Origin of the sequence: Micromonospora sp. C41 (assembly GCF_018070485.1) — a bacterium.
GTDB classification, from domain to species: domain Bacteria; phylum Actinomycetota; class Actinomycetes; order Mycobacteriales; family Micromonosporaceae; genus Micromonospora; species Micromonospora chalcea.
Genome location: NZ_JAGPXP010000034.1, coordinates 1 through 56,645, shown reverse-complemented (window position 1 = coordinate 56,645; position 56,645 = coordinate 1). Strand labels below are relative to the sequence as shown.

Sequence of the window (56,645 nt, the reverse complement as noted above, 5' to 3'; positions counted from 1 at the left end):
CGGCTTCCGCACCGGCGGAGGTGAGTGCGGCGGCCAGGTCCGCCAGGGCCGGGGCGGGCGTCGCGCCAGTGGGCCGCAGCCGCAGCCGGCGGGCGCGGTGCGCGGCGACGAGGTGCCGGGCCAGCGCGGCGCCGGTCGGTCCGTCGGCGCCGGTGACCAGGACGGGGCGCTCCGGGTCGGCCACGGTCACCGGCCGTCCCGGCACGGTCGCCGGGGCGGGCACGAGGGCCGCGTGCCGGGCCGCCCCGGCCCGCAGGGCGACCTGCGCGGCGCCGGCGTCCACGACGGCGGGCAGCAGGGCGAGCGAGCGGTCCGCGGCGTCGTGGTCGACCAGCACGATCCGGTCCGGGTACGCGGCCTGCAGGCTGCGCCCGACCGCCCAGACGGCGCCGGCCGCCGGATCGGGCCCGGCCCACCCGGCGGCGTCGCCCCCGGCGGCGGCTCCCCCGGCGGCGGCTCCCCCGGCGACGTCTCCCGCAGTGGCCTCGCCTGCGGCGGCGTCTTGCGCGGGGGCGTCGCCCGCGCTGCCGGCACCGCTCGTGCCGGGGCCGTTGGCCGCGTCGCCGGCCGGGCCGGTCAGCAGCATCAGCCGGGTGCCGGCGAAGCGGTCGTCGTCGAGCCAGCCACGCAACCGGTCGGCGAGGTCCGCCGCGTCGGCGTCGGCCGGCCCGGCCAGCAGCACCGTCAGGTCGGGCGCGTCGGGAGTCTCGCGCAGGGTGGCCAGATCCCGGTGGGCCCGGAACCGCTCCCCCGGCGACGCCGCGCGCAGCGGCTCCACCAGCGGCTCGCTCCCGGCGCCGACGAGCGCCCAGCGGCGGGCCGGGGCGGCGGCGTCCTGCGCGGCCGCCGGGACGGGCGCCGCCACCGGCGGTACGGCGGCCAGGTCCAGCGGTCGCCAGGCGAGCAGGCTGAGCGCCTCGTGGTGGCTGCCGTTGACCGCCCGCAGCCGGGCCGGCCCGTCGAGCAGGAGCCGGCGGGTGACCTTGCCGGACGCGGTGCGGGGCACCTGCCCGATCTCGTACAGCGCCTCGGGGACCTTGTGGTAGCTGAGCCTCTCCCGGCAGGCCGCGTACCCGGCACGGGGGTCGAAGCCCTCCGGCCCCGGCACCACGAACGCCACCGGCACCTCGCCGAGCACCTCGTGCGGCCGGCCGGTCACCGCCACGTCGGCGACGCCGGGCACCGCGCGCAGCGCCTCCTCCACCTCGCCCGGGTGGATCTTCTCCCCGCCCCGGATGATCAGCTCCTGGTGGCGGCCGGTGACGAAGATGTTGCCGTCGGCGTCGCGGCGGGCCAGGTCGCCGGTGCGGTACCAGCCGTCGCGCAGGGCGGCGGCGGTGACCTCCGGCAGGCCGTGGTAGCCGAGCATGACGCTCGGACCGCTGACCCAGACCTCCCCCTCGGCGCCGGTCGGCACGTCCAGACCCGTCTGCGGGCTGACCAGGCGCACCTCGACGCCGGGCACCGGGCGCCCGCAGGAGCCCTCGACCCGGGGCTGCTCCGGCCGGGTGACGGCGATCGAGCCGCAGGTCTCCGTGCTGCCGTACGCGTCGAGCAACGGCGCGTCGAAGACCTCGTCGAACGCCCGCCGCAGCGCGCCGGTGGTGATCGCCCCGCCGACCAGGCAGACCCGCAGGGCCGGGGCGCGGAAGCCGGTCTCCCGGGCGGCGGTGACCAGGTGGTGGTACATGGCCGGCACACCGGCGAGCACTGTGGCCTCGTCCTCGTCGACCGCGCGCAGCACGTCGTCGGCGGAGAAGCCGTCGATGAGCCGGGCCGTGGCCCCGACCGCCGTCACGCTGAGCACGCACCCGATGTGGGAGAGGCTGTGGAACAGCGGCAGTGGCCAGACCACCCGGTCGGCGGCGGTGAGCCCGGGGATCGGCACGTAACAGGCGGCGACCGACCAGAGGCAGGTGCGCTGGGTGGAAAGGACACCCTTGGGCCGGCCGGTGGTGCCGGAGGTGTAGAGCATCCAGGCCACCTCGTCGAGGCCCAGGTCGTCGCGGGCCCCCACGGACGGCTCGGTGTCGACCAGGTCGCGCCAGGCGACGACCCCGTCCGGAACCGGGTCGTCCCCGGTGACCACGATCCGCAGGGCCGGCCGGCCGGTACGCAGCCGCAGCATCTGGTCGAGGTGACGCGGGTCGGTGACCACCAGCACCGCGCCGGAGTCGTCCAGCAGATGGGCCAGTTCCGCGTCGGTGCTGTGCGGATTCACCGGCACGCCGACCGCGGCGGCCCGCGTGACGGCCAGCCAGGTCTCCACCGTCTCCACCCGGTTGCCGAGGCAGAAGGCCACCCGGTCGCCCCGGGCGACCCCGGCCGCCGCCAGGTGACCGGCCAGCCGACGGGTCCGCGCCGCCAGATCGGCGTATCCGACCGCCCGGCGGTCGTCGCGGAATGCGACCTTGTTCCCCGACCTGGCGGCGTGCGCCTCGATCAGATCGGACAACGGCTGGATCAGGTCGCTCCGAAGCATGTCACCACATCCATCCGTCGGCGAGACTCCTCATCCGCGGCGTAGACCTCGCTCGCCGTAGCGGCCCAAGTCTTCCGAGCACCCTGCCGGTGTCCTACCCCTGTCACCCCCTAAGTCGTCCCCAGTTCGGAGCGCCGATCGGGTGGTGGAACGGGCCCGCGGGCCGATGATGGGGCGACCCCCGCGGACCGTCGAATCCCGTGCTCCACCCGCCCGTCAGCCGAGGTGCCGTCGTTGGAACGCTGCTGGTTGTTCGCCCGTTCGGCCGTACCGGCCGGCGGCTGCCCGGGCACGCGGCTGACCGAGCTGGTCGGCACCGTCCTGACCGGGCTGGTCGCCGCCGCCCGCCGGGCCGATCCCGGCATGGACTGGTTCTTCGACCCGGAGGACTCCCCCGCCGGGCGGCTGAGCCTCGGCTTCCATGCCGCCCCCGCCGCGCTCGACGCGGTACGGGCGGGACTGCTCGCGTACGACCCGGGAGCGTCCCTCGCCGAGGACCGGTACGTCGTGCGCGACCCCGCGCGGGGCGGCCCGCTCGCGTTCGCGGGCAGCGAACTGGCCCTCACCCTGCTCGGCGGCGACGTGCCCTGGCTGGCCGGCGGCGAGTTGCCGCTGGCCGTGGCGCACCTGCGGCACCTGACCGGGCTGATGCCGGCGGCCGACCGCCTGGCGTTCCTGTTCCTGCACTGGCAGGAACGCAGCCAGCGGCTCACCGGCGCGCAGCGGCGGGACCTGGCCGCGCAGGCCGACGCCGGGGCGGAGAAGATCGTCCTGTCGGCCGGTGACCTACCGCTGGGCGGGGACGTGGCAGTGGCGTGGCAGCGCTACCTGGACCGGGTGACCGACGTGGTGGGCCACGACCACCCGACGGCGCCTCCCGGGTTCCTGCTGGCGCACCACGCGCAGCTCACCCACGATCGGTGGGGCATCCGGCCGGAGGTCGACTCGCTGGCCGCGCTGGCGCTGCGCCTGTCGATGGTGCGGGGCAGCCCGGCCGCGACCGCGCCGGCCCGCGTTCCGCAGAGGAGGCAGCAACCACATGCACACGCCGGTACCTGACCGTCCCGCCAGCGAGCCGGCCCGCGTCGAGGTGGCACTCGGGGAACGGTCGTACCCGGTGCTGATCGGTCCCGGCGTACGCCACCGGCTCCCGGCGGAGGTGGCGCGGATCGGCGCCCAGCGGGTCGTGGTGGTCTCGGCCCGGCCACCGGAGTGGACGCCCGACCCGGGCGTGCCGCACCGGGTGGTGCCGGCCCGCGACGGCGAGCACGACAAGAACCTGACCACTGTGGAACAGCTCTGCCGGGCGTTCGCCGAGTTCGGGCTGAGCCGGACGGACGCGGTGGTCTCGTGCGGCGGCGGCACCACCACGGACGTGGTCGGGCTGGCCGCCGGCCTCTACCACCGGGGCGTACCGGTGATCCACCTGCCGACCTCGCTGCTGGCCCAGGTGGACGCCAGCGTCGGTGGGAAGACCGCCGTCAACCTGCCGGAGGGCAAGAACCTCGTGGGCGTGTACTGGCAGCCCCGGGCGGTGCTCTGCGACACCGAGCACCTGGGGACGCTGCCGCAGCGGGAGTGGCGCAACGGGTACGGGGAGATCGCCCGGGCGCACTTCATCGGCGCCGGTGATCTGCGTGACCGGCCGGTGGCGGAGCAGATCGCCGCGTCGGTGGCGTTGAAGGCCCGGGTGGTGGCCGCGGACGAGCGGGACTCCGGCCTGCGGCACATCCTCAACTACGGCCACACGCTCGGGCACGCGTTGGAGCGGGCCACCGACTTCGGCCTGCGCCACGGTGAGGCGGTCGGCGTCGGCACGGTCTTCGCGGGCCGGCTGGCCGGCGTCCTCGGCCGGATACCGGCCGACCGGGTGGCCGAGCACCACGACGTGGTGGCGGGCTACGGGCTCGACACCACGCTGCCCGGCGGCCTCGACCACGACGAGCTGATCACGCTGATGCGCCGGGACAAGAAGGCCACCTCGGGCCTGTCCTTCGTCCTGGACGGACCGGGCGGAGTCGAACTGGTCGCCCGCGTCCCCGAGGACGCTGTGCGTACCGCACTTTCCGGCATGTGAGGCCGACACCGCCGGGTGCCCGTTCGCCGGCCGGCGCCGCGGGGGCGGCCGGGCCGGCGAACGGATGACGAGCCGCCGGAGCCGAGCCCCGGACCGGCGCGTCAGGTGCCCAGGGCCCGCTGGATCTGCGCCACCAGCACGCCGCAGGCGTACCGGTCCGCGGCCCCGACCATGCCGACGATGGTCGCCGGCAGCGGGCCGTTGTCCGTCTCCGCCGGGTCGTGGTGCATGAACACGACGAACTGCCCCCGGTCGATGAACGGCGCGAGGATCGGTTCGGCGTCGACGCCGGGGGCCAGTGAGAAGAACGTGGTCATGGCGCACGGATGCCGGCCCAGCAGCGAGCTGCGGTGCAGCAGCGAGGTGGTGGCCCCGCTGACCCGGAAGTTCGGGTCGATGACCCGCAGGGCGCCGTCGCGGCCGATCCCGGCGTCGAAGGAGCAGTAGCCCCGGTACCCGAGCGCGCTGGCCTTTCGGACCCCTACGGTCAGCGCTTCGACCAGCTCCTCCGGGGGCTGGTCGTCGTCCATCACACAACCGACCCACGTCGAGGTGGGCTGCGGCAGGTGTACCGACGATCCGAAGTAGTGCACCGATCCGCTCTCGGTCACGCCGAACTGGATACCCCAGATCGTCTGGAAGGGCACCTCCTCCTCGACGATCCACTGCTCGCTCACCTGTTCCAACTGGTTGAACAGGGAACGGTTCCGCCGGTCCGCCAACCGACGGGTGAAGATCGCAATTCCGCTGGACACCTCGACCCCGGCCGGTTTGATGACCGCCGGCCGGCGGTCCCGCGCCACGATCCGGCGCACTTCGGCGGGGGTGGCGACCTGCCGGCGGGGCAGGTACTCCGGCGCGACCAGAGTCTCCAGCACGGTCTTGTTGTTGAGGCGGGCGACCAGATCCGCGGGCACCCGGGCGCGAGCGGCCCGCAGCAGCGGGTCATGCGGAGGAAACTGGAACTCCAGCGTCTCGCCCCGCTCGACGGCTTCCCGCGCGTACCGCACCGCCTGCGCGCCGGAACGGAACTTCCGCAGGTCGCTGGGCGTCTTCAGACCACTCCGGCTGAGCAGACGCAGCGACTTGTCCGCGCTGGAGCCGGTGCTGCAGATCGCCGCCGACTGGTGCGGAAGGGTCAGGTGCAGACCCGTGATCATGTCCAGGCCGTTGTGGAGAGCGGCGCCCGCGCCGGCGAGATAGGGGCTGTCGGCGGTGGCCGACGGGTCGGGCGGTCGGGCCAGGACCACCCCGTCGTGTGCGAACACCTGTACCTGGATGGGCGCCTGCATCTAGTCTCCTGACATGCCGGCCCGGTGCGGGCCTCGGGGTGGCGGTGAAACCGGTGCGCCACAGCCACGAACAGCGGAGAACGTGGCCGAAGGGGTGGGCTCCCGGTCCTGATGCGGCCGCTCGGCCGCGAGAGCCGGGCGTGCCGCGTGCACCGACCGGACGGTCGTGAGCTGGACCGGCCGGGAAGCCGGCTGGCTCATGGCCAGCGTTGCGGCGGCGAGGTGCACACCGCCGGTCAGCGGTCGAGTTTCCAGCCACCGACCGGCGTCATGATCGAAAGATCATAGTCACTATGCACTGCCCCGGGATGGGCCAGACAGGCGAACGCGGACGGCTCTTTCGCCGCCGAGGCCGCCGATACTCCTAGCGGGACCATCGACTCGGGCTGACCGAAAAGCTGTTCTTCAGAAGGGCTGGAGTCGCCGGACGGCGCTGTCGCAGCCCGCGCTGTCGAGTGCCCGGATTCCGACGGCCACGCCCCCTGCCAGCTCACATCGCCGGCCCGGCCCCGACGCGGCCGGCGGGCACCGCCGAAACGTCCCGGGCCTGCCCGGGGAGGAGATCTCCGGCTGATGCGCTAGGGGTCGACGTGCCGATCTCTAGGGGTGTACGTCACTGCACAGCGCTTCGTATGGTCGGGCCCCGTCGGCTCGTCGTTGCCACTCTCAGCGCACCGGATCGGGTGGCCCGCGAGCGGTGCCGCCCGTCGACGCGCCTCGCGCCAACCCCCGCCGTCCGGCGTACGGCATCCCGGCTGACCGATCGTCGCGGCCCTGAGCCTTTCGGTCGTCCCCTTTCGATCGGAGGTCGAGCTGTTGTCTGTCGGGTTCGATGGCGCCCAGGCCGCGGACGGCGCGGTTGCTCTGGAACTCGTGGGGGACCTGCGGAGGCCGGCGGTGTGGCCCGCGCGGGCGGCCTCGGTGCACCGGGTGCTTCCCGCCTGGCCGTCGCGCGTGACACCGGCCGGGCACGTCGTGGTGGCGGGGCTCGTGGCGGTCCTGGCCCGCTGGACCGGCCAGGACGAGGTGGTGCTCGGGCTTGCCCCGGCCGGCGGGTCGGTGGCGCGGGTGGACGTCTCGGGCGACCCGGGATTCGGGGAGTTGGCGGCGCGGGTGGGACTGGCGTGGACGGCGCCGGTGGCGGGCCCGGACCGGCCGGACCCGGTGGCGGTGGAGTTCACCGACGGTCCGGTGGCGGAGACGGGACCGGCCGTGGTGGACGTCGACATGGTGGTGCGCGTGGCGGCGGACGGGTCCGTGCTGCGGGTGGACTACGCGGTGGAGGGATTCTCCGCGCAGTTCGTGCGGGGACTCGTGGATCAGGTAGTGGTGCTCGTCTCCGCCGGGACGGCGGCGCCGCAGGTCGCCCTGTCGCGACTGCCGTTGCTGGACGCCGCGGAACGGGAGCGGTTGCTGACGTGGGGGCGCGGCCCGGTGCGGGAGATCCCGGGTGAGCCGATCCACGAGCTCGTGCTGAGCTGGGCGCGGCGGTCGCCGGAGGCGGTGGCGGGTGTCGCGGGCGACGAGGTGCTGACGTACGGGGAGCTGGATCGCCGGTCCGGGCTGCTGGCGGCGTACCTGCGGTCGGTGGGTGTCCGTGCCGGTGACGTGGTGTCCGTGGCGTTGGAGCGCGGGTTGTGGTCGCTGGTGGCGACGATGGGCGTGCTGCGGGCGGGTGCCGCGTACACGCCGATGGACGTGTCGTGGCCCGCGGAGCGGATGCGGGTGCTGCTGGCCGACCACGGCGCGCGGGTGGTGTTGACGGTCGGTGCGGTAGCGCCCCGGATTCCCGCCGAGGACGGGGTCACGGTGGTGGCGCTGGACGACGGCTGGCCCGCGGTACCGGCCGGTGCGGTGGCGGATCTGCCTGCGGTGCCGGTGGACGCGCCGGCGTTCGTCATCTACACGTCGGGTTCGACAGGCACGCCGAAGGGCGTGGTGCTGTCACACGAGAGGCTGGCGAACTTCCTGGCGTGGATGACCGGCGAGTGCGCCATCGGCCCCGGCAGCCGGATGCTGCACTCGGCGGCACCGGTCTTCGACGCCGCGTTCGGGGAGATCTTCGCCGCGCTCACCGGCGGGGGCCGCGTCGTCGTGTGCCCGCGCGACGATCTGCTCGACGCGCGCCGGCTCACCGACCTCGTCAACACCCAGGGCGTCACGCACACGTTCGGACCGGCCACCAACATCGCCCCGCTCGACCCGGCCGCCTGTCCCGGCCTCCGCTGCGTCATCTTCGGCGGCGAGGCCGTTCCGCCGCGGCTGGCCCAGCGGTGGCTGACGGCGGGCACGCGGGTGGTCAACGCGTACGGGCCGGCCGAGATCGCCGTGGCGTGCACCTGGTTCGACGCGTCGGCCGGGTGGGGTGGCGCGTACGTGCCGATCGGCTGGCCGATGCCGAACCGGCAGGTCCGCGTCGTCGACGCGAACCTCGACCTCTTGCCGGCCGGGGTTCCCGGGGAGATCCTGATCGCCGGCTTCGGCGTCGCCGACGGTTACCTCAACCGCCCCGAACTGACCGCCCAGCGGTTCGTCACCGACCCGTACGGCGGCGGGCTCGCCTACCGCAGCGGCGACCTGGGGAGGTGGAACAGCGCCGGAGCGCTGGAGATCCTCGGCCGGATGGACCACCAGGTGAAGGTCAACGGCATCCGCATCGAGCTGGGCGAGATCGAGAGCATCCTCGCCCAGCACCCGGAGGTGGAGACCGCAGTCGTCGTCCGCCGCGAGGACCGGGGCGTGGCCCGGCTCATCGCGTACGTCACCGGGCGCGACGGCGGCACCCCGGCCACCGGCGACCTGCGCGATCACGCCGCGGCCCACTTGCCGAGCTACATGGTCCCCGCCGCCTTCGTCGTCCTCGACCGCTTCCCCCTCGGCGGCACCGGCAAGATCGACCGGAGTGCCCTTCCCGCACCCGGCGCCCAGCGCCCCGACCTCGGCGTGCCGTACGTCGAGCCGGCCACCGAGGGCGAGCGCCTCGTCGCGGAGGTGTTCGCGAGCGTGCTCGGCATCGAGCGGGTCGGCGCCCGCGACAGCTTCTTCCACCTCGGCGGCACGTCGTTGCAGTCCGCCGCCGTCGCCGCAGGCATCGACGAGGCCGCCGACGTGGTGGTGCCCGTCTCGCAGATCCACCGCACCCCCACCCCGCACGAGCTGGCCCGGTGGCTCGCCACCGCCCCCCGCCGTACGGACACCGGCTCGACCGCCGGACAGGCCCGGCAGCGCCCGGGACCGGTCCCGCTCGCGCAGCAGGTGGCGAAGTGCCTGATGTCGCCGCTGGAGGTCGTCGTCCCGGTCACCTGGTGGATCGAGGGTGAGCTGGATCTACGGGCCCTCATGGCCGCCCTCGGCGACCTCCACCACCGCCACCAGGCCCTGCACGCCCGCTACCGGCGCACCGACCCACCAACAGCAATCATCCCACCCAACCCCGGCATGCCCCAGCTACGACTCCTCGCCGACGCCGCCACCGAACACGACGCCCTCGACCAACTCGCCGAAGCAGTACAACAACCCCTCGACTACACCCAAGGCCGCAACTGGCGCGCCGCCCTGATCCGAAACAAAACCACCAACCGAATCCTCTTCGGCATCGGCATCCACCACATCGCCTTCGACGGCTGGTCATACGGACTACTCGTCCGAGACCTCACCCACGCCTACACCGCACGACACACCGGCCACACCCCCACCTGGACACACCCCGCACCCACACTGCACCAGTCCCACGACGAATACACCCGCCTCCGCAACGCCGCCGACCTGCAAACCCAACGAACCTACTGGCGCGAACAACTACGCGACCTACCCCGCCAAGGCGAAGGCCCGGCCACCGCGCCCCTGGAGCAGGCCCTCGCCTGGGGACCGAAGGCGGGCCACACCGTCACCGTCACCCCCGAGGTGCTCGACCGCTGGGACCGGGCCGCCCGCGACCACCGTTTCAGCCGCTCCAGCTACTTCGTGGCGGCCTTCGCCTCGGCGCTGCGCGCCATCCATCAGCAGGACGACATCGCCCTGCTGATGGTGGTCGCCAAGCGCGGTAGCCGCGTCCTCGACTCCGCGTTCACCACCCGGCTCAACCTCAACTGCGTGCGGGTGCGCTTCGACGGGCCGCACGACGACAAGCTGGTCCTGCGGGTCGACGAGACGATCCGCGATCTCATGCGGGCCCAGGACGTTCCCTTCGCGGAGACCGCCGACGATCCCGCCGCCGGGCTCTCCGGCGAGGTGGTCGCGAGCCTGCCGACGTTCGTGTTCCAGGACAACGTGGTGGTGCCGCTGGAGCTGCCCGGCTGCCGGGCCGAGGAGGTCGTCGACCCGTACGCCCGGGAGGTGCCCAACGGGCTCACGGTCGAGGTGCTGCCCCGCGTCGACCATGCTCTCCTGCGCGTCACCATCCGCACCGACTACCTGCCGTACAGCTTCGCCGAGGAGCTGAACCACCACATGCTGCGCTTCCTCGAAGACGGGCCGGCGGGTACGCCCACCGCCGGCTGACCGTCCGCCCCTGCGTACCGGACCGCTCGTCGCCGCGTGGCACGCGGCCCGTTGTCCCGAGAGTTCGTGGTTGTCCCTTCCGGCGCACCCCTCTGGGTGGCGCCGGCCCTGATCGGAGGCTGGCTCAATGTCTGTCGGAATCGTCGGTGCGCAGACCACGGATGTCGCTGGGCCCGGCTTCGAGATCCTCGACCTGATGGGGGACCTGCGCCGGCCGGCCGCGTGGCCGGCCCGGGCGGCCTCCGCGTACCGGCGGGTCGACCTGCCCGTCCCGGCGGGGGCGCGCTCCCCCGGCGCGGTGCTGCTGGCCGGTCTGCTGGGGGTGCTGGCCCGGTACACCGGCCAGGCCGAGGTGGCGGTCGGTCTGTCGTCGGGCGGCGTGCTGCGGGTCGACGTCGCGGACGAACCGGGCTTCGGCGAGCTGACGTCGCGGGTGGCCACGGCGCTGGCCGGACCGGTCGCGCACAGCGCGGGCGCGGCGGGGCCGGTGGTGGTCGGGCTGGTGGACGCCCCGGTGGCCGAGGTGGGGCCGGACGTGGTGGACGTGGACATCTTGGTGACCGTCGCGGGGGACGGGTCGGCGCTCCGGGTGGACTACGCCGCCGACGGCTTCTCGGCGGACTGGGTGCGGGGCCTGGTGGACCAGACCGTGTCGTTGCTGTCGGCCGGGGCCCGGGAACCCGGGGTGCCGCTGGGCGCGCTGCCGCTGCTGGGCGCGACCGAGCGCGAGCGGCTGCTCGCGTGGGGCCGCGGCCCGGCCCGCCCGGTGCCGGGTGCGCCGCTGCACGAGCTGGTGCTCGAATGGGCGCGACGCACGCCGGACGCGGTGGCCGGCGTCGCCGCCGGGGAGGTGCTGACGTACGCGGAGCTGGCCCGCCGCTCGGGGGAGTTGGCCGCGCGGCTACGGTCGATGGGCGTACGGCCCGGGGACGTGGTGTCGCTGGCGCTGGACCGCAGCATGTGGACGCTCGTCGCCACCCTGGCGGTGCTGCGGGCGGGGGCGGCGTACACGCCGATGGACGTGTCCTGGCCGGCGGAGCGGATGCGGATGCTGCTGGCCGACCACGGCGCCCGGGTCGTCCTCACCGTCGGCGAGGTCGCCCCGCGTGTCCCCAGACCTGACGGCGTACGGGTCGTCGCCCTCGATGCCGACTGGCCCACCGTGACGGCGGCCGAGGCGGCCGACCTGCCGGTGGTGGCACCCTCCCGGCCGGCGTTCGTGATCTACACGTCCGGCTCGACCGGGACACCGAAGGGCGTCGTGCTGACCCACGAGCACCTGACGAACTTCGTCACCTGGATGCGGGAGGAGTGCGCGGTCGGGCCGGACAGCCGGATGCTCCATTCCTGTTCCCCGGTCTTCGACGTGGCCCTCGGCGAGATCTACACCGCGCTGACCTCCGGTGCCCGCGTCGTCGTCAGCTCCCGCGACGATCTGCTCGACGCCCGCCGGTTGACGGAGCTGATCGCCAAGGAGCAGGCCACCCACGCGTTCTGCCCACCCACGAACCTCGCCGCCGTCGATCCCGCCGACTGCCCCAGCCTGACGTGCGTGACCCTCGCCGGGGAACCCATTCCGCCCCGCATGGCGCACCGCTGGACGGCCGCCGGTGCCCGCCTGATCAACGCGTACGGGCCCGCGGAGGCATCCGTCGCCTGTACCTGGTACGACGCGTCGAAGGGCTGGCCCGGCGCGTACGTGCCCATCGGCCGACCCATGCCCAACCGGCAGATCCGCGTCGTCGACGCCAATCTCGACCTCGTCCCCATGGGCGTCCCCGGCGAGATCCTCATCGCCGGCGCCGGCGTCGCCGACGGTTACCTCAACCGCCCCGAACTGACCGCCCAGCGGTTCGTCACCGACCCGTACGGCGGCGGGACCGCCTACCGCACCGGCGACCTCGGCCGGTGGAACGCCGCCGGAGCGCTGGAGATCCTCGGCCGGATGGACCACCAGGTCAAGGTCAACGGCATCCGGATCGAACTCGGTGAGATCGAGGCGACTCTCGAACAACACCCGGACGTCGGCACCGCCGTCGTCACCCGTCGCGAGGACCAGGGCACCGCCCGGCTCGTCGGCTACGTCACCGGACGCGACGGCCGCGTCCCCGTTACCGCCGACCTGCGGGCACACGCCGCCGCGGTGCTCCCGCCCTACATGGTCCCCGCCGTGATCATGGTCCTGGACCGGTTCCCCACCGGCGGCACCGGCAAGATCGACCGGCGGGCGCTACCAGAGCCGGGCTCGCGCCGTCCCGACCTCGACGTGCCGTACACCGAACCGGCCACCGACTCCGAACGCCTCGTCGCGGGGATCTTCGCGACGGTGCTCGGGCTGGACCGGGTCGGGACACTCGACGGGTTCTTCCACCTCGGCGGGACCTCCCTGCAGTCCGCCGCCGTCGCTGTCGCCCTCGACGAGGCCGCCGACGTCGCCGTGCCCGTCTCGCAGATCCACCGCACCCCCACCCCGCAAGGGCTGGCCCGCTGGCTCGCCACCGCCCCCCGCCGCCCCGGGGCCGAGCCGGCGCCGTCCGTCACCGGCCGTCCCGGCCCGTCGAAGCCCGTCCCGCTGACCCCGTCCGTCGCGAAGTGCGTCGTGCTCCCCTTCGAACTGGTCTGCCCGACCACCTGGTGGATCGAGGGTGAGCTGGATCTACGGGCCCTCATGGCCGCCCTCGGCGACCTCCACCACCGCCACCAGGCCCTGCACGCCCGCTACCGGCGCACCGACCCACCAACAGCAATCATCCCACCCAACCCCGGCATGCCCCAGCTACGACTCCTCGCCGACGCCGCCACCGAACACGACGCCCTCGACCAACTCGCCGAAGCAGTACAACAACCCCTCGACTACACCCAAGGCCGCAACTGGCGCGCCGCCCTGATCCGAAACAAAACCACCAACCGAATCCTCTTCGGCATCGGCATCCACCACATCGCCTTCGACGGCTGGTCATACGGACTACTCGTCCGAGACCTCACCCACGCCTACACCGCACGACACACCGGCCACACCCCCACCTGGACACACCCCGCACCCACACTGCACCAGTCCCACGACGAATACACCCGCCTCCGCAACGCCGCCGACCTGCAAACCCAACGAACCTACTGGCGCGAACAACTACGCGACCTACCCCGCCAAGGCGAAGGCCGGCCGCAGGAGATCCTGGAACAGACCCCGACCTGGGGCCCCAAGACCGGGCACATCGTCGCCGTCCCGCCCGAGCTGGTACGGCGCTGGGACCGGGCCGCCGCCGAACACCGCTTCAGCCGTTCCACCTACTTCGCCGCCGCCTACGCCTCGGCGCTGCGCGCCATCCATCAGCAGGACGACATCGCCCTGCTGATGATCGTCGCCCAACGCGGCAGCCGCGTCCTCGACTCCGCCTTCACGAGCAGGATCAGCAGCAACTGTCTCCGGGTCCGGTTCGGCGGCCCGGAGAAGGACCTGATGCGCGCCCTCCAGCAGACCGCGGACGAGCTGATGGCCGCCCAGGACGTCTCCTTCCTGGAGATGGTCACCGACGACCCGGTCCTCGACCTGCCCCGCGAGGTGATCAACAGCCTGCCCTCGTTCGCCTACCAGGACAACCTCGTCCTCCCGCTGGACCTGCCCGGCTGCCGGACCGAGGAGGTCGTCGAACCGTACGCCCGGGAGTGGTCCGGTGCCTGCGTCGCCGAGGTGCTGCCCGGCGACGAGAGTGTCCTCCTGCGGGTCACCATCCGTACCGACCTGGTCCCGGCCCCCGCCGCCGAGATCCTGGCCACCGGCATGCTGCGCTTCCTGGAAGCCGGCCCCGAGGCGGTCAGCGACACACGCTGACCACAGCCTGGCGGCAGCGCGCCGGGCAGTGCGCCAGCAACTCCGCCGGGGCGTGCACGACCAGGTCGGGGCCGGCGGCGAGCAGCGCGGCGATGTCCCCGCCGTGCCACGTCGTGGCGACGGCCGTCGCCCCGGCGTCCCGGCCGCTGAGCAGGTCGATCACCGCGTCGCCCACCATCATGGCCTCGTGCGGCGGCACGTCGAGGTTGCCCAGTGCCTGGAGCACGATGTCCGGGGCAGGCTTGGGACGGGCCACCTCGTCGGAACCGATCACCTGGCCGAAGAGGCCCAGCACGCCGAGTTGGTCGAGCAGGGAGCGGGCCCTCGGGCCGGCCTTGCCGGTGGCGATCCCCATCCGGATGCCACGCGAGTGCAGGGTCTCCAGGGTCTCCCGGACGCCGGGGAAGAGCGGCACGAGGTGGGCCATCCGGTAGCTCTCGCGGACGAACGGCCCCTCCATCTCCAGGGGCAGCCCCATCAGGCGCATGATGTCCGGGAAGTACCGGCCCATGTGCCGGTTGTACTCCTCGAACGGTGCCGGCCCGTCGCCCACCACCTCGGCGTACGCGATGCTGAACGCCTCACGCATGACGGCCGAACTGTCGACGATGACGCCGTCGAGGTCGAACACGACCGCGCGGATCGGGCCGCGCGCCGGCGACGGCGGGGTCACCTCGACTGTGGACGATGGACGGCTCATGGCTGCTCCCGGAAGGGGTTGGGGCCGACGGTGGTTCTCACCCGGCGCGATGGCCCACCAGTGCGTGCTGGCGCTCCGGCCGGGTGGGCCGGGCGCACTGGTAGATCCGTTCGATGATGTCGATGGTCCGGCGGGCCTCGGCGACGGCCGCGCCCCGGGCGGCCGGGTCGGCGAGCAGCCCGGGCAGGGCGTCGAGCTGGTGGTCGTACTCCGCGCCGATCGGCTCCCCGGGCAGCGGCAGCCGCGCGGTCCGGCCGTCGCGGGTACGCGTCAGCACCGGCGTGGGCTCCCGGTTGGGACTGAAGCCGAACGTGCAGCGCAGCGTCGCCGACCCCGCGGCGCCGTGCACGGTGACGGTGGTGCGGTCCAGCGACTCGTGCGAGGCCCAGCAGGCGTGCAGGGCGACGGAGGCGCCGGTGTCGGTGAGCAGGAACCCCCGGGCGGTGTCCTCGACGTCGCCGGGAACATGGCCTGCGGTGTCGGCCCCGCCGCGCCAGGCGGCGTGGGCGGCGCTGTCGTTGACGAAGTCGTCCGAGACGCTGCCGATCGCGTGAGTGACCCGGGCCGGGCCGAGCAGCGGCAGCACCGTGTCGAGCAGGTGCCAGCCGAGGTCCACCAGCGCGCCCCCGCCGGACTGGTCGCGGCGGGTGAACCAGCCGCCCGCGTCGGGCACCCCTCGGGCGCGAACCCAGGCCACATCGACGTGCCGGATCGGGCCCAGCTCACCGGTCACGTCGGCCAGCGCCCGGACGTCGGCCCGGTAACGGGCGGCGCTGCCGGCCAGCAGCACCGCGCCGCCGTCGCGCTCCGCGTCGGCCAGGATGCCCGCCTCGGCGGAGGTCAGGCAGACCGGCTTCTCCAGGAACACCGGTACGCCCCGGCGCAGCAGCCGGACGGCGACGACCGCGTGCAGGTGGTTCGGTACGGCGACCACCGCCAGGTCGACCGTTCCGGCGGGCAGGTCCTCGACGTCGGCGTACGCGGACGCGACGGCGTGCGTGTCGCGGGCCCGATCGCGCACCACGGGCTGCGGGTCGACCACGGCGACCACCTCGAAGCCGGGGTGTGCGGCGAGCCGGGGCAGCCAGATCTCCCGCCCGGCCCAGCCGAGGCCGACCACCGCGACCCGCACCGGCCGGCCGGCCGCGGCCGGGGGCCGGGCCGTCATCCGGCGAGGATGTCGGCGAGCACGGCGGCGATCTCGTGCATCTGCTGCTCCGTGCCGAGCAGCGTGCGGTGGTGCAGCCAGAGGCAGTCGGAGTGGATCTGCTCGGTGTTGGGGCAGCGGGCCGCGATCTCCTCTACCGACTCGTCGGGCGCGCCGGCCTTCCAGAAGCCCTCGCACCGGTAGATCGCCCGGAACGCCACGAACGCCGGGACGCCCCGGGCGATGAGCGCGTCCACCACGGCACGGCGACGCTCGATGCCGATCCCGGGGATACGGAACATCGCCATGTAGTGCGGGTTGCGGTCGGTGCGGGGGTCGGTCGCCTGCGGCACGACGCCCGGGATCTCGGCGAGCAGGCTCGACAGCAGCGGCCAGCGCTGCTCGCGCAGCGCGATCTGCTCGTCGAGGCGGGTCAGCTGGGCGCGTAGCACAGCGGCGGTGAACTCGCTCATCCGGTAGTTCGAGCCGGTGGTGCTGTGCAGGTATTCGCGGTCGGTGCGGGGCCGGCCGCAGCTGTGCACGAGGAATGCCCGCTCGCGCAGTTCCTCGTCGGGGAAGACGACCGCTCCGCCCTCGCCGGCGGTCATGAGCTTGCCGTTCTGGAAGCTGAAGGCGGCCACCGAGCCGAGCGCGCCGGCCCGCCGGCCGCGCCACTGCGCGCCCTGGGCGTGTGCCGCGTCCTGCAGCAGAGCCACCCCGGCGTCGGCGGCGAGCTTGTCGAGCGCGTCCATGTCGGCGAACTGCCCGGCCATGTGCACCGGCATGATCACCTTGGTACGGGGGGTGATCGCGGCCTCGACGGCGGCGGGGTCGACGCAGTAGGTGTCCAGGTCGACGTCGACCGGCACGGCGACCGCGCCGAGACGCTGCGCGGCCAGCGAGGACGAGATGAACGTGAACGCCGGGACGATCACCTCCGTACCGGGGCCGACGCCGAGCACCTCCAGCGCGACTTCCAGCGCGTGGGTGCCGTTGGTGACGGCAAGCGCGTGAGGGCTGCCGTGGTAGTCACCGAACTCCCGCTCGAAGGAGTCGACCTCACTGCCGCCCATCCGCCACCACTGACCCTGTTCGAGGGCGCGGATCAGTCCGGTTCGCTCCTCGTCGCCGTACTGCGGCCACTCGGGGAACTCGGACACCGTCGAGGGCTGACCACTCATGACTTCCCACTTCCCAACTCGGGCAGACCAGGGGCTTGGGCGGACCATCGGGCGGGACGACCCGAGACCGCCGGTGCGCGGGCCGGGCGCAGCGGAGCACCGGATGGCCGCGCGGTACGTGACGCCTCCGTCTGGAGCCGACGGCGTCGCTTCAGCAGGGAGGACGGTAACCGACGCGGATACGCGGTCACCGCCCCTAACAGCCCCTAGCCACCCCTTAGTCCGCCGTGCGTCGGGCGCCGCCGGTTCGCCGGGAGCCGTCGGCGTAGTAAGACTGCGGTGACCAGTCATCAGGCTCTGCGGGACCAGGGCCGTGCCCCACGAGGTGAAGCGTGTCGGACGTGCTGCTGCTGAACGGCCCGAACCTGGGCATTCTCGGCCGGCGGGAACCGGAGATCTACGGCACCGACACCCTGGACGACATCGAACGCGCCGTCGGCGAGGAGGTCGCCGCCCGGGGCTGGGGTGTGGTCGCCGAGCAGCACGACTGCGAGGGTGCGCTGATCCGTACGATCCAGAACAGCTACGACACGGTGGGCGCGATCGTCAACCCGGGCGCCCTGATGATCGCGGGCTGGAGCCTGCGCGACGCGCTGGCCAACTACCCCCGGCCCTTCGTCGAGGTGCATCTGTCCAACGTGTGGGCGCGGGAGAGCTTCCGGCACGACTCGGTGATCGCCCCGCTGGCCAGCGGGGTGATCGTCGGGCTCGGAGCGCTGGGCTACCGGCTGGCCGCGCGCGCCCTCACCGCAACCGTCCGATGACGACCGGGCACCCCGCCGTCCGCTGCCGTGGGCGCCGGCGTGCCGGCGGTACGGTCGTCCGCACGTCCCGACTCTTCCCGAAGGACCTCACGTGGAGATTCCCGTCCTCGTCCTGACCCTCGTCCTCGCGGCCGTGTTCGCGGGCACCGCCGTGCCGAAGCTCACCGGGCAGGCACAGATGCGCGAGCGGATGGACCACCTAGGCGTCTCGCCGGGGCTGACCCGCGTGCTGGGGGTGCTGGAACTCGCCGCGGTCGCCGGGCTGCTGCTCGGCCTGCTCTGGCCGCCCCTGGGCATCGCGGCGGCGATCGGTCTCGCCCTGCAGATGACGGGCGCGGTCGTCTACCACGCCCGGGCGAAGGACCCGGCCGCGACGATCCTGACGCCGGTGATCTTTGCCGTCGCCGCCCTGGCGCTCGTCTACCTGCACGTGCGGCTGGGCTGAGGCCGGCCGTGTCCGGTCCGCAGCGCCACGGCGGCGTCCTCGGCATCGACGTCGGCGGCACCAAGGTCGCGTTGCACGCGGAGGCACCCGGGCGGCCGGCGTACGACCGGACCTTCCGCTGGCCCCGGGGGGCCGCCGACCCGGCCGACGACCTGACGGTGCTGGCCGTCGAGGTGGACCGGCTGCTCGACCGGTGGGGGCCGGTGGACGCGGTCGGGGTGGCCATGCCGGCGACCACTGACACCGGGGGCATCGTCACCACCTGGCCTGGGCGCCCCGGCTGGGCGGGCCTCGACCTCACCGGCGCGCTGCGCCGCCTCTTTCCCGACGCGGCGACCGCCGTCGCCGACGACGGTGATCTCGCCGCCCTGGCCGAGGCACGCTGCGCCGGCGCGGACGACGTGGTCTACCTGGGCGTCGGCACCGGGATCGGCGGCGGCGTCGTGCTGGCCGGCCGGCCGGTGCCGGGCCGGTCCTCCGCCGAGATCGGCCACATGGTCGTCGCCCTCGACGGTGAGCGCTGCGACTGCGACCGGCACGGCTGCCTCCAGTCCGTCGCGTCCGGCCCCGCCACCCTGCGCCGCGCCGCCGCCCGCCGGGGCGGCGAGGTGGGCTTCGACGACCTACGGGCCGGACTCGACGGGCGCGAGCCCTGGGCGGTGGCTGCGGTCGAGGAGAGCTGCCGGGCGCTGGCGGCGGCGGTGGTGAGCCTCGGCGAGATCCTCGATCCGGCGCTGGCGATCGTGGGCGGCGGGTTCGCCGCCGGCCTGCCCGGCTTCGTGCCGCTCGTCGCGCAACGGGCACGTCGCGCCGGCCGGCCCGGGCGCCCGGCGCCACCGGTGCGTCCCGCCGCCCTCGGCGGGCTGTCGTCCCTGCACGGCGCGGTGGAGCTGGCTCGTGACCTGACCGGCACGTCGGCTCCCGCGCGCCCCGTCCCCATCGCCTAGAGGAGAGCAGCATGGTCAGGATCGGTGTCATCGTCGGCAGCACGCGACCCGGCCGCAAGGCCGACGCCGTGGCCCGCTGGGTGCGCGACGTCGCCGCCAAGCGGGGCGACGCCACTGTCGAACTGGTCGACATCGCCGACTACGCCCTGCCACACTTCGACGAGGTGCTGCCGCCGTCGATGGCGCCGTCGCGACGCCCGGCCGTACGCCGCTGGGCGGCGACCGTGGCCGGGTTCGACGGCTTCGTCTTCGTCACGCCGGAGTACAACCACTCCATCCCGGGCGCGCTGAAGGATTCCCTCGACTTCCTCTACCAGGAGTGGCAGCACGCCGCCGCCGGCCTCGTCAGCTACGGCGTGCACGGCGGCACCCGGGCGGCGGAGCACCTGCGGCTGGTTCTCGGGCAGCTCGGCGTCGCCGACGTCCGCTCCCAGGTCGCGCTCTCTCTGACGACCGACTTCGTCAACTTCCGCGACTTCCGGCCGGCCGCGCACCACGAGCAGGCCCTCGGCACCATGCTCGACGAGGTGGTCGCCTGGGCCGGCACACTGCGGACGCTGCGCCGGGCCTGACGCCGCTGCGGCTGCGCGTCGGCGACCGGGGTCGGGCACCGGCATCGACCCGCCCGGCACGGCACGGCGGGAAACGAGTTCGCGCCGGCCCCGGCGGAGGACGAAGGGACACCCTGGAGGGACGCCCGCCGTCGTAGGCCGGGCCGGCCCGCGCAGTGCGGCGACCGCCACCGCGAGACCACCGGCGGCGGTGGCCTCCACCCATGATCGGCTGTCCTCTGTCGTCGCTGCGGCATGACACGATGGCCGTGCCCTGCGCCGCCGGTGGCCGGGCACGACACTGATGGAGTCGGGATGTCAGAACTGGCCGGCACGCCGGTGCCAGGATTGGCGAAGCTGTGGACGCACGACCCGGTCACCGCCGGCCGGTATCGGCTGCTCGGCCGGCTGGGCGCGGGTGGGCAGGGGGTCGTCTACCTCGGTGAGGACGACGCTGGTGACCGCGTCGCGGTCAAGATGGTCAACGTCGATCTGACTGATCCACGGGCGCGGTCGCAGTTCGTGAAGGAGATCGCCGCCGCGCGCCGGGTCGCTCCGTTCTGCACCGCGCAGGTGCTCTTCGCCGAGGTCGACGGCGAGCGTCCCTACGTGGTCAGTGAGTTCATCGAAGGCCCGACCCTGCACCGGCACGTCCGCGAACGCGGCCCGGTGACCGGTAACGCCCTGCACCGGCTCGCGGTCGGCACTGTCACCGCGCTCGCCGCGATCCACAGTGCCGGCGTGGTGCACTGCGATCTGAAGCCGGACAACGTGGTGCTGGGCAGGGACGGCCCTAGGGTGATCGACTTCGGCATCGCTCGCGCGCTAGGGGTGACCGAGACGGCGTCCAGCCGGGTCATGGGGACCACCGCGTACATGGCACCCGAGCGGTTCCGCAACGACGCGGTCGGTCCGCCCTGCGACGTCTTCGCCTGGGCGGCCACGATCGCGTTCGCTGCCGGTGGCCGGCCACCCTTCGGCGATGATTCGCTCTTCGCCGTGATGCACCGGGTGCTGCACGATCCGCCCGACCTGCCGGCGTTGCCTCCGGTGCTGGACGAGCTGATCCGGGAGTGCCTGGCGAAGGATCCGGCGGATCGGCCGGGTGCCGAGCAGGTGCTGGTGCGGCTGCTGCGGCAGGACGCCACGGCCACCGTGCCGCTACGTCGGGAGAGCCTGCTCGAGGTCGGCAACGAGACCGCGGGCACGCCGACGCCGAACCATCCCCTTCCCCGGATCACGCCGACGGCACCGCAGCCGCGCCCGACGCAGCCACAGCCACAGCCACAGCCGACGGTGCCGACCCAGGCCCGGCCGACGCAGCCGGCACACCCACGGATGACGACCCAGCCGGCGTACCTGCCGGCGACGGAGCCCGGCGTCGGCGCCGGGTCCGGCGGCGCGTTGCGGCGACTGCGTCGTGAGGCCCTCGACGCCTGGGGCATCTCGACAGCGCTCTTCCTCGGCTCGGCCGGCGCCGCCGCCGGCTACGTCGCGTCGAGCGCGATCGGCCCGGCCGCCGCAGTCGGGGCGGTCGCCTTCGTCGTGGTCTACCTGGTCCGGCTGCTGGTCGCTACGGCGGTCGGGGGACGGTCCGACCGCCCGTGACGCCGCGGCAGGGGTCCGGGTCGCCGGCTGGCGCCGGATCGATAGGTTGACGGCCACCAGCCGCCCGCCGAGGAGGACGCCCCGATGACCCCATCCGTTACCCGCACGCGGCAGTGGTTGCCCTACACCGCCGCCGTCACCGCCGGGCTGGTGGTCATCGCCGGGGCGTTCGTGTTCGTCCAGCAGCGCGATGCGGGCAGCGAGGTGCCCCGCACCGACTGCGCCACCACCCTCCAGGTCAACTCGTCGACGGAGAAGGCGGCGCTGCTGGTCGACCTGGCCGAGCGCTACAACCGCAGCAGCCGGTCGATCGACGGCGGTGGCTGCGCCCAGGTGCACGTCAGCGCGCTCAACTCGGGCCAGGCCGCCGAGGCGCTGGCCACCGGCTGGACCCACACCGGCCTGCCGCGACCACAGGTCTGGCTGCCGACGTCGAGCCTGTGGACCGGCCAGCTCCGGCTGCTCGACCAAGCCGCCGGGCGAGCACCGCAGACGCCGGACCGCTACCCGTCGATCGCCAACAGCCCACTGGTGATCGCGATGCCGCAGCCCAAGGCCGAACTGATACGCCGGCGCGGGCCGCTGGGCTGGGGGGAGATCCTGGGCCTGTCCGGGCGGGACGGGTGGGCGGGCTTCGGCAAGCCGGAGTGGGGCCGCTTCACCTTCGGCAAGGACAACCCCAACCTGTCCACCTCCGGGCTGGCGGCGACCATCGCCACCTACTACGCGGCGGTGCAACGGTCCAGCGACCTGACCCGGTCCGACCTTGCCGACCCCGCGGTCACCCAGTTCGTCCGCCGGATCGAGGCCAATGTGTCGCACTACAGCGACGATTCGGTGGACCTGCTGCGCAGCCTCGCCGAGGCGGACCTGGCGGGCGGCGCGGGCAGTACGGACGACATGAGCGCCATCGTCCTCCAGGAGGAACTCGTGGACCTCTACAACACGGGTGCGCTGAGCCCTCGGCAGGACGGGCAGGAGCGGGGCCGCAGGCCGAACGTCCCGCTGGTCGCCGTCCACCCCAAGGAGGGCACGTTCAACCTGGACCACCCGTTCGTGGTGCTGCCCTCCGCCGACGAGCGGCAGCGGGCGGCGGCGACCGACTTCCTGGCCTTCCTGACCGAGGACGCCCAGCAGGAGAGCTTCGCCCGCCTCGGCTTCCGGGACCACGAGCGCCGAGCCTCGGCGGAGCTGCTCGCCAACGTCGGCGCCGAGCCCACCGGTGGGCTGAGCTACTTCGAGCCCCCGGACCCGCAGGTGGTCGGCGCGATGCTGGACGGCTGGCGGACGCTCCGCAAGAAGGCCAACATCCTGATAGCCCTGGACACGTCCGGGTCCATGCAGGCGATGGTCGGCACCCGCACCCGCTTCCAGGTCGCCTCAGCAGCGGCGGGCAAGGGCCTCGCGCTGCTCAACACCGAGGACCGGGTGGGTCTCTGGTCGTTCTCCTCGGAGACCCGGAAGCGGCCGAAGAGCCCCTACCGGGAGGAGATCCCTCTCGGCGAGTTCGACCAGAAGCGGATCAACAGCAAGATCGCCGGCCTGCACGTCGACGGCGGCACCGCGCTCTACGCGACGGTCCGGGCCGCACACCGAGAGCTGCTCGACCGGTACGACCCGCAGCGGATCAACGCGATCGTCGTGCTGACCGACGGCAAGAACGAGTACCGGCAGGACAACGACCTGGCCGGCCTGCTCGCCGAGGTCGCCCTCGACCCGCGGCGTCCGGTGAAGGTGTTCTGCATCGCCTTCGACCGGGAGTCGGACTTCGCCACCCTGGACCGGATCGCCAAGGCATCATCGGGCAAGGCCTTCGACGCGACCGATCCCGCCAAGATCGACGAAGCGTTCGTGAAGCTGGTCAGCAGCTTCTGACGCCGACGCGCCCCGCTCGCCACGAGCCCGCGGCGCGACCGACGGTCTCCGCAGCCCCGCCGGTGAACAGCGCCGGCCGGAGTAGGGAGCACCCCGACACCGGTCCGGTCCGCCGACGCCCTAACCTCGGCGTACAACGAGTGCCGGGCCTCCGGGACGACCAGCAGGTCGCCCTCCCCACCGGTCCACGGCTGATCCGGCGCGACCAGCCGGACCCGCCCCCGCAGTACCTGGAGCGTCGCCTCACCGGTCAGGCTCCCGGTGCGACGACCAACCGCTCCGCGGCGACCTGCGCCGCGTCGGTGCGTACGACGCCGGCGAACTCGCGGGCGCGGGCGGCCACCTCCGGCCGCAGCGCGGCGCCCAGAGCCTCGGTCAGCGACTCGACGGTCGGCACGGAGCCGGGGTGTGCGGTGCCGATGCCGAGCGCGGGCACCCGGCGCGCGAAGTAGTGCTGGTCGTACACCTGCGGTACGACGACCTGCGGCGTCCCGGCCCGCGCGGCCGTGGTCGTGGTGCCCGCGCCGCCATGGTGGACCACCACGGCCACCTCCCGGAACAGGTCCTGCTGGTTCACTTCGCCGACCACCAGGCAGTCGGGGGACCGGTCGACCGGCGAGAGCGGCGCCCAGCCCCGGGAGGCGACCAGCCGGCAACCGACCGCGCGCACGGCCCGCACGGCCGTCTCCAGCAGACCCGGGGGTGCGGCGACGCTGCCGAATCCGACGTAGACGCACGGCCCGCCGGCGTCCAGGAAGGCCGTCAGCTCGGCGGGCAGGGCCCGCTTGTCGGGCAGGAGCCAGGCGCCCGGTTGGTAGACGGCCGGATCGGCGACGTCCGGCCAGGGTGCCAAGGCCGGGTCGGCGGCCAGCCACGGCCGGTCGGTGTGGATGTGGTCGCTGACGTCGTCGACCGTGCCCAACCCCACCGCCGACCGCAGCGCGTTGAGGGGCGCGGCGAAGGTGTCGTTGACGTGCCGCAGGTTGGCGGCCCACAGGTCGCTGTTGTCTGCCGACGCGGGCGCCGGGACCTCCCCGAGCACCGGCAGCGGCAGCGGGGGGTGGTGGGGTGAGGGAAGGGCCGCCGGGCAGAGCGCCGCGAAGACGTACGGGATGCCGCGCTTCTCCGCCACGGTGCGGGCGGCGATCTGGAGGCCCGTCGACGCGACGAGGACGTCACAGTCCCGGGCTGCGGCCGACAGCACCTCGAACTGGATGCCGATGGAGGACTCGGCGAACTTGCGTACCTGCGCGGGCGAGGGTTTTGGCACGGCGGCCCGCGACCTGGGCGCCGCCGACCTGCGCCAGGGCGGGCCGACGGGCACGAAGGGAATCCTGAAGCTGGCCACCCAGCGGGCGAAGTCGGGCGGGGCGCAGAGGCGGGCCTGATGGCCGAGGGCCGTCAACCGCGACGCGAGCGCCACCAGGGGTTGGACATCGCCACGCGACCCGAGAGTCGACAGCAGTACGCGCACAATACTCGCCTTTCCGTCTTTTACGCCGGATCCGGGCGCGGTTGGGCCAGACCCGACAGCGTTGTCGGGCCTGGCCGCACCGTCGATCTGCTATCCCCGCGTCGTGGAGCGCCCCGGCACCAGGGCAGCGGGTCGCGCCCCGGCGGCGGTCTGAGCGGGTACCCGGCGCGCGGCGCCGGGCGCGGGTCGGAGGGGCCGCAGGATCAGTACGTGGCCGAGCCCCTCGACCGCGCGCAGCTCGGCCGTGCAGGCCGCGGCCTGCGCCTGGCGCAGGTAGTCCAGCGTCTGCGGGTCGGCGGCGCACATCCCCGGCGTCGAGTCGGCGGTGGCGACCAGGTGGACCTCCCCGGCCAGCAGCAGCGAGGCCGAGATGAACTGGCAGAGCTCCGGCCACAGCAGGTACCGCCAGAAGTCCACGCTGATCACCGCGTCCAGGCTGCCCGACGGCATGGGCGGGGCGACGCCGAGCAGGTGGAAGTTGGTCCGCCCGATGGGTGCGGCGTAGTCGAAGGTCAACGCCGAGGCGGGCAACCCGGAATCGGCGCGGCCGGTGCCGATCCAGAGCGTGCGGTGCCCCCGCACCTGGCCGGCGAGGCGCGCGGCGGCGGGGCCGATGGCGCAGGCCGACCGCTCGACGCACTCGTCGATGAGCGCGCGATAGTGCAGGATCCGCCGGATCGCCTCGTACCCCATGACGGCGGTGAGGAACTCCCACTCCAGGCACGGATAGAGCCGGGCCGCCTGCTGGAAGTTGGCCTTCATCTCCATCCAGTTGCGGGTGATGTTCTTGTGGTGCGGCAGGTGGACGACCCGGGCGTCGTCGTCGTAGCCGAAGTTGACGCCGTCGGGGAGGCTGCGGTCGACGCGGTAGAACAACTCGACGTCCTCCACGCCGTAGCTCAGACCGAACGCCTCGCGGTAGCCACCGACCTGCGCGAAGTGCGCGCTGGACAGCGAGATGTTGTGCGTGTAGGCGATGACCCAGCCGGCCCGGAGCCACTCGCCCCCGTCGTCGGGAAGCCCCGTGGCGAACCGCAGGTCGCCGCCGTGCGGAAAGGCGCGTGCGACCGCGTGCGACTCCCCGGCCAGCACTGCCGGCAGGTCAGCGAGGCCGATCTCGTCCCGCCGGCCGATCAGCACCGCCGCGTTGCCGGGCACGCTGTGCCAGGCCAGGTGCCGCTCCAGCAGGTCGGGCACCGCCCACGAGTCGGCGTCGAGGAAGACCAGCAGCGGCGCGCAGGCACGGCGCGCCCCCTCGTTGCGGGCGGCGGAGCGGCCCTTGCGCTCGGCGAGTTCCAGCACGCGCAGGCGGAGACCGGCGCCCTCGGCGAGCGCCTCGGCGTACCCGTCGGACGAGCCGCCGTCCCGGACCACGATCACCTCGAAGCGTTCCGGCGGCAGCGTCTGCCGGGTCAGCGCCCTGAGGGTCAGCGCGAGGCACTGCGGATCCTGGTAGGTCGGCATCACCACGCTCAGCGCCGGAGGGTTGGTGGGCAGCGACATGGCGATCCTCTCCGTCAGACGATCTTGCCGTCAGAGGGCGGCGACACCGTCAGACGATAACGCTCCGCGACGACATCACTACGCATCAATAGGGGTCTATAGGGGTGCACTGTCCCGACACGACAGTCGCCGCCCGACCGGAACCCACCCACGCGCAGGAGCAGCAGCCGCGACAGGAAGCAGCGGGTTGGATCAGCCCGATTCGGCTGGCGAACTCACGTACGCCTGGCAGGTTGCGGCTGTCGCGGCCGACTGGACGTGTTCGATGAGGTTGGTTCGGGATTCGCGTACCAGTTCGCTGGCATGCTGACGGCCCGGCGCTGGGCCGGGTTCCTCCGTGCTGCTGGTCGGGGCGTGGGGTTGCTGGGTCAGCCGGCGGGTCGCGGCAGTGCGGCGAGGCGGTTGAATGCGCAGGCCCCGCCGACCTGGCCCCGGATCATTCGCGCCACCGCCGGCCGCGACCTCGCCCAGGCACGGGTGTGACGCTCAAGGCAGGCCCGGTTGCGGGGTCGGTGACAGCGACTCCGGCAGCAGCGACCGCGAGCAGCAGCACGATCCAGAGCGGAACGGCGCCGACGTCGCGCGGTTCGGGTCAGGTGGTGCCGCGGACGACGAGCGTCGTCGGCAACACGGTCGGCTTGGGCGGGTCGTCGCCGCCGTGCAGCATGGCGACCAGCGCCTCGGCGGCGGCCGTGCCGAAGCCGGGCTTGTTCTGGGCGACGGTGCTGAGCCCGGGCGGGATCAGCGCGGCCACCTCGATGTCGTCGAAGCCGACAATCGCAATGTCGTCGGGGATCCGTAGGCCGGCCGCCTGGGCCGCCCGCATCGCGCCGACAGCCATCTCGTCACCGGCGACGAACACCGCGGTAGGGCGGTCGTCGAGGGCGAGCAGCCGGTCCATCGCGGCGTGACCGCCGTCGAGATAGAAGTCTCCCTCGACGACGTGGCCGTCGGCGAGCGGCAGGCCGGCCCCGGCCAGCGCGGCCCGGAAGCCGACGAGCCGTTCGGCTCCCGGCCAGGTTCGCAGCGGGCCGGTGATGGTGGCGATGCGCCGGTGGCCGCGTTCGACGAGGTGGCGGACGGCGAGCGCCGCGCCGCCGGCGTTGTCCGAGGTGATGTAGGTCGACGTCGGGCCGTCGACCCGCAGGTCGAGAGCGACGCACGGCACCTGGGCTTCGACGAGGGCGAGCACGGCCGGGTCCCGGGTGCCGTTGTCGATGATGACCGCGCCGTCGAGGTTGTGCTGGCGGACGGCGCGCACGTATCGCTGCCCGTCGTCGGGCCCCGCCGCGTCGTGGCCGGCGAGCATGAGCAGGTTCAGCCCGTGCGCGCTGAGCGCCGTCTTGAGCGCGACGAGGATCTCCTGCAGGAATGGGTGGCGCCATCCAGGGCGGCGATGGTCGGTGTCCCATACCAGGCCCACCATGTTGGATTTCTTCGTGGCGAGCGTGCGGGCCGACCCGTTCGGCAGGTAGCCGATCTCGGCGGCCAGGTCGAGGATGCGCTGGCGGGTGTGCTGGCTGACGACCTCGGGGGTGTTGAAGACGCGGGACACGGTGGCGACGGACACGCCGGAGCGGCGCGCCAGCTCCCTGATAGTGGCCAATGTGGTGCCTTCTCTGTAACCGGTTTCACGACCGTAGCGCCAGCGATGTCCGCCGGTCAACCCGCATCGACCGTTATCGTTTCGTAACTTGACACCCCCTAGCCGAACCCGTTCACACTTCCCAGGAAAGGCGCTCGCCGGGCGGTCACCCGCAACTCGGCCGGCATCCGATCTTCATCCAACTCCACCCACCCCCACCACCATCGCTTCGCCGACAATGTAACCGGTTTCAGGTAACCGGTTACATCGCACGAAAGGGTTCCCTGGCATGCACCCAAACCGACTGTTGCGACTGGCGGCGGCCACCCTGGCCGCCGGAGTACTGCTGACCGCGTGTGGCACCGGCACCGAGGGAGGCTCCGGCGGCGGCAACGAAAAGATCACCCTGAACGTCAACCTGTTCGGCAACTTCGGGTACCAGGACCTGTACGCCGAGTACCAGAAGTCGCACCCGAACATCACGATCCAGGAGCGCACGGCCGCCTACAACGACCATCACCGCGACCTGATCACCCACCTGGCCACCGGCTCCGGCGCGGGCGACATCGAGGGCGTCGACACGGGCTTCATCGCGCAGATGCGCGAGCGGGGCAACCTCTTCGTCGACCTGGGCAAGGACCGCCAGTCCGAGTACCTCGACTGGAAGTGGGCGGCGTCGCTGGCCAAGGACGGCAAACAGATCGGGTACGGCACCGACGTCGGCGGCCTGGCCATCTGCTATCGGCGTGACCTGTTCGAGAAGGCCGGCATGCCCTTCGACCGCGACCAGGTGTCGGCCGCCTGGGGCAGCGGCTGGGACCAGTACATCGAGTTCGGCAAGCGGTACGCGGCGAAGGCCCCGGCCGGCAGCGCCTTCTTCGATGGCGGAGGCCAACTGTTCAACGCCATCATCGGCCAGGCCCCGGTCGGGTACTACAACGAGGACAACGCCATCGTCGTGGGCACCAGCCCCGATGTCCGAAAGGCCTGGGACCTGACGGTGAAGGCGATCCAGAGCAACCTGTCGGCCAAGCTGATCGGCAGCTCGCAGGAGTGGAACAACGGCTTCGCGAAGGACCAGTTCGCCACCATCGCGTGTCCGGCCTGGATGATGACCAAGATCAAGGACCAGGCGAAGCACGCCGCCGGCAAGTGGGACGTGGCGAGCGTCCCGGGCGGCGGCGGCAACTGGGGCGGCTCGTACCTCACCGTTCCCAAGCAGGGCAAGCACATCGAGGAGGCCAAGAAGCTCGCGGCGTGGCTGACCGCCCCGGAACAGCAGGCCAAGGTGTTCACCGCGCGGGGCAACCTGCCGTCCATCCCGGCTCTGTACGACAAGCCCGACATTGCCCAGTACAAGGACGCCTTCTTCAACAACGCACCGGTGGGCCAGCTCTTCACCACCGCGGCGAAGCAGCTCAAGCCCCAGTACCAGGGCCCGCGAGCCGGAGACGTACAGACCACCATCCGCGACGCCCTCGTCCGCATCGAACAGGGCAAGCAAAGCTCCGACGAGTCCTGGAAGCAGATGGTCAGCGACGTCGAGCGCCTCGCCAAGTAACTCGACCCGCGCCGCCGGCGGTCGCCCCTGACCGCCGGCGGCACCCGGCGACAAAGGATCGACGATGGCCACCTACCTCCACCAGGCCCGGCGGGCCGGCCTGAGCCGGCTCGACACCAAGGGCTCGCCCTACCTCTACATCCTGCCGTTCTTCCTGCTGTTCGGCGCGTTCGGGCTGTTCCCGCTGCTGTACACGGCATACGTCTCGTTCAACGACTGGGACCTGCTCGACTCCGGGTCGCACCGCTGGGTCGGCCTCGCGAACTACCGCGAGATGCTGCAGGACGCGTACTTCTGGAACGCCCTGGGCAACACACTCAGCATCTGGGTGCTGTCCACCGTGCCGCAACTGCTCGCCGCGCTCTGGATCGCCCACCTGCTCAACCACCGGCTGCGGGCCCGCACCGCGCTACGGATGGGCGTGCTGCTGCCCAACGTCACCTCGATCGTGGCGGTGACGATCGTCTTCACCCAACTTTTCGGCCGCGACTTCGGCATGGTCAACTGGGCGCTCGGCCTCGTCGGCATCGGCCCGATCGACTGGCAGGCCAACACCTGGAGCTCCCACCTGGCCATCTCGTTCATCGTCGCCTGGCGGTGGACCGGCTACAACGCCCTCATCTACCTCGCCTCGATGCAGGCGATTCCGCACCACCTGTACGAGGCCGCCGACCTCGACGGCGCGTCGCAGGCTCAGCAGTTCAGGCGGATCACCGTCCCGATGCTGCGGCCGACGATCATCTTCACCACGGTGATCTCGACGATCGGCGGCCTGCAGATCATGGCCGAACCCCTGCTGTTCGCCAGCTCCCAGACGCCCACCGGCGGCTCCGACCGGCAGTTCCAGACCGTCGCCCTGTTCATGTACGAGCAGGGGTTCCGGGAGTTCCGCTTCGGCTACGCCTCGGCGGTCGCCTGGACGCTCTGTCTGGTCATCGCCATCTTCGCGATCATCAACTTCCTGCTCACCCGGCGCATCGCCAAGGACGAGGACTGAGGAGAACGCCGTGACCACCCTCGCGGACCCCGTACAGACCGGCACCACGCCCTCGCCGCCGCCACGCCGGTCCCACCGGCGCCGGAGCTTCGGGTACCCACGCAAGGCCTCGGTCTGGAGCTACGGCGCCCTGCTGGCGGTCGTGGCCGGGTCGGTCTTCCCGCTCTACTGGTCCATCGTCGTGTCCTCGCAGACCAGCGACGCCGTCACGAAGGTGCCGCCGGCCCTGGTGCCCGGCGGGCACCTCTTCGACAACATCGCGCGCGTGTTCGACACGACCGACTTCGGCCGAGCCCTGGTGAACTCCTTCATCGTCAGCGGCTCGATCACCGTCTCCGTGGTGTTCTTCTCGACCCTGGCCGGGTTCGCCTTCGCCAAACTGCGGTTCCGAGGCCGAAAGGCGCTTCTCGTCGTGGCCATCGCCACCTCGATGGTGCCGCACCAGCTCGGCATCATCCCGCTGTACATCCTGATGGCCGACCTCGGCTGGACCGGGCGCCTCACCGCCGTGATCGTGCCCGGGCTGGTAACCGCGTTCGGCGTCTTCTTCATGACCCAGTACCTCGGCCGCGCCGTGCCCGACGAACTGCTGGAGGCCGGCCGCGTCGACGGGTCCAGCACGTTCGGCCTGTACTGGCACATCGTCCTGCCGGCGGCCCGCCCCGCCGCGGCGGTGCTCGGGCTGTTCACCTTCATGCAGGCGTGGAACGACTTCTTCTGGCCGCTGGTCGTGCTGCAGGACAACGCGACCGTGCAGGTGGCGCTCTCCGCACTGGCCAGCGGCTACACCACCGACTACACCCTGACGCTGACCGGCACGTTGCTCGCCACGCTGCCGATCCTCGTCGTCTTCATGCTCCTCGGCCGGCATCTCGTCGACGGCATCATGCAGGGGGCGGTGAAGGGATGACCACCACATCCCAAGGCGCCGCCGCGGCCGCAACCCGGCCGGACCTGCCCGAGCTGCCGGACCTGCCGGCCGGCTTCATCTGGGGCGCGGCCACCGCGGCGTACCAGATCGAGGGGGCGGTCGACGAGGACGGCCGCGGGCCGTCGATCTGGGACACCTTCTGCCGCCGCCCCGGTGCCGTCGACGACGGCACCTCCGGCTCGGTCGCCTGTGACAGCTACCACCGCTGGCGGGAGGACGTGGACCTGCTGGCCGGCCTCGGCGTGGACGCCTACCGTTTCTCGGTCGCCTGGCCACGGGTCATGCCGGCCGGGCGGGGCGCGGTGAACCGGCGGGGCCTCGACTACTACGACCGGCTCGTCGACGCCCTGTGCGGGCACGGCATCCGGCCGTTCGTCACGCTGTACCACTGGGATCTGCCCCAGGCGCTCGAGGACGAGGGTGGCTGGCGGGTACGGGACACCGCCGAGTGGTTCGCCGAGTACGCCGCCGCGGTGGCGGGCGTCCTCGGCGACCGGGTCCAGGACTGGATCACGCTGAACGAGCCGTACTGCTCGTCGATGGTCGGCTACGCGGAGGGCCGGCACGCTCCCGGCACCGCCGAAGGACATGGCGCTCTGGCCGCCGCCCACCACCTGCTGCTCGGGCACGGCAGGGCGGTCGCCGCAGTCCGGTCCGCCGCCGGCCCGCGGTCGCGCGTCGGCATCACGCTCAACCTCTCCCCCGCCGTGCCGGCCAGCGATACCGAGGCCGACCGGGCGGCGGCGGACCGGCAGGACCTCATGCTCAACCGGCAGTTCACGGATCCGGTGCTGGGCGGCGCGTACCCGCCCGGGTTCGAGCGGCTCTACGCCGGGGTGAGCGATCTGTCGTTCCGCCGGGACGGTGACCTGGCGGTGATCTCCACGCCGCTGGACTTCCTCGGTGTCAACTACTACTACCGGGTCCACGTCGCCGACGCCCCGTACGAGCAGCCCGACCCGGCGCTGCGCAGCGCGTTCGACATCGGGGTCCGGCAGCTACGGCCGGACGGGTTGCCCACCACCGACCTGGGCTGGCCGGTGGAGCCGCAAGGGCTGTTCGACACCCTGACCGGGCTCGCGGACCGTTACCCGGGCCTGCCAGCCGTGTACGTGACGGAGAACGGCTGCGCCGACCTGCGGGACGGACCCGAGCCGGACCCGGAACGGATCTCGTTCGTGGCCGGGCACCTGGCGGCGGCGGCCCGTGCGGCCGCCGTCGACGACCGGCTCGATCTGCGGGGATACTTCTACTGGTCGCTCATCGACAACTTCGAGTGGGCCCGCGGGTACGGGCCCCGCTTCGGTCTGGCCCACGTCGACTACGCCACCGGATCCCGTACGCCCAAGGCCAGCTACCACTGGCTGCGTGACCGCTTGCGGGCGTGGCGGGAACGGACCTCCGCCTGAAGCGCCGCCCGCGGCTCGTGGCGGCAACGGTATGCGCGGTCACCCGGCACCGAACCGCCCCGGTTTCGGTGGAGTCGGGCTCTTCGATCATGAAGGCGGGGCGTGGGCGCCGGGCTCGCCTGGCGGGGCGTCGAGGGCCAGCCTCAGCGCCGCCTCGACCGGATAGACCGGGCAGTACAGCGGCGTGTCTGTGGCCGGCGGGGCCGCGTCCTTCGCCTCGAACGCCTTTCGGGCCCGGCCGAGGTCCGCGAGCAGGTCGGCCACTGACGGTTCCTTCTTCGGCTCCGGGGGCGCCGCCTCGACGGGTGCCTCCATCTTCGGCGCCGTGATCGAGACGCCGAGCGCCGCCGCGGCGGCGTTGAGCCCGTCCTTCGGCATCGCGGCGGCCAGCGCCGAGAGGCGGCCGACGGCCTGGTCGGCGTACGCGGCGTCGACCGGCACCGCCGGCAGCTCGAACCGGGTTCCGGTCTGCGCGCCGAACGGGGCGTCGCGGAACACCCGGTCGCGGTTCTCGGCGTCGACGAGCACGTGGCGGCCGTCGTGGAGGTCGGCGTACAGGTTGGCGGCGAGCACGTTCCCGTCGAGCAGCAGGTTCTGGTCGGGCACGGTCGCGCGGACGGCGATGCTGTCGGCGAAGGCGAGCACGTTGGCCTCGACCCGCATGACACCCCGGCCGGAGAGGTCCAGCAGGCAGCCGGTCGTGGACTGCCCGGTCGAGGCCCGGCCGGTGGGGTCGGCGGCGAACAGGACCGTGTTGCCGCGGATGGTCCAGGGGCCCGCGCCGGGTGCCTGGACACGGACGGCGGTGCCGCTCGTGTTGACGACCACGTTGTTCTCGAACGTCCCGTACGCCGCACTGAGCTGCACGGCGCAGTACGCCGCGTTGGCGAAGACGCAGTTGCGCACGGTGATGCCGCCGCTGCCGCCGCGCAGGTCGAGCAGCGCCGCCGACTGGGAGTGGCCCGCGTCGAGGGCGCCGCTGTCGGCGTACGCGTTGTAGGTCGCCCCGTCGAACATGAACCCGTCGAGGATGAGGCCCTCCCCCGAGTCCTCGCCGGTGAGCACCGGATCGCCGAAGATGCCCTTCGCCTTGGTCTCCGGGGTGAGCACGAAGCGCACGGGGTGCCGCCAGGGGTCGCGCGCGGCGAACTCGGCGTCCCACCCGCCCAGCAGCGTCAGGTTGCGTACGGGGATGCGCCACGTGCCCGACCGCAGGCGGCCCGTGTACTCACCTGCGGCGACGAGGATGCGGTCGCCCTCGGCGGCCTTTTCGAGGGCCTGGAACGGGTCGCGGAACGGCGCCTCGCGGCTGCCGTCCCCGCCGGAGGATCCGGCCCGCACGAACCAGTCGCGGCCGGCCGGCCGGGGCGGCTCGGGGGCCGTGACGTCGAGCACGGGCGCGAGGGAGTCGAGGACGATGGTGGCGCTCTGACGCCCGCCGGGCGGCGTGAGGCGGTACGTGCCGCGGAGCAGGTACGTGGACTCGACGTCGAGGCCGCGCGAATACCGTACGGCTTCCTCGGTCTGGTGATGGACGAGGCCGTAGCGCGGGGCGAGCGCCCACCACGGGCTGTTGTCGGTGCCGGGCTCGTAGACGGCGACGCCGATGTGCGTCTCCGCGAGCTCGGGGAGGATCTGCGTGTTCTGGTCGAAGCCGACCCCGGCCCGCACCTGCACCGGGGCTCCGGCGAGCGCCGGGTCGGCCTCGTAGAGCCGCGCCCAGTCGACGGCCTGGTACGACGGGCCGGCCGGGAGCTCGGTGAACGGCTCCGGCGCCGCCAGGTCGGCGGGGTGCGCGCCCGGCGCCGCGCCGACCGCGAGGGCGAGCACCTCGGCCGGGGCGAGCCGGCGCATGACGGGCCGCTGAACATCACGGTCTGATGCGGACGACAGCTCACCGAGGCCGGCCGATTCCCGCAGCGCATTGAGGGCGGCGATCGGCGGGCGCTCATACGTGACGGCGACGTCCACCGTGTACGTGTCGAGCCACGCCGCCGGGAGCCCGGTCAGCTGTGGGTCGCCGACGGTGTTGCCGGCCGACGAGCGCAGATCGACGTCTTCGAGCTCCGCGGCGTACTCCTCGGTGAGCTCGGCCTCCGCGCCCGGCACCCGGCTGCGCACGATGTCGCGCGGTGTGGCGAAGAACAGGTTGCGGTCGATGGCGATCTGCCCGACGTCGCGCAGGCAGGCGACAGCCGCGTTGCCGCAGCCGACGAAGACGTTGTCGGCGATCGCGGCAGCGCCGTTGACCCGTACGCCCACGGCCCGGTCGGCGCCGGAGCCGCGCGGCGGGTCGGAGTCGTCGTGGGCGAAGGCGAAGGTGTTGCGGCTGACCGCGGCCGGGGTCTCGGGGGCGCCGTCGCGGACGGTGAGCAGGCTGAGGCCGACGCAGTTGACGACGATGTTGTTCTCGAAGACCACGGAGTCGCCGCCGAGCTCGACGGCGCCGGAGCTGCCGTTGGCGAAGCAGCAGTCGCGGACGGTGATGCGCTCGCCGCGCAGGCTCACCAGCGGGCCGTCCCCGTAGGAGGCGCGCTGCAGGCCGCCCTGCTCGTCGTAGTCGTCGCGCCCGGCCCCGTCGAAGAACAGCCCGTCCAGGACGAGGCCGTCGTGGCAGCCGATGCCCTGGAGCATGTTCGGCTCGTTCGGGACGCGCAGGCCGGTCTTTGCCGCGAAGACCGTCGGTGTCTGCCAGGGGGTACGGCGGGCGAAGTCGGGGCTGTATCCGCCGAGCAGGGTCAGCTCGGGGGTGTCGACGACCCACGAGAAGCGCTCGCCGCGCCCGGTATAGGTGCCCGCCGCGATGTGGATGCGGTCGCCGGGCGCAGCCTGCCGCAGCGCGAGCCACGGGTCGTGGAACGGCCGGGCCCGGGTGCCGTCGCCGGCCGGGCCGCCCGCCGCGACGAAGAGGTCGGTCATGAGTTCTTCACCTCGTCGTCGGCTTCCTCCGTCTTGTCCGCGAGCAGCTTGAAGCCCACCTTGACCGCGTCTCTGACCTGTGCGAACGCGGCGAGGCCCGTCTGCTTGTAGGGTCCCTCGGCCAGGTCCTTGACGTATTCCTCCTCGGTCGCCAGCAGCGACTCCAGGGATTCCGAGGCCTTCTCCAGCTCCTCGTTGAACTTCGCCAGCGTGCCCGGATCATCGGTCAGCTGGGCGAAGGCGTTGGTGCTCTCCTCCACGAGCGTGGGGAAGAGCTCGTCGTAGAGCTTGCTGGACTGCTCCTTGGCCGCCTCGGCCCGCGTGTCGAGCCCTCGGTCGAGGACGTTCTCCTTCATCCAGTCCCAGTCGGTGGCCCGGTAGTCGCCGGACGCGCCGATGCCACGCCAGTTCCCCGCCGCCTCGGCGCCGCGGGCGAAGAGCTTGTCGATCCAGTCCTCGTCGAGCTGTTCGCGGGCCGCGGTCAGCAGCTTGATGTTGTCGACCACCGTCTGCTTCGCGGCACGCTTCTGCTTGGCCGCCATGAGGTTCTCCGCGGTGAGCTTCTCGAAGTTCTTGATCGCCTCGTTGGCGGCTTCCTTGGACGACGGGTCCTTCATGAAGAGGACGATCAAGCGGGCGCCCGAAGTCGGGAGGTATTTGACGAGCAGGCTCTTGACCGTGTCCTGGATGGAGCCGAAGTTCTTGAGGAGCAGCTGCTCGACGATCGCGTCGTTGCTGCGCGCGTTCTTGAGGTCCTCCTCGCACTTCTTGATGAGCGCGAGGTCGGCCTCCAGGACCTTGCTCATCAGCGTGGCGACCTCGGGGACGTCGAGCCGGGCGACCTGCGCCCAGATCTTGCGCTCCCCGGCGAGGAAGTCACGCGGGCCGACCGCGGTCCACCGTTCGTCGACGGACATCGCGTTGGCCTGGCTGTCCTCCAGCACCGACCGGATGTCCGATTCGAGGCGCTCCATCAGCGCCTCGGCCTGCTCGCAGTTGGTCTCCCACCGGTCGGTCAGGCCGTCATAGCCCGGTTGCTCCAGCTTGGAGAGCATCTCCTCGAACAGCTTCTCCCGATCGGTGTCGAAGCGTTCCAGCAGATCCAAGACCTTGTCGAGGATGTCCTCCTCGAACCCCGTGGCGCGCATCCGCTGCTCAACGAGCTCGCGGGCGTCATCGACATCTTCCACAAATTTCAGCGTAGGAGCCCTCGGGCACCCGAGGCAGTCGTGAACCCGATCCCTGCCAGATCAAGGATCCGACCTATGCCGCCGCTCGGTGAAGACTGACTCCGGAAGTCGTCGACTCTTCGGGAGTGCACCATGTCATCCCTGTTCAGCGGACCGATACTTGGTGTTCGTATGCGTCTTTCCTCTGGCACCGGGGCGCAGCCGGCTCATAACGGCATGAGGTGCCCGCTCCGTGGCGGCCACCCCATGCCTTACCGTCCCGTGCGGTCACTCCCCCGGGAACGCACGGACGAGCCTCAGTTGAGGGCGTAGATCTCCGCGGCCGACGTCCACGGGTTGCCGGCGACCTGACTCACGGCACGCAGTCGCAAGTGCTGCCCGGTCTTCGCGGCGTACCGGACGTCCTTCTGGCTCGCGTCGTTGGCGAACGCGCCAGTGGCCACGGCCGTTCCCCAGTTGGTGCCGTCGGTGCTGACGTACACCTCGTACTGGCCGATGCGTCCGTTGACCGCGCCGGAGCCGCCATCCTGCCGGGGCAGGTAACGCAGGCCCGAAACGCAGTAGCTCGCGCCCATGTCGAGGAAAAACGCCCTGCCGGTCCAACCGGACGACGATCACTCCGGAGCCCTCGCGGATGTGCAGCCGCGTGCCCGGCCCCCATCCGAGGGCACGGACGACCGTGCGGTCGGCGATCCTGCCGCTGCTGTCGATGGCGGCCAGGCCGTACACCATCGTGCCGGCGCGTGGCGTCGGCAGCACCGGCAGGGGAAACAGCGAACGGCGAAGCGCTCCGCCACGGGGGCGACGGGACTCCTGCCCCCGGTCGGCCAGCATCACCGGCGGGATGACGGGAGCCACAGCACGATCAGCCACGACAATCGCCCCCGATCGAGACATGGTCGATCGAGGGAGCCGCTGCGCTGAGAGTTGCGTGGTCAAGTGCGCTTGACCACCAGTACGCGAAACACAGCATGGATGCTGCAAATTGGTGTCCGAGGGGGGACTTGAACCCCCACGCCCTATACGGGCACTAGCACCTCAAGCTAGCGCGTCTGCCATTCCGCCACCCGGACCTGCACGTACCAGCCTACCCGGTCGGCCAAGGTGATCATCTCACCGCATCGGCCGGCCTGGCGGGCCGCACGGGGCATTACTGTACACGGCCCGGAACGATCATGCACATCAGCACCAACGCCGCACGTTTGCGCAGGTCAGAGGCCACAACAATCGGGTGGGTAGCGCGCAACTGACGATTCCGGGCAGCATTGCTCACGTGTCCCACCCCTCCCCGTTGATCGCCACCCAGCACCAGGCCCTCGCGATGCGGGCCGCCGGCGACCTGACCAGCGCCCGCCGCCTGCTCGCCGACGCGATCGTCGCGGCCCGCCCGGCGTACGGCGAGGACCACCAGGACGTCCTGGCCACCGGTCACCTGCTGGCCCGGCTGCACCGCGAGGCCGACGACCCGGCCGCCGCCCGGCGCGTACTCGAAGAGGCCTACGCCGCCGGCGAGCGCCGCCGGGGCGACGGCGACCCGCTGATGCTCGCGCTCAGCTTCGACCTCGCGGGGGTGGCCGAGGAGCTGGGCAACCGGCACGAGGCCCGCCGCAACTACAGCCGCGTGGCCACCGCCGGGTCCGCCGTGCTCGGTCCGGACCACCCCGCGGTACGCGCAGCCCGCCAGTACCTCGGCGGCTCCGCCGCCGCTCCCGCCGGCTACGGCCCACCTCACGGCGGCTTCGCCGCCGCTGCCGGCACGCACCCCGGTCCTTCCCTGCCCGGGCACCCCGGTCCGACCCTGCCGGGACACCACAGCCCGGCCCCGCCGGCACACTCCGGTCCGCCCCTGCCAGGACCCCCCAACCCGGCTCTGCCGGGGCACTCCGGTCCGGTCGTGCCCGCACAGCCTGGACAGGTCCTGCCCGGCCAACCCGGTCCCGTTTCCCCCGGGCACTCCGGTCCCGCTCTGTCCGAGCCCACCGTGTCGCTGCCGGCGATCCCGCAGCCGTACCCGCCCGCGCCGACCCGCCCCGCTGCCCAGGGAACGCCTGCCGCGGCTGCGCCGGTATCCGGCGCACAGTGGGCGCCCCGCCCCGGCCCGGCGTCCCCGGCGCCCGGCGCCGCGCAGTCGCCGTATCCCGTGCCGAACCCGCAGGGCACTCCCCCGCAGCCCGCCCCTCCGGTCCCGCCGCGCCAGCAGCCCGCCGTGCGGCCGGACGGCTCGACGAGCCCGTGGGCGCCGCCCTCGCCGCCCTCTGCGCCGTCCGAGGAGGCGACCACCCGCTTCGCGCCGATCTCCGAGGAAGCGACCTCCCGGTTCCCGGTAGTGCCCGCCGAACCCACCGCCCCGCTGACTCCGCCGTCGGCCGCCGGAGCGGCCCCGCAGATTCCCGGTGTCCGGCCGGTCCCCCCGGCCCAGGGTGTCACCCCCGTCGCACCCGGAACGTACGGTCGGCAGCCCGCAGCCCCCGGAGTGACGCCGGTACCGCCCCGTCCTCCGGTCGCCCCACCACCGCCGCCAGCGGTCCCTGGCGCCGTGGTGCCCCCAGCAGCGCCCGGAACGCCGACGGCAACAGCTGGAACGCCGACGGCCGCGCCGGCCGCCGGGACGCCGGTGCACGGGCGGCCGGTGGCGCCGCCCGTATCCGGCCCGGCGTCCCCGCTACCGCCCCCACCGGTCATCCCGCCGCCATCAGCGAGGCCGAGCGCCGAGGTGCCTCCAGCCTCCGTTACCCCACCTCCGTCGCGGATGCCGTCGGCTGGAGTCGTGCCACCGCCGCCACCGCCGACCGTCCTGCCGCCGGCACCGAGCATCCCCGCACCGGCGAACGTTGTCCTGCCACCACCGCCGGCAGTCACTGTCGCTCCGCCGACCCCCGTGCCGCCACGGCCGGCAGCCGTCCAACCGGTGGCCGGGGCCGCAGCCGCTCCTCCGTACGCCGCCACGGACCGTACGGCCGGGACCGGAACGGCAGCAGCCTCGGAAGTCCACCCCGCAGCGATCGAGGCGAGCGCGAGCGGCCCCGGCGCGGGTACGCCACCGACCGCCCCGGGTGGACCGGGCTGGGACAAGCCGACGATCCAGGTACAGCAGATCGGCCCGCTGCTGGAGGAGGAGTCGGAGCGCCAAGCCGCGACAGCGGCCACCGGCACCACGGCCAATCCTGCGGCATCCGGGTCCGTCAGCGGACCCCCGGTCGGTGCGCCTCCGGTGGACGGTCCTCAGAGCAGCGGACCTCCAGCCGACGCACCCGTGATGAGCGGGCCCCCGGCCAGCGCACCACCCACCAGCTCACCGTCCACGCCCACGCCGCCGGCGAGCGCACCGTCCATCGGCACGCCCACGCCGCATCCCGTCAGCGCGCCGCCCACGCATCCGGTCAGCGGCCCACCGGGGCAACCGGTGAGCGGTGCGGCCGCGTACCCGATCAGCGGAATTCCGGTCAGCGGCTACCCACCACCGGTCAGCGGACCACCCGGTCACGGCGACTACCCGTCACTGGCCGGCCAGGCACATGCGGCGCCCGTCAGCGCCGCGCCGGTCAGCGGCGGCTCCGTACCGCCGTGGGGCATGGTCGCGCCGCCGTGGAGCAGTGTCGCCCCGTCCCAGCCGGTCGACCGGCCCGCCGACCCCGAGCAGGACACGGACGAGCCTGACCCGGACGAGCCGACAAACGGCGACGCGGCCGGACAGGCGGAAGGGGACGCGCCGGAACGGAACCGGCCGATGCCGATCTACGAGGACCTGCTGGACTTTCCCGAGTCCACGCGACCCGAGCCGCCGGCCCAGCCGGAGCCGGGCGCCTGGCCGGTGAACCCGCCGATGTTCCACCAGCCGGCGGCGGGACCGGCGTCGGGCGCGTACCCGATGGAGCCGGAGCGGCCGGGCCGCAACCGCACGGTGCTGGCCCTGGTGGTGGGAGGTGCGGTGCTCGCGGTGGTGGCCGTCGTCGGCGTCGGCGCGGTGTTGCTGAACCGGGAGGCGGCGCCGCCGCCCGGTCCCGCGCCCGCGTCCGGTTCCGCGTCGCCGAAGGTGGCCGGTCCGCCCCCGGGCGATCTGCAGCTGCGGGACGACACCACCACTGTCACGGTGACCTGGACCGACCCGACGAACGGCGGGGTGCCGTTCGTGGTGGCGGGTGGCCGGGCCGGGCAGAAGCTCGGCGTGATGGCCACTGTGGACGCGGGGCAGACCCGCTACACGGTGAACGGGCTGAGCGCGAAGCTCGACTACTGCTTCACGGTGTTGGCGGTCTACGCGACCGATTCGTACTCGACCTCGGGTCAGGTCTGCACGGATCGGGAGGGCGGCGCCACGCCGAACTGACGGTCCGGGGGCGACACGCTCGGTGTCCACAGGAGGACGGTGCGGGTTTCACCGGCTCCGGGCGGCACCTATGATGGCTCCCGGCTCTGGGGAGGGTCGGCCGTGCTCGGCGTCTCTCCCCCACCGACACGGGGAGGCAGCCGGCAGTGACCACCATCGAGGACGTCACGGGCACCGGGCCGGAGCAGGCTCGTCCACGGTCGCGGATGCGGGGCGGGCTGGTGACAGTCGGCACGGTGGCCGCGCTGCTGGCCGCGATGGGGTTGACGGTGCTCGGGCTGGGCGCCGCGGACAACGCGGTGGCGAGCTACGACGCCTCCTCCTGGTTGTGGAGCAGCACCCGCGGCGAGCTGGCCCGGGTCAACGGCGTCACCGCGCGGGTGGACACCCGGATGGAGGTGCCGGGCGGGCGGCGGCACCAGGTGCAGGTGGCCCAGACCGACCGGCTGCTGATCCTGCGCGACCTCAAGACCGGCCAGGTCAGCTCGCTGGACCTGGCGACGTTGCAGATCACCGCGACCACGCCGACCGCGCCGGGGCTCGGGGTGAGCGTGGCGCTGCACGAGGACGCGGCGTTCGTGGTGGACGCGGTGCAGGGCATCGTCCGGCAGCTCGACCCGCGGGCGCTGACGCCGGTGGGCGAGCCGGTCCGCTACCCGCCGGGCATCACCGGCGGCGCGTTCGACGGCGCCGGCAAGCTGTGGATCGCGGTGCCGAGCGAGGGCACCGTCTCGGCGGTTACCGCCGCCGAGCTGCCGGAGACGCCCGGTGACGCGCCGCCGGCCGGGCTCAGCCCGAAGCGCGTCGAGACGTACGACGTGGCCGAGCCGGCGCACGAGCTGGTGGTGTCCACGCTGGACGAGGGTGTGGCGGTGCTGGACCGCACCTCGACGTCGCTGGTGACAGTGGTGGGCGGTCGGACCACGCGGGCCGAGCTGACCATGACCGCGCCGGGCTACCTGCCGACTCGTACCAGCGGGCAGCAGGTGCCGGTGACGGTTCCCGGTGAGCGGTCGGTGCACGTGGTGCGCGACAGCCGCGAGGTGAAGCGGTTCGCGGTGCCGGGCGACGGTGTCCGGCTCAGCCCGGCGGTGGCGTGGGCGGGCCGGTTCTACTGCGCCGACGAGACGACCGGCACGGTCTACGCGTTCGACGCCGAGGGGCAGCTCGTGCAGACCGTGAAGGGCGCCGGCCGCCCCGGCCCGGTCGAGCTGGAGGTGCGCGAGAACCACCTGTTCATCAACCCGCCGGACTCGTCCACCGCGCAGGTGGTCGACGACCAGAACCGGGTGCGCGAGGTCAACAAGTACGCCAACGACGTGCTCGGCGGGGATCCGCCGCCGGTCGCTGCGCCGCCGCCCCCGCCGAAGAAGCCGAAGGTGGGCAAGCCCGGAGCGCCGAAGTCGGTCACGGCCGCCGCTGGTGACGCCTCGGCGCGGGTGAGCTGGCAGGCCGCCGCGTCGAACGGGGCCGAGATCACCAGGTACGTGGTGGAGGGTGCCGGTCAGACCCGCCAGGTCGGCGCGAACCAGCGCTCGCTGGAGGTGACCGGCCTGACGAACGGTGAGACGTACACGTTCTCGGTGCACGCGGTGAACGCCAAGGGTGAGGGGCCGGCACGGCGCAGCAACCCGGTGGTGCCGACCGCTGAGGTGCCGGACCCGCCGGCGTCGGTGACCGCCGAGGCGCGGCCGGACGGCACGGTGCGGGTGAGCTGGCCCGAGGCCGACGGCCAGGGCAACAAGATCGCGAAGTACGCGGTGACGGCGACCTCGGCGGGCGCGAGCGCCCCGGCGGGCGAGTCGGCGAAGACCGAGCTGGTGGTGGGGGCCGGGCAACTGGAGTACGGCACCCAGTACGCGTTCACCGTGACAGCTGTGAGCGAGAAGGGCGCCGGGTCGAAGGCGTCGCCGGTGAGCAACACGGTGGTGCCGTTCACGGTGCCGAAGGCGCCGGGCGACCTGCGCGCGTCCACTGTCGCCGACCAGCCCGGCACTGTCGCGGTGCAGTGGTCCCCGGCGGTGGACAACGGCCGCCCGGTGACGAAGTACGTGGTGGAGGCGGCCGGGAAGTCGGTCGAGGTGACCGACGTGCGGGCCACTGTGGGCGGCCTGGGCAACGGGCAGAACGTGACGGTGAAGGTCAAGGCCGTGAACGAGGCCGGGGCCGGACCGGAGGCGAGCACCACCGCGCGGACGGTGGCCGAGCCGCGAATCACGGTGACCGGCTCGTCCGCGGATGCCACGTCGGTGACCGTCACGTTCACTGTGGACGCGGGCGGCGGGCGGGCCACCTGCACGGCGGCGACCGGCGGGAAGACGGCGAGCGGCAGTTGTTCCAGCCTGCGGGTGACCGGCCTCTCGCCGGGTACCGCGTACACGGTGACGCTGACCGCGTCCAACGCCGCCGGTAAGGGCACCGCCTCCCGGCCGCAGACCACGGACGCGCTGTACGGGATCGCCACCTGCCGCAACGGCTCCTCCGGCGCGGAGGCGACCTACTGCTCCCGGGACGTGCCCGGCGAGCGCAACGGCAACGAGATCTTCTCGGTCACTCAGCAGGACAACAGCAGGCAGGCAGGCTGGGAGCCCAACGGCGCCCGGCTGAAGGCCTACTGCAAGAAGAAGGGCGAAGAGGTCTACGCCTACATCTACAACAACGACAAGCGCAGCACCTGGTGGGTGCGCGTCGACCACAGCAAGGGCCGCGACTACATCCCGTGGGCCTGGCTGAACCTGGAGGGCGGCGACGACCTCAACCTGCTGCCCACCTGCTGACCGCACCACCCCGAGAGGCGCATCCGTGAACACGCACGAACCGCTCAGCCAGCCGGAGGTGCAGGGCTTCGCCGCCCTGGCCGCCCGGCTGGCCGACAACGTCAACGCGGTCGTGCTGGGCAAGCCGCAGGTGGTGCGGCTGGCGCTGACCGCGCTGTTCGCGCAGGGGCACGTGCTGCTGGAGGACGTGCCGGGCGTCGGCAAGACCACGCTGGCGCGGGCGATCGCGGCCACCGTGAAGGGGCAGTGGCGGCGGATCCAGTTCACGCCGGACCTGCTTCCCTCCGACGTGTCAGGGGTGACGATCTTCAACCAGGCCAGCCGGGGTTTCGAGTTCCACCCGGGGCCGGTGTTCGCCAACATCGTGATCGCCGACGAGATCAACCGGGCGTCGCCGAAGACGCAGTCGGCGCTGCTGGAGGTGATGGAGGAGCGCACCGTCACGGTGGACGGCGTACGGCATCCGGTGCCGCAGCCGTTCCTGGTGGTGGCGACGCAGAACCCGGTGGAGATGGACGGCACATACCGGCTGCCCGAGGCGCAGCTCGACCGGTTCCTGGTGAAGCTGTCGGTCGGCTACCCGGACGAGGCGGTCGAGGTGGAGGTGCTGCGCGGCGCCACGGTCCGCTCCCCCGACTCGCTGACCGCGGTGACCGACACCGCCACTGTGGGCGAGATGGTGAAGATGGCCCGGCGGGTGCACATCGCCGAGCCGTTGTACGCGTACGCGGTGCGGTTGGCCGCTGCCACCCGTACCCATCCGCAGGTGCGGGTCGGGGTGAGTCCGCGCGGCGTGATCGCGCTGACCCGGGCGGCGTGCGCGTACGCGCTCATCGACGGCCGGGGCTGGATCATGCCGGAGGACCTGAAGGCGCTCGTCGAGCCGGTGTTCGCGCACCGGCTGCTGCTCACCCCCGACGCGCAGGTGCGTGGTGTGACGTCCGCCGAGGTGCTGCGTCAGGCGGTCGCGTCGGTGCCGGTGCCGTTGCCGTCGGGCCAGGCCACGCCGGTGCACGGCTGAGCGTGGGGATCACCGCCCGTGGCATCGGGCTGCTCGTCGCCGCCTTGGTGCTGCTCGGCGTGGGGTTCCGCTACGCGTACCCCGAATTGACGGTGCTGGGCGCGGCGGCCGGGGTGGCGGTCGGCTACGGCGTGGTGAACGCGGCCTGGCGGCCCCGGCTGAGCGTGGCGCGGCGGGCCGACCCGGACCGGGTGGCCCGGGGTGAGCCGGCGGCGATGGAGCTGACGGTGCGCAACACCGGTCGGCTGCGGGCGGCGAACCTGGTGGCCGAGGACCGCTGCGCGGGCGCGCTGGTGCCGGTGCCGCTGCTGCGGTTGCGCCCGGGCCGCGACACGGTGGTGCGCTACGACGTGCCGACGCACCGGCGTGGGGTGGTGCCGGTGGGGCCGCTGCGGGTGGTGCGCCGGGATCCGCTGGGCCTGGTGGCGCTGGCGCGCGGCTACGGCGGCACGGTGCCGGTGTGGGTGCACCCGCGCATCCATCCGCTGTCCGCGGTGCCCACCGGTGCCGGGCGCAGCCTGGACGGGCGTACCGACAGCGTGCCGCACGGGTCGATCACGTTCGACTCGCTGCGGGAGTACGTGGTGGGCGACGAGTTGCGCCGCGTGCACTGGCGCACCAGCGCCCGGGTGGGTGAGCTGATGGTGCGGGAGAACGTGGACACCAGCCTGCCGCGCCTGGTGGTGGTGCTGGACAACCGCGCGTCGGCGCATCCGGGCCGGGTGGGCGGGGTCGCGGAGTCGTTCGAGTCGGCGTGCGAGGCGGCCGCGTCGGTGGTGGCCGCCGCGGTGCGGGAGGACCTGCCGGTGCAGCTGCTGCTCGTCGTACCGGCCGAGGTGGAGCCGGAGGGCGCGGCCGGGCCGCTGGACCGGCTGGCCGCCGTGGAGCTGGCGGACGCCGGGCCGGACGTGCTGCCGGCCGCGACCGGGCGGCTGCGCCGGGACCGGCTCGGTGACACGCTGGTCTTCCTGACCGGGCCGGGTGGCCGCGACGAGCTGGGGCACGTCGGCGCGCTGCGCGGCGCGTACCCGTCGGTGGTGGTCGGGATGTTCGGCGCGGACGGGCCGACGGCGGCCGGCGCGACGGGCCTCACGGTGCTGGACGCGGCGGACGGCGCGGCGTTCGCCGCCGAGTGGGACGGGATCCGCCGGTGGTGACGCCGCCACGGACCCAACCGGCGGCGGAACGCGCGGTCCGGGTGCTGCGGGCCGTGCCGGTACCGGCCGCGCTGATCGTGCTGGTCGCGCTCTCCGGCGTGGTGCTTGGCCGGGTGTACGCGGATCCGCTGCTGACCCGGCTCATGGCCGGCGCGGCCGTCGGATCGGTGCTGGTCGGCGTGGCCGCGCGGCGGCTGCCGTCCTGGCTGGTGGCGCCGCTGTCGGTGGCCGCGATGGCCGGGTGGACGCTGCTGTCGCTGCGGCTGGCCGCCGCGCACGCGGCGCTGCCGGGCGGGCTCGGCGAGGTGACCACCGACGCCGCCCGTAACGCGATTCCCCGGCTGCTCACCGCGATGATTCCGGTCGAGCCGGCCCCGGACACGGTGCTGGTTCCGGTGGCGGCCGCGTGGCTGGCCGGGCTGACCGCCGCCGAGGTGGCGCTGCGCGCCGGGCGGGTGCTGCTGGGCTACCTGCCGCCGGCTCTGCTCTACGCCGGGGCGCTCTACGTGGTCGGGCCGAACGCGGATCCGGCGATCGGCCCGACTGTGGTGTTCGCGGCGGTCGCGGCGGCCGGCCTGGCGACGCCCGGGCGCCGCGACGGCCCGGCGGCCGATCCGGTCGCCGGTCTGACCCCGGCGGTACGCGCGGCCGTCCGGCTGCGGCTGGTGGCGGCGAGCGCGGCCGGGCTGGCGGTGGTGGTGGCGCTGGCGGCGCTGCTCGCCCCGGTGGTGGCCGCCCAGGTGGACGAGCGACCGGTCGACCCGCGCCGCTACGTGGAGCCGCCACGGGTGGAGTCGCTGGACGAGAACCCGCTGATCCGGATCTCCGGGTGGGCGTTGAACCCGGACCAGCGGCTGCTGGACGTGCGGACCGTCGGCGGCGCGCCGGCCGGCGGGACGCCGCGGATCCGGCTGGCGGTGCTCAGCGACTACGACGGCGTGACCTGGCGGGTCGGCGCCACGTACCGCAACGCGGGGCGGATCCTGCCCGCCGTCGAGCCCGCCCCGAACACGGCCACCGACGAGGTGCGCCAGGAGATCACGGTCGGCGACCTGACCGGACGGCTGCTGCCGGCGGTGCCCACGCCGCGCGAGGTGACCGGCGCGCGGGTCGCGTACGACCCGGCGACCGGGACGCTGATCCGCCCGGAAGGGCTCGCGCCAGGGCTGCGGTACGAGGTGTCCTCGATGCGGGAGCAACCGGACGTGAACCTGCTGAGCACGGCGAACGTGCCCGCGGGTGACGAGGTGGCCCGGGTGCTGCGGGTGCCCGACGGCGCGCCGGAACCGTTGCGCCGGCTGGCCACGCAGCTCGCCGAGTCGAACGGCGCTCCGTACGCGCGCGCCGACGCGATCGCCACGTTCCTGGCCGAGCACTACCGGGTGACAGCTGACGCGCCGAGCGGGCACGCGTACCCGAATCTGGCGTTCTTCCTGTTCGGGCCGCGTAACGGCGGCGGCCAGCGGGGCACGTCGGAGCAGTTCGCCGCCGCGTTCGCGGTGCTCGGCCGCCTCGCCGGCCTGCCGACCCGGGTGGTGGTCGGGTTCGGGCCCGACGGCGACGGGCCGGTGCGGGCGGCCGACGCGTACGCCTGGCCGGAGGTGCTGTTCGACGGCGTCGGCTGGGTGCCGTTCGATCCGATGCCGCGCCCGGACGAGGAGCCCCGTCCGGTGGAGGAGGACTTCCGGCCGCAGCCGGAGGACCCGCCGCCGTCGGAGGTGCCGGCGCCCACCGAGGAGCCGAGCGTCACGCCGCCGGCCGCCGCGCCCGCGCCCGGCCGGGAGCAGGGCGGCTCGGGTACGCCGGTGCTGGTCGGTAGCGGTGTCGGAGCGCTGGCGCTGCTGCTCGGGGCGGTGCTGGCCACGCTGGTCGCGTTGCGCCGCCGGTTGACCCGCTCGCGTATGGCGGTGGGCGATCCGGGCGAGCGGGTCGCGGGCGCCTGGCGGGAGCTGACCGACGCGCTGCGCCTGGCCGGACACCCGGTCGGGCCGGACCTGGCGGCGGCGGAGGTCGCCGCGCGGGCCCGCCGGACGCTCGCCGAGGCCCGCGCGGCGCGGCCCGGAGAGGACGCGGCGATCGGCGACCCGGATGAGGCAACGGTGGACGAGCTGGCCGCTCTGCTCAACCAGGCGGGCTTCGCGCCGGGCAGCGTCACGCCGGAACAGGCGGACCGGGCCGCAGGACTGAGCGCCGGCTTCGCCGAGGCGCTGCGCTCGGCCCGGCCACGGTGGCGACAGTTGCTGTGGACGATCCATCCGGGGCCGCTACGGTGGCGACGCTGATCAACAGCCGTAACCGGATCGCCGAGCCGGTACCGCCACGAGTCCTCCTGACCATCTGCTGACCTCCTGGTCGTCGAACGCCTGTGGGACACCGGCAGCCGGCGTCACGGAAGTAAGGTGAGTGGTGATCTGCATCAGGAACCGGCGTTTCGGTCTGCTCTGGACCAGCACGCTGTTGTCCAACCTGGGCAACTGGCTGATGATCGTCGCGGTGCCGGTCTACGTCTACACGATGACCGGGTCGACGCTCAGCAGTGGTTTCGCCTTCGTCGCGCAGACCCTGCCCGCGATCGTCTTCGCGCCCCTGGCCGGGGTGCTGGCCGACCGGTGGGACCGGCGAACGGTGATGGTCGGCGCTGACCTGCTGCGCATGGTCGTCGTGCTCGCGCTGATCGTGGTCGATGATCCGGGAATGCTGTGGCTGCTCTACACGGCGATGTTCTTCGAGAGCGCAATCGGGCACGTCTTCCAGTCCGCGGCCCGGGCAGTGGTGCCCGCCGTCGTCGGCCGGGGCGGCGACCTGGAGGCGGCGAACGCCTGGAACACGGTGGCGAGCGGCATCGTCCGCCTCGCCGGCGCACCCCTGGGCGGCGCGCTCTACGCCCTCGTGGGTTTCGACGGCCTGGTGCTGATCGACTCCGCGACGTACCTGCTCTCGGCCTTACTGATCTTCGGAATGGGTCGGCTGCGGGTGACCGACGACGGGCAGCAGCCGGACGCGTCCTCCTGGCTGGCCGCTTTCCGGGGGCAACTCCGGGAGGGACTGGCCTTCCTCTTCGGGCATCCGATCCTCCGCACGACTCTCGTCGTCTCCAGCCTCTTCCTGTTGGCAAACGCCGCTCTGAACGTGCTTCTGGTGCCGTACGTCATCAGCGTCCTCGGCGGCGACGCCGGCGACGTCGGTGTGCTCATGGCAGCGCTCGGCGGCGGCTTCCTGGCCAGCGCGTACGTCGGCAACGTGCTGTCCCGTAGCGGGCTCCTCCGGCTGTCGTTCACCGGTTGCCTGGCGGCGATCACCCTCTGCTTCGCCGGGCTCTTCCTCATCCACCACTTCGCCGCCGCGCTGGTCTTCATCGCCCTTGCCGGCCTGCCCGGTGGCGCGTTGCTGATGCTGGTCCAGGTGCAGGTCCAACGCCATACCCCGGACCGTCAGCTCGGCCGGGTCGGATCCGCCTTCTCCGCCGCCGAGATGGCCGCGACCGTGGTGGGTGCCTCGGCAGGCAGCATCGCCGGACAACAGCTGCCCCTCACCACCACGGTCTGGCTCGTGATCGGCGTACTGGCGGCCGGCGCAGTGGTCGCCGCCCTGCTGCTACCCACCCGATCCGGACCGCCGGCGGCGGCGGAGCCGGCGGCGACGGCAACCCCGCCGGTGATGGCGAGAACCGGTGACGATGGCTGAATCCGCATCCGTCCGCAGCACGATGCCCACGTCGTTGACCCGACCCACATGAAGCCCGCCCTTGGCCCACTGGCGGTCTCCCGCGTGCGTCGACGGGCAGGAGATCCCTCACGACTGAGGAAGGCTCGCGCGCAGCTTCCGGACGAGTTTGCGCAGCCCGGCCTGCCAGCCGTCCGGGTCCTCGGCACGTCGGCGGGCGTAGTCGGCCACCTCGGGGTGCGGCAGGATCAGGAACCGTTCCTCGGCCAGCCCGGCGATCACCGCCTCGGCGACCTGGTCCGGGCTGAGGATCGTCCCGGACGCGGCGATCACCCGGGCGCCCAGGTGCCCCTCGGTGAGGCCGTCGGCGAGCATCGGGGTGTCCACGCCCTGCGGGCACAGCGCACTGACCCGGATCCCGGCGTCCCGGTAGGTGATCGCCAGCCATTCGGCGAGCCCTACCGCGGCGTGCTTGGTGGCGGTGTACGGCGCGTCGCCGACCGCTGTGAGCAGGCCCGCCGCCGAGCAGGTGAGCAGCAGGTGGCCCTGGCCCCGGCTGAGCATGCCGGGCAGCACCGCGCGGGCGCTGTGCAGGTGCCCCAGCACGTTGACCCGCCAGGCGCGGTCCCAGTCGGCGTCCGGCGCGTCGATGCCGCCGCCGGTGGCGACTCCGGCGTTGGCGCAGAACAGGTCGATCCGGCCGTGGCGGCGCTCGGTGTCGTCCACGAGTGCGCGTACCGCCGCCTCGTCGGTGACGTCGAGCCCGACGCCGGTGGCCACCGGGCCGATCGCCTCGGCCGTGGCGCGGGCCGCGTCGGCGGCCAGGTCGGCCAGCACGACGGCGGCGGCGCCCTCGGCGGCGAACCGTCGGCCCAGGGCCGCGCCGATCCCGCCGGCCCCGCCGGTGATCACCACCACCCGGTCGGTCAGGTTCATCTCAGGCCACCTCTCCGGGGCCGAGCCGGGACAGCAGATCCAGCCAGGCCGCCGCGCCGCCCTCGGTGATCTCGGGCGTGGGGAGCACCGCCAGCACCGGCACGTCGACGCCGTTGTCGGCGTAGCGGCGGACGGCGGCCGCGCACTGCTCGGGTGAGCCGTGCAGCACCAGCGCGTCGACCACCTCGTCCGGTACGGCGGCGGAGGCGCCCCGCCGGTCCCCGGCGGCCCACGCCTGCCACATCGGACCGAGCGAGTCCTCGCGGCCCAGCCATCTGTGGAAGGCCGCGTACGCGGGGACGGTGAGGTAGCCGGTGATCATGCGGCGGCCCAGCGCGCGGGCGTACGCGGCGTCCTCGGTGGGGCAGACGAAGATGCGGGCGGCCACCTCGAACCCGGGGCGGCGCTCGCCCACCTCGGCCAGGGCGGTCGGCACGTCCTCGGCGGCCAGCCAGTTGAGGATCACCCCGTCGGCCTCGGCGGCGGCCAGGCGCAGCATGCCGGGGCGCAGCGCGGCCAGCACGACCGGCGGCGGCACGCTCGGCGGACGCTCCAGCGTGAAGCGCCGTACGGCGAACGTGTCGAACGCGCCGTCGACGGTCTCGCCGCGCAGCGCGGCCCGCAGGAACCGCAGCACGTCCCGGGTCCGTTTGAACGGCTCGTCGAATCCAATCGCGTTCCAGTCCCGCACCAGCACCGGCGACGAGGCGCCGACGCCGAGGGCGAAGCGGCCCGGCGCCGCCTCGGCCAGCGCGGCGGCGCTCATCGCCAGCAGTCCCGGGCCACGGGTGAACACCGGCGTAATCGCGGTGCCGAGGCGCAGGCGCGGCGACCAGGCGGCGGCCAGGGCCAGCGGGGTGAACGCGTCGGCGCCGGCCACCTCCGAGGACCACACGTCGGTGAAGCCGGCGTCGTCCAGGGCCGCGTAGACGGCGGCGTGGTCGGCGAGCGGGATACCGCCCAGCGGCACTGTCATGCCCCATCGGTTCGTCACCCGTCGATGGTGCCCGTCCGGCACCGCCGCGAGCAAGATCCAAGGCGATATGGGTGATCGGTGACGAGAAGCCGGGAAAGAGTGTTACGACTGCCGGATGAGGTGGACCGGGGACGGGGCAGCGCGGTGAGGACCGCCGAGCCGGCCGCGCTGCGCAGCTCCGGCGGCGGCCCCGACCGGGCCACGTTCCTGGAGCTCTTCTTCGACCTGGTGTACGTGTTCGCGCTGACCCGGATCTCGGCGCGCGCCTTCGAGGACCTGGTGCTGGAGGGCGGGCAGACGGGCTGGTCGGCGGTGACCGGCGGCGGCAAGACGCTGCTGCTGCTGGTCGCGCTCTGGGCCGTGTGGCAGGGCACGGCGTGGACGACCAGCCGCTACGACCCGCACCACCTGTGGTTGCAGATCATCGTGATCACCGCGCTGATCTCGGCGATGGTGATGGGGGTGGCGATCCCCCGCGCGTTCGGCCACAGCGGCCTGATGTTCGCCACCGCGTACGTGGTGGCCCAGGTGAGCCGGCCGGCGATCCTCGTGCTGGTGCTGCAGAACCAGCAGTACCGCCGGCTCAAGCGGCGCATGCTGATCACGTTCTGCGCCACCGGCGTGCTCTGGCTGGCCGGCGCGCTGCTGCCGGTGAACGCCCGGGTGGCGCTCTGGACCGCGGCGCTGGTGCTGGAGTACCTCGCCGCCCGGTTCGGCTGGCCGGTGCCGGGCCTCGGCCGCTCCACGGTCTCCCGCTGGGACATCCACGGCGAGCACCTGGCCGAGCGCTACCAGCAGATCTTCCTGGTCGCGCTCGGCGAGACGATCCTGCTCGCCGGCCTGTCGTTCACCCGCTCCCCCACCAGCCCCGGCATGGTCACCGCGTTCGCCGTCGCGCTCGCCACCTCGGTGCTGCTGTGGCGGATCTACGTGCAACGGGCCGGCCAGATCCTGGGCGAGGCGGTGACCCGGGCCGCGCACCCGGCCACCGTCGGCCGCTCCGCCGCCGACACCCACCTGGTCATGGTGATCGGGGTGGTCGCCACCGCGATCGGCTACGAGCTGGTGATCGAGCACCCGATCGGGCACAACGAGCTGCCCTGGCTGGCCGTGATCCTCGGCGGGCCGGCCGTGTTCCTGGCCGGCCGGGCCCGCTTCGAGTACGAGGTGTTCGGCCGCGTCTCCCCGTCCCGGCTGGTGGGGATCGCCGCGCTGCTGCTGCCCGTACCGCTGCTGGTGCGCCTCGCGCCGCTCGTCGCGTCGGGCTTCGCCGCGGCGGTCCTGACGGCGGTGGCGGTCGCCGACGCCCGGCGTGCCTGGGGCCGGCCGCCGGAGGACGCCGCGCCGCCGTTCTGAGCGGTGCCGCCGGAGCGGGGCCCCGTGCCCGCCCTGCGGGCTACGATCCGCGCGTGACCTTCTCGCTCGTCGCCCGCTCCGCCGACGGGCGCCTGTTCGGAGTGGCAGTGGCCAGCCGGTTCCTCGCCGCCGGGGCGCTGGTGCCGGCCGCCGAGGCGCTGGTCGGGGCGGTCGCCACCCAGGCGCACGCCAACCTCGCCTACCGGGCGCAGGCGCTCGCGCTGCTACGGACCGGCGTCAGCGCCACCGACGCGGTGGCCGGGCTGGTGGCCGCCGATCCGGGACGCGACGACCGGCAGCTCGCCGTGGTCGGCGCGACCGGCGACGGGGCCACCTGGACCGGGCCGCGCTGCCACCCGTGGGCCGGTGGGCAGGCCGGCGACGGCTGGGCCGCGCAGGGCAACATCCTGACCGGCCCGCAGGTGATCGACGCGCTGCGCGACGCCTGGCTGGCCCGTGCGGAGCTGCCGTTCCCGCAGCGGCTGCTGGCCGCGCTCACCGCCGGCGACGCGGCCGGCGGCGACCGGCGCGGGCGGCAGAGCGCGGCGATGCTCGTGGTGCAGCGCCACGGCGGCTACGCCGGGACCGGCGACGAGCTGGTGGACCTGCGGGTGGACGATCATGTGGACCCGGTCTCCGAGCTGCGCCGCCTGCTCGGCATCCACCACATGCTGTTCGGCCGCCCCGATCCGGCCACGCTGCGCGACCTCACCGGTCCGCTCGCCGCCGAAGTGGCCGAACTGCTCGCCGCCACCGGGCACCCGGTCGGCCCGGCCGGACTGGACGAGGCGCTGGCCGCCTGGACGGGTCTGGAGAACCTGGAGGAACGCTTCGTGCCCGGCCGGATCGACCCGATCGTGCTGGAGCACCTGCGGCGCTGCGCCGGGCGCTGAGGTCAGCCGCCGAAGGCCAGCCGGCCGATGCCGGCGCGGGTCAGCTCCGCGCGCTCGTCGCCGGTGACCGGCAGCCGCCCGGTGGCCTTGCGCAGCACGGTGAGCGCGTCCCAGCCCAGTCCGGGCGGCACCGGCACGCCGCCGGTGAGCACGCCGATCACCACGTCCGCGGCGGCCGGGGTCAGCCACGGCGTCCGGTCCAGCGCGTCGGCCAGGTCCAGGCCGTGCACCGCGACCTCCACCACCCGGGTACGCAGGAACTCCGGCAACGCCATCGCGTCACCGTGGCGGGTACGCACCACCCGTGCGGGCAGCTCAGCGGCGACCGCCTCGTCGGTGGCACGCCAGGCCCGGCCGAACTCCGCCGCCACCTCGGCGGCGCCCGGGTGCTCCCGGGCCGCACGCTGCGCGCCCTCGACACGGTCCCGGTCCACCGGCGGGCTGAACTTGGCCGCGCCGAAGTAGGCGGCCGCGTCCACCTCGGCCCGGGGCGGCGCGGGCTCGGCGAGCATGCCCGCCAGGCGTCCGGCCCCGGTGCTCACGTGCGCGATCAGGTCGCGCACCCGCCACGGCGGGCACGGCGTGGGCCGGTCCAGCGCCGCGTCGTCCAGGTCGCGCAGCACCCGCTCCAGGCGGTCGCACTCGGCCCGGAACGCCGCCCGTACCGTCTCCATCCGCCGGATCAGCCCTTCCACCGGGGCACCAGCCGGTGCACCACGACCAGCACCAGCGCGGCCACCACGGCGATCGTGCCGGCGATGCCGGCCGCGCTGCCCGCGTACCCGACGAAGAGCTGACGGCGGCTGAGCGCCTCGACGGGGATCGTGGAGCGGTCCACCAGCCAGGACAACGCGAGCGCGGAGGCCAGCAGCGCCACCGCGCCGGCGCCGCCGAGCACGGCGGCGGTCACCCGGTGCGCGTCGCCGGGCTCGACCACCGCCTGCTCCCGCTGGAAGACCAGCAGCACCAGCCCGGCGACCGCGGCCCACGCGCCGACCACCAGGTACGCGGCGACCGCGTCGCTGGGCCGGTGCCAGCCGGCGGAGAGCGTGGCGACGCCCGCGGCGGCGGCGTACCCGGCGCCGAGGAACGCCCCGGCCGCCCGCAGCTTGCGCGGCAGCACCAGGATCAGCGCGACCGCCACCGAGGCGGCCACCGAGGTGTGGCCGCTGGGCAGGCTGTTGCCGGCGGCGGCCCGCTCCGGGTCGATGCCGAAGTCGGGCCGGACCAGGAAGTGCTTGAGCAGTTGCGTGGTCACGTTCGCGCCGGCGATCAGCAACGTCGCGGTGACGGCCAGCGCCTTGCGGCCCCGGATCAGCGCGATGAAGCCGATCACCGCGGTCGCGGCCAGCAGCGACACCACGGACATGGCGTTGAGGAGCGTGTCGACCGGACCGTCGATGCGGTCCTGGCCGATCTGGTTGCCGGTCAGCGCCACCGTGTCCAGCCACTGGCCCAGTTCGGTGTGCACGGCGAAGCGCCACACCAGCACGAACGCAGCCGTCTGCAGCAGGGCCAGTACGACCAACCAGACCGCCGTCCAACCCCTTGCCGTCTCCCGCACCCGGACAACTTAACGGTAGGGCCGCCGACGCGCGCGGCGGAGCGCCATCGGCTTCGGCGTACGGTGAGGCGGGCGATCCGAGGAGGTGGGGCGTGACCGGCACGCCGCAGCGGGAACCGCAGGCCGGGCCACGGCCGGAGTCGCTGGCCGACCTGCTCGGCGGCCGGCGCGGGGCGGTCGACGCCACGCTGCCGCCGCTCGCGTTCGGGCTCGGCTGGGTGCTCGGCGGGCTGCGCGGCGGTGTGCTCGCCGCGCTGCTGACCGGCACGGCGGTGGCCGGCTGGCGGTGGCGGCGCGGGGACCGCCCCCGCTCGGTGCTGATCGGGCTGCTCGCGGTCTGCGTGGCCGCGCTCGTCGCGTTGCGGACCGGCCGGGCCGAGGACTTCTTCCTGCTGCAGATCGCCGCCAACGCGGCGAGCGCGCTGGCCTGGGCGGTGAGCATCGTGGTGCGCTGGCCGCTGCTCGGCGTGGTGGTCGGCACGGCGCTGGGCCAGCGGACCCGGTGGCGGCGTGATCCGGCGCTGCTGCGGGCGTACGGCCGAGGCAGCTGGGTGTGGGCGGGCACCTACGTCCTGCGGTTGGCGGTGTTCATCCCGCTGTGGCTGGACGGGCAGGTGGTCGCGCTCACCGTGGCGCGGGCGGCGCTCACCTGGCCGCTGATCGCGGCGGCGCTGGCGTCGAGCTGGGTGGTGATCCGGCGGTCGCTGCCGGCCGGGCATCCGGGACTGCGGCACCCGGTGACGGCGCCGGTGCCCGGCGGTGAGCCGGTCCGGGAAGAGTAATGGAGAGGCCGCCACGGGGGGAGCGGCCTCTCCGTCAAATACGTTACTCCGTCCACGGCCCGGATGTGATCCCGTGGACCGCTGAATTTTGCGTGCCTTTTCGCGCCATGGGTCGTCACCGGGCGGAGTGGTGGGCCGGCCGGTCCGCTGCGTCGGCCGGACGGCCGGCCCACCCGGCCTGACCGTGGGCGTCAGGCCGTCCGCCGACCCGGCCGCTCCGTTCCCC

39 protein-coding genes, 1 tRNA gene and 1 pseudogene are annotated in these 56,645 nt (G+C 73.4%); 24 read left to right on the top strand and 17 right to left on the bottom strand.

Annotation, left to right across the window (positions count from 1 at the left end; genetic code table 11):
• The coding region (locus KBX43_RS26840; protein ID WP_210887759.1) for an AMP-binding protein at positions 1 to 2,482 on the bottom strand (2,482 nt) is incomplete at its 3' end.
• Between the two features lie 225 nt (positions 2,483 to 2,707).
• Here KBX43_RS26840 and KBX43_RS26835 point away from each other — a divergent pair.
• Entirely contained in the window at positions 2,708 to 3,541 is an 834-nt protein-coding gene (locus KBX43_RS26835) for a hypothetical protein (RefSeq protein ID WP_231915406.1), read from the top strand.
• On the top strand, positions 3,522 to 4,559 hold the full coding sequence (locus KBX43_RS26830; RefSeq protein WP_210887756.1) for a 3-dehydroquinate synthase: 1,038 nt from the start codon (positions 3,522 to 3,524) through the stop codon (positions 4,557 to 4,559). The genes KBX43_RS26835 and KBX43_RS26830 overlap by 20 nt, the downstream gene beginning before the upstream one ends.
• Positions 4,560 to 4,660: 101 nt before the next feature.
• Here the strand turns inward: KBX43_RS26830 and KBX43_RS26825 are convergent, their stop codons facing one another.
• On the bottom strand, positions 4,661 to 5,851 hold the full coding sequence (locus tag KBX43_RS26825) for an ATP-grasp domain-containing protein (protein ID WP_166457297.1): 1,191 nt from the start codon (positions 5,849 to 5,851) through the stop codon (positions 4,661 to 4,663).
• An 816-nt stretch (positions 5,852 to 6,667) separates the two neighbouring features.
• Between KBX43_RS26825 and KBX43_RS26820 the strand changes: the two genes are divergently transcribed.
• Together KBX43_RS26820 and KBX43_RS26815 are read left to right on the top strand one after the other, a co-directional pair.
• Positions 6,668 to 10,351 carry an amino acid adenylation domain-containing protein gene (locus KBX43_RS26820; protein ID WP_210887753.1) on the top strand — a complete coding sequence of 1,228 codons (3,684 nt, stop codon included), beginning with the start codon at positions 6,668 to 6,670 and terminating at the stop codon, positions 10,349 to 10,351.
• Positions 10,352 to 10,478: 127 nt separating this feature from the next.
• A complete protein-coding gene (locus KBX43_RS26815) occupies positions 10,479 to 14,180 on the top strand; it encodes a non-ribosomal peptide synthetase (RefSeq protein ID WP_210887750.1) in 3,702 nt (1,233 codons plus the stop codon).
• Here KBX43_RS26815 and KBX43_RS26810 read toward each other — a convergent pair.
• Genes KBX43_RS26810 through KBX43_RS26800 form a run of 3 tightly spaced genes read right to left on the bottom strand, consistent with a single transcriptional unit; the run spans position 14,164 to position 17,208 of the window.
• Positions 14,164 to 14,880, bottom strand: a complete 717-nt coding sequence (locus tag KBX43_RS26810) for an HAD-IA family hydrolase (RefSeq protein WP_247677764.1) — start codon at positions 14,878 to 14,880, stop codon at positions 14,164 to 14,166. The genes KBX43_RS26815 and KBX43_RS26810 overlap by 17 nt on opposite strands.
• Positions 14,881 to 14,917: 37 nt before the next feature.
• Positions 14,918 to 16,048 carry a Gfo/Idh/MocA family protein gene (locus KBX43_RS26805; RefSeq protein WP_113972400.1) on the bottom strand — a complete coding sequence of 377 codons (1,131 nt, stop codon included), beginning with the start codon at positions 16,046 to 16,048 and terminating at the stop codon, positions 14,918 to 14,920.
• Positions 16,045 to 17,208 carry a DegT/DnrJ/EryC1/StrS family aminotransferase gene (locus KBX43_RS26800; protein WP_069088797.1) on the bottom strand — a complete coding sequence of 388 codons (1,164 nt, stop codon included), beginning with the start codon at positions 17,206 to 17,208 and terminating at the stop codon, positions 16,045 to 16,047. The genes KBX43_RS26805 and KBX43_RS26800 overlap by 4 nt, the downstream gene beginning before the upstream one ends.
• A 332-nt stretch (positions 17,209 to 17,540) precedes the next feature.
• Here KBX43_RS26800 and KBX43_RS26795 point away from each other — a divergent pair, with 332 nt between their 5' ends.
• The 6 genes from KBX43_RS26795 (at position 17,541) to KBX43_RS26770 (ending at position 23,398) form a co-directional block, all read left to right on the top strand.
• Entirely contained in the window at positions 17,541 to 17,972 is a 432-nt protein-coding gene (locus KBX43_RS26795; protein ID WP_030500472.1) for a type II 3-dehydroquinate dehydratase, read from the top strand.
• 91 nt (positions 17,973 to 18,063) lie between these two features.
• Positions 18,064 to 18,417: a DoxX family protein gene (locus KBX43_RS26790; protein ID WP_030500471.1), complete on the top strand. Its 354-nt coding sequence runs from the start codon at positions 18,064 to 18,066 to the stop codon at positions 18,415 to 18,417.
• An 8-nt stretch (positions 18,418 to 18,425) separates the two neighbouring features.
• Positions 18,426 to 19,364, top strand: coding sequence for an ROK family protein (locus KBX43_RS26785; protein WP_209962537.1), 939 nt, complete (start codon positions 18,426 to 18,428; stop codon positions 19,362 to 19,364).
• Between the two features lie 11 nt (positions 19,365 to 19,375).
• On the top strand, positions 19,376 to 19,936 hold the full coding sequence (locus KBX43_RS26780; protein WP_043329859.1) for an NADPH-dependent FMN reductase: 561 nt from the start codon (positions 19,376 to 19,378) through the stop codon (positions 19,934 to 19,936).
• 294 nt (positions 19,937 to 20,230) lie between these two features.
• Complete coding sequence (locus KBX43_RS26775; protein ID WP_053065508.1) at positions 20,231 to 21,523, top strand: serine/threonine-protein kinase; 1,293 nt, start codon at positions 20,231 to 20,233, stop codon at positions 21,521 to 21,523.
• Between the two features lie 84 nt (positions 21,524 to 21,607).
• Positions 21,608 to 23,398 (top strand): substrate-binding and VWA domain-containing protein, encoded by a 1,791-nt coding sequence (locus tag KBX43_RS26770; RefSeq protein WP_047893889.1) that lies wholly within the window; start codon positions 21,608 to 21,610, stop codon positions 23,396 to 23,398.
• Between the two features lie 250 nt (positions 23,399 to 23,648).
• On the opposite strand, the gene KBX43_RS26765 is transcribed toward KBX43_RS26770, so the two are convergent.
• From KBX43_RS26765 to KBX43_RS26755, 3 genes are all read right to left on the bottom strand, one after another.
• Positions 23,649 to 24,872 (bottom strand): glycosyltransferase, encoded by a 1,224-nt coding sequence (locus KBX43_RS26765; protein WP_043329855.1) that lies wholly within the window; start codon positions 24,870 to 24,872, stop codon positions 23,649 to 23,651.
• A gap of 90 nt (positions 24,873 to 24,962) precedes the next feature.
• Positions 24,963 to 26,375, bottom strand: coding sequence for a glycosyltransferase family 2 protein (locus KBX43_RS26760; protein ID WP_043329853.1), 1,413 nt, complete (start codon positions 26,373 to 26,375; stop codon positions 24,963 to 24,965).
• A 592-nt stretch (positions 26,376 to 26,967) separates the two neighbouring features.
• Positions 26,968 to 27,981: a LacI family DNA-binding transcriptional regulator gene (locus tag KBX43_RS26755; protein WP_043329852.1), complete on the bottom strand. Its 1,014-nt coding sequence runs from the start codon at positions 27,979 to 27,981 to the stop codon at positions 26,968 to 26,970.
• Between the two features lie 268 nt (positions 27,982 to 28,249).
• On the opposite strand from KBX43_RS26755, the gene KBX43_RS26750 reads away from it, so the two are divergent.
• The 4 genes from KBX43_RS26750 to KBX43_RS26735 all read left to right on the top strand — a co-directional run bounded on the left by KBX43_RS26750 (position 28,250) and on the right by KBX43_RS26735 (position 32,858).
• On the top strand, positions 28,250 to 29,521 hold the full coding sequence (locus tag KBX43_RS26750; RefSeq protein WP_166457305.1) for an ABC transporter substrate-binding protein: 1,272 nt from the start codon (positions 28,250 to 28,252) through the stop codon (positions 29,519 to 29,521).
• Positions 29,522 to 29,585: 64 nt separating this feature from the next.
• Positions 29,586 to 30,518: a carbohydrate ABC transporter permease gene (locus tag KBX43_RS26745; RefSeq protein ID WP_030500465.1), complete on the top strand. Its 933-nt coding sequence runs from the start codon at positions 29,586 to 29,588 to the stop codon at positions 30,516 to 30,518.
• Between the two features lie 10 nt (positions 30,519 to 30,528).
• On the top strand, positions 30,529 to 31,428 hold the full coding sequence (locus tag KBX43_RS26740) for a carbohydrate ABC transporter permease (protein ID WP_043329848.1): 900 nt from the start codon (positions 30,529 to 30,531) through the stop codon (positions 31,426 to 31,428).
• Positions 31,425 to 32,858, top strand: coding sequence for a GH1 family beta-glucosidase (locus KBX43_RS26735; RefSeq protein WP_210887747.1), 1,434 nt, complete (start codon positions 31,425 to 31,427; stop codon positions 32,856 to 32,858). The genes KBX43_RS26740 and KBX43_RS26735 overlap by 4 nt, the downstream gene beginning before the upstream one ends.
• An 87-nt stretch (positions 32,859 to 32,945) precedes the next feature.
• Here the strand turns inward: KBX43_RS26735 and KBX43_RS26730 are convergent, their stop codons facing one another.
• The 4 genes from KBX43_RS26730 to KBX43_RS26715 all read right to left on the bottom strand — a co-directional run bounded on the left by KBX43_RS26730 (position 32,946) and on the right by KBX43_RS26715 (position 38,040).
• Positions 32,946 to 35,777 carry a right-handed parallel beta-helix repeat-containing protein gene (locus KBX43_RS26730; protein ID WP_210887744.1) on the bottom strand — a complete coding sequence of 944 codons (2,832 nt, stop codon included), beginning with the start codon at positions 35,775 to 35,777 and terminating at the stop codon, positions 32,946 to 32,948.
• Positions 35,774 to 36,967 carry a hypothetical protein gene (locus tag KBX43_RS26725; RefSeq protein ID WP_210887740.1) on the bottom strand — a complete coding sequence of 398 codons (1,194 nt, stop codon included), beginning with the start codon at positions 36,965 to 36,967 and terminating at the stop codon, positions 35,774 to 35,776. Before KBX43_RS26725 ends, KBX43_RS26730 begins: the two co-directional genes overlap by 4 nt.
• Positions 36,968 to 37,263: 296 nt before the next feature.
• On the bottom strand, positions 37,264 to 37,542 hold the full coding sequence (locus KBX43_RS26720) for a discoidin domain-containing protein (RefSeq protein ID WP_210887738.1): 279 nt from the start codon (positions 37,540 to 37,542) through the stop codon (positions 37,264 to 37,266).
• A gap of 411 nt (positions 37,543 to 37,953) precedes the next feature.
• Positions 37,954 to 38,040, bottom strand: a tRNA-Leu gene (locus KBX43_RS26715).
• Between the two features lie 248 nt (positions 38,041 to 38,288).
• On the opposite strand from KBX43_RS26715, the pseudogene KBX43_RS32275 reads away from it, so the two are divergent.
• Positions 38,289 to 38,414: pseudogene (locus KBX43_RS32275) on the top strand (hypothetical protein); the annotation flags it as partial.
• 1,775 nt (positions 38,415 to 40,189) lie between these two features.
• On the opposite strand, the gene KBX43_RS31970 reads toward KBX43_RS32275, so the two are convergent.
• A complete protein-coding gene (locus KBX43_RS31970) occupies positions 40,190 to 40,312 on the bottom strand; it encodes a hypothetical protein (protein WP_255365604.1) in 123 nt (40 codons plus the stop codon).
• 58 nt (positions 40,313 to 40,370) lie between these two features.
• Between KBX43_RS31970 and KBX43_RS26705 the strand changes: the two genes are divergently transcribed.
• The 6 genes from KBX43_RS26705 (at position 40,371) to KBX43_RS26680 (ending at position 49,933) form a co-directional block, all read left to right on the top strand.
• The gene (locus KBX43_RS26705; protein ID WP_307851592.1) at positions 40,371 to 41,294 is read left to right on the top strand and encodes a fibronectin type III domain-containing protein; all 924 of its coding nucleotides are present in this window, start codon (positions 40,371 to 40,373) and stop codon (positions 41,292 to 41,294) included.
• A 206-nt stretch (positions 41,295 to 41,500) separates the two neighbouring features.
• Entirely contained in the window at positions 41,501 to 44,071 is a 2,571-nt protein-coding gene (locus tag KBX43_RS26700) for a fibronectin type III domain-containing protein (protein WP_210887766.1), read from the top strand.
• A 25-nt stretch (positions 44,072 to 44,096) separates the two neighbouring features.
• Entirely contained in the window at positions 44,097 to 45,092 is a 996-nt protein-coding gene (locus KBX43_RS26695; protein ID WP_064445403.1) for a MoxR family ATPase, read from the top strand.
• A 2-nt stretch (positions 45,093 to 45,094) separates the two neighbouring features.
• Positions 45,095 to 46,249: a DUF58 domain-containing protein gene (locus tag KBX43_RS26690; protein ID WP_069087747.1), complete on the top strand. Its 1,155-nt coding sequence runs from the start codon at positions 45,095 to 45,097 to the stop codon at positions 46,247 to 46,249.
• Positions 46,243 to 48,531 (top strand): transglutaminase domain-containing protein, encoded by a 2,289-nt coding sequence (locus KBX43_RS26685; RefSeq protein WP_210887735.1) that lies wholly within the window; start codon positions 46,243 to 46,245, stop codon positions 48,529 to 48,531. Before KBX43_RS26690 ends, KBX43_RS26685 begins: the two co-directional genes overlap by 7 nt.
• A gap of 124 nt (positions 48,532 to 48,655) precedes the next feature.
• Entirely contained in the window at positions 48,656 to 49,933 is a 1,278-nt protein-coding gene (locus KBX43_RS26680; RefSeq protein ID WP_113972415.1) for an MFS transporter, read from the top strand.
• A gap of 108 nt (positions 49,934 to 50,041) precedes the next feature.
• Here the strand turns inward: KBX43_RS26680 and KBX43_RS26675 are convergent, their stop codons facing one another.
• Positions 50,042 to 50,848: an SDR family oxidoreductase gene (locus KBX43_RS26675; RefSeq protein WP_113972416.1), complete on the bottom strand. Its 807-nt coding sequence runs from the start codon at positions 50,846 to 50,848 to the stop codon at positions 50,042 to 50,044.
• Position 50,849: 1 nt separating this feature from the next.
• Positions 50,850 to 51,824 carry an LLM class F420-dependent oxidoreductase gene (locus KBX43_RS26670; protein WP_113972417.1) on the bottom strand — a complete coding sequence of 325 codons (975 nt, stop codon included), beginning with the start codon at positions 51,822 to 51,824 and terminating at the stop codon, positions 50,850 to 50,852.
• 144 nt (positions 51,825 to 51,968) lie between these two features.
• Between KBX43_RS26670 and KBX43_RS26665 the strand changes: the two genes are divergently transcribed.
• Entirely contained in the window at positions 51,969 to 53,180 is a 1,212-nt protein-coding gene (locus tag KBX43_RS26665) for a low temperature requirement protein A (protein WP_043331146.1), read from the top strand.
• 53 nt (positions 53,181 to 53,233) lie between these two features.
• Positions 53,234 to 54,073: a DUF1028 domain-containing protein gene (locus tag KBX43_RS26660; protein ID WP_043329827.1), complete on the top strand. Its 840-nt coding sequence runs from the start codon at positions 53,234 to 53,236 to the stop codon at positions 54,071 to 54,073.
• A gap of 2 nt (positions 54,074 to 54,075) precedes the next feature.
• Here KBX43_RS26660 and KBX43_RS26655 read toward each other — a convergent pair whose 3' ends face one another.
• Positions 54,076 to 54,747 (bottom strand): maleylpyruvate isomerase N-terminal domain-containing protein, encoded by a 672-nt coding sequence (locus KBX43_RS26655; protein ID WP_210887762.1) that lies wholly within the window; start codon positions 54,745 to 54,747, stop codon positions 54,076 to 54,078.
• 8 nt (positions 54,748 to 54,755) lie between these two features.
• Entirely contained in the window at positions 54,756 to 55,637 is an 882-nt protein-coding gene (locus tag KBX43_RS26650; protein ID WP_043329825.1) for a phosphatase PAP2 family protein, read from the bottom strand.
• Positions 55,638 to 55,729: 92 nt separating this feature from the next.
• Between KBX43_RS26650 and KBX43_RS26645 the strand changes: the two genes are divergently transcribed.
• Positions 55,730 to 56,419 (top strand): DUF3159 domain-containing protein, encoded by a 690-nt coding sequence (locus KBX43_RS26645; RefSeq protein ID WP_064445398.1) that lies wholly within the window; start codon positions 55,730 to 55,732, stop codon positions 56,417 to 56,419.
• Positions 56,420 to 56,645: the final 226 nt, after the last annotated feature.

Bases quoted from the DNA above. Each gene is read 5' to 3' on its own strand.
- KBX43_RS26750 (WP_166457305.1), top strand. From the start codon at position 28,250: ATGCACCCAAACCGACTGTTGCGACTGGCGGCGGCCACCCTGGCCGCC.
- KBX43_RS26780 (WP_043329859.1), top strand. From the start codon at position 19,376: ATGGTCAGGATCGGTGTCATCGTCGGCAGCACGCGACCCGGCCGCAAG.
- KBX43_RS26700 (WP_210887766.1), top strand. From the start codon at position 41,501: ATGCGGGGCGGGCTGGTGACAGTCGGCACGGTGGCCGCGCTGCTGGCC.
- KBX43_RS26735 (WP_210887747.1), top strand. From the start codon at position 31,425: ATGACCACCACATCCCAAGGCGCCGCCGCGGCCGCAACCCGGCCGGAC.
- KBX43_RS26760 (WP_043329853.1), bottom strand. From the start codon at position 26,375: ATGTCGCTGCCCACCAACCCTCCGGCGCTGAGCGTGGTGATGCCGACC.
- KBX43_RS26805 (WP_113972400.1), bottom strand. From the start codon at position 16,048: ATGACGGCCCGGCCCCCGGCCGCGGCCGGCCGGCCGGTGCGGGTCGCG.
- KBX43_RS26830 (WP_210887756.1), top strand. From the start codon at position 3,522: ATGCACACGCCGGTACCTGACCGTCCCGCCAGCGAGCCGGCCCGCGTC.
- KBX43_RS26825 (WP_166457297.1), bottom strand. From the start codon at position 5,851: ATGCAGGCGCCCATCCAGGTACAGGTGTTCGCACACGACGGGGTGGTC.
- KBX43_RS26655 (WP_210887762.1), bottom strand. From the start codon at position 54,747: ATGGAGACGGTACGGGCGGCGTTCCGGGCCGAGTGCGACCGCCTGGAG.
- KBX43_RS26770 (WP_047893889.1), top strand. From the start codon at position 21,608: ATGACCCCATCCGTTACCCGCACGCGGCAGTGGTTGCCCTACACCGCC.
- KBX43_RS26675 (WP_113972416.1), bottom strand. From the start codon at position 50,848: ATGAACCTGACCGACCGGGTGGTGGTGATCACCGGCGGGGCCGGCGGG.
- KBX43_RS26745 (WP_030500465.1), top strand. From the start codon at position 29,586: ATGGCCACCTACCTCCACCAGGCCCGGCGGGCCGGCCTGAGCCGGCTC.
- KBX43_RS26720 (WP_210887738.1), bottom strand. From the start codon at position 37,542: ATGGGCGCGAGCTACTGCGTTTCGGGCCTGCGTTACCTGCCCCGGCAG.
- KBX43_RS26775 (WP_053065508.1), top strand. From the start codon at position 20,231: ATGTCAGAACTGGCCGGCACGCCGGTGCCAGGATTGGCGAAGCTGTGG.
- KBX43_RS26670 (WP_113972417.1), bottom strand. From the start codon at position 51,824: ATGACAGTGCCGCTGGGCGGTATCCCGCTCGCCGACCACGCCGCCGTC.
- KBX43_RS26730 (WP_210887744.1), bottom strand. From the start codon at position 35,777: ATGACCGACCTCTTCGTCGCGGCGGGCGGCCCGGCCGGCGACGGCACC.
- KBX43_RS26815 (WP_210887750.1), top strand. From the start codon at position 10,479: ATGTCTGTCGGAATCGTCGGTGCGCAGACCACGGATGTCGCTGGGCCC.
- KBX43_RS26800 (WP_069088797.1), bottom strand. From the start codon at position 17,208: ATGAGTGGTCAGCCCTCGACGGTGTCCGAGTTCCCCGAGTGGCCGCAG.
- KBX43_RS26810 (WP_247677764.1), bottom strand. From the start codon at position 14,880: ATGAGCCGTCCATCGTCCACAGTCGAGGTGACCCCGCCGTCGCCGGCG.